44 protein-coding genes, 1 tRNA gene and 1 pseudogene (1 of these 46 running past the window's edge) are annotated in these 57,671 nt (G+C 53.6%); 20 read left to right on the top strand and 26 right to left on the bottom strand.

The window, feature by feature from the left end:
• The 3 genes in view from mqnE to IKB43_07565 are tightly spaced (at most 47 nt apart) and all read right to left on the bottom strand, a layout consistent with a single transcriptional unit that may run on beyond the window.
• Window positions 1-121 carry the 5' end (the start) of an aminofutalosine synthase MqnE gene (gene mqnE / locus IKB43_07575; GenBank protein MBR2469994.1) on the bottom strand. 920 nt of this gene lie to the left of the window's left edge, so 121 of the gene's 1,041 nt are visible here — the first part of the coding sequence; its start codon is at window positions 119-121; its stop codon lies beyond the left edge, outside the window.
• A 47-nt stretch (window positions 122-168) separates the two neighbouring features.
• Window positions 169-777, bottom strand: a complete 609-nt coding sequence (gene ruvA, locus IKB43_07570) for a Holliday junction branch migration protein RuvA (protein MBR2469993.1) — start codon at window positions 775-777, stop codon at window positions 169-171.
• Window positions 774-1,610, bottom strand: coding sequence for a 1-acyl-sn-glycerol-3-phosphate acyltransferase (locus IKB43_07565; protein ID MBR2469992.1), 837 nt, complete (start codon window positions 1,608-1,610; stop codon window positions 774-776). Before IKB43_07565 ends, ruvA begins: the two co-directional genes overlap by 4 nt.
• Window positions 1,611-1,681: 71 nt before the next feature.
• Here IKB43_07565 and IKB43_07560 point away from each other — a divergent pair, with 71 nt between their 5' ends.
• The 4 genes from IKB43_07560 to IKB43_07545 all read left to right on the top strand — a co-directional run bounded on the left by IKB43_07560 (window position 1,682) and on the right by IKB43_07545 (window position 6,724).
• Window positions 1,682-2,320 (top strand): outer membrane lipoprotein carrier protein LolA, encoded by a 639-nt coding sequence (locus tag IKB43_07560; GenBank protein MBR2469991.1) that lies wholly within the window; start codon window positions 1,682-1,684, stop codon window positions 2,318-2,320.
• A gap of 18 nt (window positions 2,321-2,338) precedes the next feature.
• Window positions 2,339-4,696, top strand: coding sequence for an MMPL family transporter (locus IKB43_07555; protein MBR2469990.1), 2,358 nt, complete (start codon window positions 2,339-2,341; stop codon window positions 4,694-4,696).
• 76 nt (window positions 4,697-4,772) lie between these two features.
• Window positions 4,773-5,501, top strand: coding sequence for a 3-oxoacyl-ACP reductase FabG (gene fabG, locus IKB43_07550; protein ID MBR2469989.1), 729 nt, complete (start codon window positions 4,773-4,775; stop codon window positions 5,499-5,501).
• A complete protein-coding gene (locus IKB43_07545; GenBank protein ID MBR2469988.1) occupies window positions 5,498-6,724 on the top strand; it encodes a beta-ketoacyl-ACP synthase in 1,227 nt (408 codons plus the stop codon). Before fabG ends, IKB43_07545 begins: the two co-directional genes overlap by 4 nt.
• A gap of 105 nt (window positions 6,725-6,829) precedes the next feature.
• On the opposite strand, the gene IKB43_07540 is transcribed toward IKB43_07545, so the two are convergent.
• A complete protein-coding gene (locus tag IKB43_07540; protein ID MBR2469987.1) occupies window positions 6,830-7,573 on the bottom strand; it encodes a hypothetical protein in 744 nt (247 codons plus the stop codon).
• An 11-nt stretch (window positions 7,574-7,584) separates the two neighbouring features.
• Complete coding sequence (locus IKB43_07535; GenBank protein ID MBR2469986.1) at window positions 7,585-8,598, bottom strand: hypothetical protein; 1,014 nt, start codon at window positions 8,596-8,598, stop codon at window positions 7,585-7,587.
• 61 nt (window positions 8,599-8,659) lie between these two features.
• On the opposite strand from IKB43_07535, the gene IKB43_07530 reads away from it, so the two are divergent.
• Together IKB43_07530 and IKB43_07525 are read left to right on the top strand one after the other, a co-directional pair.
• A tRNA-Lys gene (locus IKB43_07530) sits at window positions 8,660-8,732 on the top strand.
• Window positions 8,733-8,936: 204 nt separating this feature from the next.
• Window positions 8,937-9,350: a hypothetical protein gene (locus IKB43_07525; protein ID MBR2469985.1), complete on the top strand. Its 414-nt coding sequence runs from the start codon at window positions 8,937-8,939 to the stop codon at window positions 9,348-9,350.
• Between the two features lie 112 nt (window positions 9,351-9,462).
• Here the strand turns inward: IKB43_07525 and thiE are convergent, their stop codons facing one another.
• Window positions 9,463-10,089 carry a thiamine phosphate synthase gene (gene thiE / locus IKB43_07520; GenBank protein ID MBR2469984.1) on the bottom strand — a complete coding sequence of 209 codons (627 nt, stop codon included), beginning with the start codon at window positions 10,087-10,089 and terminating at the stop codon, window positions 9,463-9,465.
• A gap of 130 nt (window positions 10,090-10,219) precedes the next feature.
• Between thiE and IKB43_07515 the strand changes: the two genes are divergently transcribed.
• Window positions 10,220-11,014 (top strand): prepilin-type N-terminal cleavage/methylation domain-containing protein, encoded by a 795-nt coding sequence (locus IKB43_07515; protein MBR2469983.1) that lies wholly within the window; start codon window positions 10,220-10,222, stop codon window positions 11,012-11,014.
• 50 nt (window positions 11,015-11,064) lie between these two features.
• Window positions 11,065-11,855, top strand: a pseudogene (locus IKB43_07510) (prepilin-type N-terminal cleavage/methylation domain-containing protein).
• 2 nt (window positions 11,856-11,857) lie between these two features.
• Here IKB43_07510 and thiH read toward each other — a convergent pair.
• The 5 genes from thiH to IKB43_07485 form a co-directional block, all read right to left on the bottom strand.
• On the bottom strand, window positions 11,858-12,991 hold the full coding sequence (thiH, locus tag IKB43_07505; protein ID MBR2469982.1) for a 2-iminoacetate synthase ThiH: 1,134 nt from the start codon (window positions 12,989-12,991) through the stop codon (window positions 11,858-11,860).
• A 265-nt stretch (window positions 12,992-13,256) separates the two neighbouring features.
• The gene (locus tag IKB43_07500; GenBank protein ID MBR2469981.1) at window positions 13,257-14,603 is read right to left on the bottom strand and encodes a methyltransferase domain-containing protein; all 1,347 of its coding nucleotides are present in this window, start codon (window positions 14,601-14,603) and stop codon (window positions 13,257-13,259) included.
• A 2-nt stretch (window positions 14,604-14,605) separates the two neighbouring features.
• On the bottom strand, window positions 14,606-15,412 hold the full coding sequence (locus tag IKB43_07495; protein MBR2469980.1) for a fibrobacter succinogenes major paralogous domain-containing protein: 807 nt from the start codon (window positions 15,410-15,412) through the stop codon (window positions 14,606-14,608).
• A gap of 1 nt (window position 15,413) precedes the next feature.
• The gene (locus tag IKB43_07490; GenBank protein ID MBR2469979.1) at window positions 15,414-17,822 is read right to left on the bottom strand and encodes an ABC transporter; all 2,409 of its coding nucleotides are present in this window, start codon (window positions 17,820-17,822) and stop codon (window positions 15,414-15,416) included.
• A complete protein-coding gene (locus IKB43_07485; GenBank protein MBR2469978.1) occupies window positions 17,809-18,813 on the bottom strand; it encodes a YihY/virulence factor BrkB family protein in 1,005 nt (334 codons plus the stop codon). The genes IKB43_07490 and IKB43_07485 overlap by 14 nt, the downstream gene beginning before the upstream one ends.
• 306 nt (window positions 18,814-19,119) lie before the next feature.
• Here IKB43_07485 and IKB43_07480 point away from each other — a divergent pair, with 306 nt between their 5' ends.
• The 4 genes from IKB43_07480 (at window position 19,120) to IKB43_07465 (ending at window position 26,377) form a co-directional block, all read left to right on the top strand.
• Entirely contained in the window at window positions 19,120-21,372 is a 2,253-nt protein-coding gene (locus IKB43_07480; protein MBR2469977.1) for a rhamnogalacturonan lyase, read from the top strand.
• Window positions 21,373-21,375: 3 nt separating this feature from the next.
• Complete coding sequence (locus IKB43_07475) at window positions 21,376-23,169, top strand: carbohydrate-binding protein (protein MBR2469976.1); 1,794 nt, start codon at window positions 21,376-21,378, stop codon at window positions 23,167-23,169.
• Between the two features lie 2 nt (window positions 23,170-23,171).
• Window positions 23,172-24,920 carry a GDSL family lipase gene (locus tag IKB43_07470; protein MBR2469975.1) on the top strand — a complete coding sequence of 583 codons (1,749 nt, stop codon included), beginning with the start codon at window positions 23,172-23,174 and terminating at the stop codon, window positions 24,918-24,920.
• 173 nt (window positions 24,921-25,093) lie between these two features.
• A complete protein-coding gene (locus IKB43_07465; protein MBR2469974.1) occupies window positions 25,094-26,377 on the top strand; it encodes a serine hydroxymethyltransferase in 1,284 nt (427 codons plus the stop codon).
• 150 nt (window positions 26,378-26,527) lie between these two features.
• Here IKB43_07465 and IKB43_07460 read toward each other — a convergent pair whose 3' ends face one another.
• Complete coding sequence (locus IKB43_07460) at window positions 26,528-27,403, bottom strand: TIGR01212 family radical SAM protein (protein MBR2469973.1); 876 nt, start codon at window positions 27,401-27,403, stop codon at window positions 26,528-26,530.
• Between the two features lie 55 nt (window positions 27,404-27,458).
• On the opposite strand from IKB43_07460, the gene IKB43_07455 reads away from it, so the two are divergent.
• The 5 genes from IKB43_07455 to IKB43_07435 all read left to right on the top strand — a co-directional run bounded on the left by IKB43_07455 (window position 27,459) and on the right by IKB43_07435 (window position 31,688).
• Entirely contained in the window at window positions 27,459-29,102 is a 1,644-nt protein-coding gene (locus tag IKB43_07455; protein ID MBR2469972.1) for an endo-1,4-beta-xylanase, read from the top strand.
• 79 nt (window positions 29,103-29,181) lie between these two features.
• Entirely contained in the window at window positions 29,182-29,373 is a 192-nt protein-coding gene (locus IKB43_07450) for a hypothetical protein (protein ID MBR2469971.1), read from the top strand.
• Window positions 29,357-29,683, top strand: a complete 327-nt coding sequence (locus tag IKB43_07445; protein ID MBR2469970.1) for a stress response translation initiation inhibitor YciH — start codon at window positions 29,357-29,359, stop codon at window positions 29,681-29,683. Before IKB43_07450 ends, IKB43_07445 begins: the two co-directional genes overlap by 17 nt.
• 3 nt (window positions 29,684-29,686) lie before the next feature.
• Complete coding sequence (locus IKB43_07440) at window positions 29,687-30,130, top strand: hypothetical protein (GenBank protein MBR2469969.1); 444 nt, start codon at window positions 29,687-29,689, stop codon at window positions 30,128-30,130.
• 13 nt (window positions 30,131-30,143) lie between these two features.
• Window positions 30,144-31,688, top strand: coding sequence for a choice-of-anchor I family protein (locus tag IKB43_07435; GenBank protein MBR2469968.1), 1,545 nt, complete (start codon window positions 30,144-30,146; stop codon window positions 31,686-31,688).
• Window positions 31,689-31,858: 170 nt separating this feature from the next.
• Here the strand turns inward: IKB43_07435 and IKB43_07430 are convergent, their stop codons facing one another.
• The 5 genes from IKB43_07430 to IKB43_07410 all read right to left on the bottom strand — a co-directional run bounded on the left by IKB43_07430 (window position 31,859) and on the right by IKB43_07410 (window position 38,624).
• Complete coding sequence (locus IKB43_07430; protein MBR2469967.1) at window positions 31,859-34,528, bottom strand: DEAD/DEAH box helicase; 2,670 nt, start codon at window positions 34,526-34,528, stop codon at window positions 31,859-31,861.
• Between the two features lie 108 nt (window positions 34,529-34,636).
• Window positions 34,637-35,101: a hypothetical protein gene (locus IKB43_07425; protein ID MBR2469966.1), complete on the bottom strand. Its 465-nt coding sequence runs from the start codon at window positions 35,099-35,101 to the stop codon at window positions 34,637-34,639.
• Window positions 35,102-35,191: 90 nt separating this feature from the next.
• The gene (locus tag IKB43_07420) at window positions 35,192-36,478 is read right to left on the bottom strand and encodes an amidohydrolase (GenBank protein MBR2469965.1); all 1,287 of its coding nucleotides are present in this window, start codon (window positions 36,476-36,478) and stop codon (window positions 35,192-35,194) included.
• 32 nt (window positions 36,479-36,510) lie between these two features.
• Window positions 36,511-37,500 (bottom strand): calcium/sodium antiporter, encoded by a 990-nt coding sequence (locus tag IKB43_07415; GenBank protein MBR2469964.1) that lies wholly within the window; start codon window positions 37,498-37,500, stop codon window positions 36,511-36,513.
• 5 nt (window positions 37,501-37,505) lie between these two features.
• Window positions 37,506-38,624 (bottom strand): PorT family protein, encoded by a 1,119-nt coding sequence (locus IKB43_07410; protein MBR2469963.1) that lies wholly within the window; start codon window positions 38,622-38,624, stop codon window positions 37,506-37,508.
• A 51-nt stretch (window positions 38,625-38,675) separates the two neighbouring features.
• Here IKB43_07410 and IKB43_07405 point away from each other — a divergent pair, with 51 nt between their 5' ends.
• Together IKB43_07405 and IKB43_07400 are read left to right on the top strand one after the other, a co-directional pair.
• Window positions 38,676-40,187 (top strand): leucyl aminopeptidase family protein, encoded by a 1,512-nt coding sequence (locus IKB43_07405; protein ID MBR2469962.1) that lies wholly within the window; start codon window positions 38,676-38,678, stop codon window positions 40,185-40,187.
• Window positions 40,181-41,350: a cation:proton antiporter gene (locus IKB43_07400; GenBank protein ID MBR2469961.1), complete on the top strand. Its 1,170-nt coding sequence runs from the start codon at window positions 40,181-40,183 to the stop codon at window positions 41,348-41,350. The genes IKB43_07405 and IKB43_07400 overlap by 7 nt, the downstream gene beginning before the upstream one ends.
• A 36-nt stretch (window positions 41,351-41,386) precedes the next feature.
• Here the strand turns inward: IKB43_07400 and IKB43_07395 are convergent, their stop codons facing one another.
• From IKB43_07395 to IKB43_07365, 7 genes are all read right to left on the bottom strand, one after another.
• Window positions 41,387-42,268: a YicC family protein gene (locus IKB43_07395; protein MBR2469960.1), complete on the bottom strand. Its 882-nt coding sequence runs from the start codon at window positions 42,266-42,268 to the stop codon at window positions 41,387-41,389.
• A 4-nt stretch (window positions 42,269-42,272) separates the two neighbouring features.
• The gene (locus IKB43_07390; GenBank protein MBR2469959.1) at window positions 42,273-44,546 is read right to left on the bottom strand and encodes an aconitate hydratase; all 2,274 of its coding nucleotides are present in this window, start codon (window positions 44,544-44,546) and stop codon (window positions 42,273-42,275) included.
• A gap of 134 nt (window positions 44,547-44,680) precedes the next feature.
• Window positions 44,681-47,806, bottom strand: coding sequence for a cellulase family glycosylhydrolase (locus IKB43_07385; GenBank protein MBR2469958.1), 3,126 nt, complete (start codon window positions 47,804-47,806; stop codon window positions 44,681-44,683).
• On the bottom strand, window positions 47,782-48,372 hold the full coding sequence (locus IKB43_07380; protein ID MBR2469957.1) for a phosphatidylglycerophosphatase A: 591 nt from the start codon (window positions 48,370-48,372) through the stop codon (window positions 47,782-47,784). The genes IKB43_07385 and IKB43_07380 overlap by 25 nt, the downstream gene beginning before the upstream one ends.
• A gap of 79 nt (window positions 48,373-48,451) precedes the next feature.
• A complete protein-coding gene (gene hflX / locus IKB43_07375) occupies window positions 48,452-49,618 on the bottom strand; it encodes a GTPase HflX (GenBank protein ID MBR2469956.1) in 1,167 nt (388 codons plus the stop codon).
• Window positions 49,619-49,687: 69 nt separating this feature from the next.
• Window positions 49,688-51,565 carry an endo-1,4-beta-xylanase gene (locus IKB43_07370; protein ID MBR2469955.1) on the bottom strand — a complete coding sequence of 626 codons (1,878 nt, stop codon included), beginning with the start codon at window positions 51,563-51,565 and terminating at the stop codon, window positions 49,688-49,690.
• A 164-nt stretch (window positions 51,566-51,729) separates the two neighbouring features.
• The gene (locus tag IKB43_07365) at window positions 51,730-53,583 is read right to left on the bottom strand and encodes an endo-1,4-beta-xylanase (GenBank protein ID MBR2469954.1); all 1,854 of its coding nucleotides are present in this window, start codon (window positions 53,581-53,583) and stop codon (window positions 51,730-51,732) included.
• 268 nt (window positions 53,584-53,851) lie between these two features.
• Here IKB43_07365 and IKB43_07360 point away from each other — a divergent pair, with 268 nt between their 5' ends.
• Window positions 53,852-55,357 (top strand): feruloyl esterase, encoded by a 1,506-nt coding sequence (locus tag IKB43_07360; protein ID MBR2469953.1) that lies wholly within the window; start codon window positions 53,852-53,854, stop codon window positions 55,355-55,357.
• Window position 55,358: 1 nt separating this feature from the next.
• On the opposite strand, the gene IKB43_07355 is transcribed toward IKB43_07360, so the two are convergent.
• Window positions 55,359-57,206 (bottom strand): carbohydrate-binding protein, encoded by a 1,848-nt coding sequence (locus IKB43_07355; GenBank protein ID MBR2469952.1) that lies wholly within the window; start codon window positions 57,204-57,206, stop codon window positions 55,359-55,361.
• A gap of 15 nt (window positions 57,207-57,221) precedes the next feature.
• A partial coding sequence (locus tag IKB43_07350) for a carbohydrate-binding protein (GenBank protein MBR2469951.1) occupies window positions 57,222-57,671 on the bottom strand: 450 nt, incomplete at its 5' end.

The raw sequence follows: 57,671 nt of genomic DNA, 5'->3' as shown, positions 1-57,671 counted from the left end.
TGACCCAATAGACGGATTTCCCGTGGCGGAGTTCCTTTTCGGCGCAGGCCATGGCGCACAGCTCCTTCAGGGGGGCGTTGTTGAAAAGGTCTAGGGCTTCGGCTTCTGTAATGCGGGACATATTAATTCAAGTTAGAGATTGCTTCGCGTTGCTCGCAATGACAATGATTAGAGATATTTCAGGGCTTCGGGGATGAGGGCGGCTGCGTCGGCGGAGTCGCCCAGGTTCTCGTAGGCCTTGGCCACGGCCTTTTCTGCCGCAGGGTCCTTGACCCCCAGGGTATGGAGCGCAAGCACCGCCTCCATCTTGGCGCCAGTGAGTACGCCCATGCCGGTGACGCCAGAACCTTCCACGTTCCCGAGAGCCTGAAGCATGGTGGCCGCACGGTCCTTGAGGGTGAGCACCATCTGTTCGGTAGTCTTCTTGCCCAGGCCCTTGATTTTCCCTAGGGCGCTCTTGTTGTCGCTGGCAATCATGTTCAAAAGGTCGGCGGGGGAGACTCCGCTCAGAATCCGCTGGGCCATCTTGGGACCCACGCCGTTCACGTCCAGAAGCATCAGGAACAAATCCTTTTCGGCCTGGTCCGCAAATCCGAAGAGGGTCATGGAATCTTCACGGACCACCAGGTTCGTGTACAGGAGCACCTCGGCGTTTTCGTCGGGGAGCATGCCGCCCGTGCGTGCGGAGATGTTGACTCCGTAGCCGATGCCTGCCACGTCCACCACCACGAAGGTGGGGCTTTTCTGTATCAGTTTTCCGCGAATCTGTTCAATCATGTCTTACCTTGCAATTCGGCCTGTTGGTCAATGAGTCTCTGTGGGTATTCCGGGTCCAAATCCCTACGTTCTTCCAGGCGGCGCTGCATCTCTTTGGTGAGGGCCACCACCTGTGCGCCCTGATGGCCTTCCAGGTAGGGCTCTACGGAAATGGTTTCCAGCACGTCCAGGTAGAAATGGTACTGTTCTCTGGGGTGGTAGCTTACCAGCTTGTCGTGCTTGCGAAGCCCGATAATCTCGTTTCCGCCAAAGTAGATGGGCACGATGTCGCGCTTGCAGCCGATGGCGAACCTGGCCGCCCCCTTCTTGAAGTCCCACGGCTTGCCCGGTTCGGAGCGTGTACCTTCGGGGAAGATGATGAGGTTGTTCCCTTGGTCTGTGGTGCGTTTCACTTCCATCATCTGCTGGTCGAAGGATTCTGAATTGAGGATGTAGATGGAATTTACGATTCCGGAGACAAAGCGGTTCTTGCCGAGAGCCCCCTTCACGATGCAGTCGGCGTTGGGGATGATGGAAAACAGCAACACCACGTCTAGCAGGGAAGGGTGGTTGGCGATAATGATCTTGGAGTGGAGTCCCTTGAGGCGTTCACGGTGTTCCACCTTGAATTTGGAACCCCTCAGCAACACCAGCTGCCAGATGAGAATCTTGAGCGCGATGTGGATGGCGTAACGGGCCCACCGGCTGAACCGTTTCCGCGAAAAGCCGGAAAGGAGAAAAAGTGTCGGAAATACCACGGAGGCCTGGACAAGACTACCCAACCCGAAAAAGAAGAAGGTCTGTAACTTCACGTATGTCCGCCAGGCGTAGGCTATTCGTTGGAAAAAAGTCATGTCTCTCACGATGTAGCGTTTCTATTCGGAAAGATAAAAAAAATTGGGTAAACAAGCTATATTTGAGTCATATGAAACTGTTTTTGGCAATGTTCCTGTGTCTTGCGCTAACGTCTGTGGCGTTTGCCGATGTCTTTGCAAGTCCTTTGACGGTGGAGCGTTCCAAGGAACTTGCCCAGGTGCTTTCGGCCATGCAGCAGCAGAAATACCTACGGGGGAGTTTCAGGCAGGTGCGGACCGTCAAGAAAATCAACCGGGACTTTGTCTCCACGGGGAGTTTCGTCATCGCGGATACCCTGGGCATCTTGTGGAATATGGAAAAGCCCTTCCAGAGCCTTACCGCCATCACCCGCGACAAGATGCTCCAGAAAAATGCCTCCGGGGCGGTTTCCCAGATGAACATGAAGGACAACGCGGTTTTTGGCCAGGTTTCCCAGACCATTCAGGGAATTTTTTCGGGCAACCGCAAAATGCTGGAAGAACGATTCCAGATTTTCTTCGAGATGGGGAAGGACGGACTTTGGACCATCGGTCTTGTTCCCAAGGAAAGCGTCATCAAGAAGCAGATTTCGTCGGTGGTGCTCTCGGGCCACAAGTGGCTGGAGAAGGTGACCCTCTCCGACGGAGACGGGAATCCCATCCTCTACGAATTTTCCAAGGTGGAAGGGGGCATCTCCCTCACTCCCGAAGAATCCGCCCTGTTGCGCTGATGGAGCCTGCGGAGTTTCATGGATAAGCCCGAAAAAAAACGGATGAACAAGTGGGGGATTCTCCTCTGGGGAATCTTGCATGTCGCCATCATTGCGCTGGGCTTGAACGCTAGCCCCTGGAAAATCGATTCAAACCTTTTCTCCGTTTTGCCGCCTTCGCAGGTGTCGGCGGGTCTGGGTGATGCCGACGCCGAGCTTTCCCGCAGGACCATGGGCCAGATGACGGTGCTTGTGGGCCATAGCGATTTCGAAAAGGCGAAGGCGGCGGCAGACGAATTCGACCGGGCGCTGCGCGGGAATGGCCAGCTGGAAAAGGTAAGCTACCTGGTGTCGGACAGCTCTATGGACGAAGCCCGTGCCTTCGCCAGGGAATATCGCTATGCATTGCAGAGCGAAGCGTTTATGGACCGCGTTCGCCAGGGTGGGGGAGCCTTCTTGAAGCAGAACGCCCTGGAAAAAATCTACGGAGGCTTTTCCATGGCAAGCCTCGAGAACCTGGACGAAGACCCCTTCTTGCTTTCGGCCCAGGCCTTCGAGGATGTTCTGGGAAACCTCTCCTTCATGAGCAAGAACGTGGAACTCCGGGATGAGCGTCTTGTGCTGCGGGATTCCCTACGGACCTACGTCATGTGGTCTGCAAGCCTTGTTCCGGGTGCATCCACCTTCGGTGGCGACGGTAGCGCCCTCCAGATTATTGAACAGAAGATTTCGGAACTGAAAGGGTTGGATTCCGCCCTGGTGGTGGCAACCACAGGAGTGCCGTTCCACAGTTACGAAAGTTCTTCCCGGGCGCAGCTGGAAGTGGCCGTGATTTCGGGAGTGTCCATCGTGTTGCTCCTGTTGCTGATCCTTTCCACCTACAGGTCTGCCGTACCCCTGGCGCTAACGCTTTTTTCCATTGGTATCGCCATCGTTTCGGCCCTGTCGGTCTCCTGGACGCTTTTCGGTTCTATCCATATTTTCACCTTCGTGTTCGGGACCAGCGTCATCGGCGTGAGCATCGACTACGCCATCCATTTCTTTACGGGCTGGAAGATTCGGGAAGAACGGCTGGACGGTGGCGGTGTACGTGGCCTGATTTTCAAGGGACTTGTCCTGGGATTCATGACCACGGAACTTTCGTACTTGGCTCTCACCTTCGCTCCCTTCCCGCTGCTCCGGCAGATGGCGGTTTTCTCCATGGCGGGGCTTGCCAGCTCCTTCTTGACCATTACGCTTTTGTTTGCGGCCCTGCCTGCCGCGAAGACCCGCGCTCCTGCGGGTTTCGCCCTTGGAATGGTTTCAAAGGTCTTGGATTGTTACGGAAAATGGCTTGGGGTGTTCAAAGCGAAAAAGTGGGCGTCGCTTGCGGTGGCTGCTTTGGTCGTCGCCGTCGCAGCCGTAGGAATTTACCGCGTGCAGTGGGGTACGGACCTCAAGTCCCTCTACACCATGTCGTCTGCGCGCCTTGCCCAGGAAAAGCTTTCCATGGAACTTCTGGATTTCGGCTCTTCGGGCAGTTACTTCTTGGTGAAGGGGAGCTCCGTCCAGGAGGTGCTGGAGCGGGAACATGCCTTCTGCAAGCGCTTGGAGCGGGAACGTGCCGACGGCGTGCTGCAGAACTACCTTGCCATTAGCAGGTTTGTTCCGCCCCGTTCGGTTCAGCAAGGAAATTTCGAAATACTTTCTCGGGCCATGGATTCCCTGACTGTCACTGAGATGCACAGGGAACTTGGACTCCGGTCCGATTCGGCATTCCGCACTTCGATGGCCCGGGGCCTGAAAGTTCTTGAGCCCGAAGGCAGGTTGCCCGCCAATTTCGAAAAACTTCTGAACAGCCTCTGGATTGGCCGCGTAGGGGATTCCTACTACAGTGCGGTGATGCCTCTCCATGTTCATGACGCCGCCAAGCTTACTGGCCTTGCAGGTGAGGGCATCTACTTTATGGACAAGGTAAACCAGATTAACGAGAACCTGACGCGGCTTTCTTTGACCGCCCTTGCCCTAGTTGGGGTTGCCTTTGTGCTGGTGTTTGCGGTACTGCTGTTCATTTACGGGTTTGCCGGGGCGAGTTCCATTATGCGGATTCCAGTATGCGCCTCCTGCCTTGCGGTGGCGCTGTTCGGCTATCTGGGTGTACCTTTCAATTTCTTTGCTACGGTGGGAATTATTCTTACCCTCGGTATAGGCATCGATTACTCCCTGTTTTTCAGGGAGGGGCGCGGGAGCGCCGTGACGGTACTTGCCATCGCGCTATCGGCCCTGACCACCATCCTCTCTTTCGGGAGCCTTTCTTTCAGCGGATTTTCGCCGGTATCCACTTTTGGCCTTTCCGTGTTCTTGGGAATTCTTTTCAATTTTATCCTGTCTCCGTTTGCGGGTTCTAGGGGTAAATAGGTCGCTGTGGCAATTGCGTTCGTGGTTCTTTTTTTCTATAATTGGCGTGGAATAATTGAAATGCTTAGGAGTGTCCATGAGTGATAAGAAGCAGGTTCTTGTGACCGGAGCTAGTGGCGGAATCGGTTCTGCCATTGCAGAAGCCGTTGCCCAGGCAGGTTATGCCGTTGTTGCGGGCTACAACAGGGGCAAGACCAGGGTCGATGAACTTATACAAAGGGTCCAGGCTGCCGGTGGAGAAATCCGTGGGCTTCAGCTCGACATTTCCGACCGCGATCAGTGCCGGGAAGTATTGACCAAAGATATTGAGGAAAACGGAACTTATTACGGTCTGATTCTTAATGCAGGCGTTTGTGCCGACATGACCTTTGCTGGCATGAGCGGGGATTCCTGGGACAAGGTGGTGGATACCAACCTGGGCGGTTTTTACAATGTGGTTCAACCTCTGGTGATGCCCATGTGTCGTAAGCGCATTGGCCGCATTATCACCATCTCCTCGGTTTCCGGCGTTATCGGCAACCGGGGCCAGGTAAACTACAGCGCCTCCAAGGCGGGCATCATCGGGGCTACCAAGGCCCTGGCCACTGAACTTGCCAGCCGAAACATCACGGTGAACAGCATCGCGCCGGGCGTTATCGAGACCGAAATGATCAAGGACGCTCCCCTGGACATTATCTTGCAGGCCGTGCCCATGAAGCGGGTGGGCAAGCCCAGCGAAGTTGCCGCCACGGCAGTGTTCCTGCTTTCGGAAGGGGCGGCCTACATCACCCGCCAGGTGATTTCTGTAAACGGAGGTCTCGCATGACCCGTAGGGTTGTTGTTACGGGAGGTTCCTGCATTTCGGCCTTGGGTTCCGAGATGGACGAAATTTTCGACAGCCTGAAAAAGCTGGAGAACAAGGTGGTCCGCATGGACGAATGGGACAAGTACGTGCAGATGAACACCCGTCTGGCGGTTCCGGTGAACTACCAGTTTCCTGAAATGCCCCGCCGCAAGGTACGCGGTATGGGCCGTGTGGCACTGCTGGCTACGGTGGGCGCCCAGAAGGCCCTGGAATGTTCCGGGCTTCTGGAAGACCAGGATTTCTTGCATTCCGGACGTGTCGGCGTGGCCTACGGGTCTTCCATGGGCTCCGTGATGCCCTTGGTAGATTTCTTCTCCATGATTGTCACCAACGACAGTTCGAAAATTACGGCTACCACCTACATCAAGTCCATGCCTCAGACCTGCGCCGTGAACATCGGCGTGACCTTTGGGCTTACGGGCCGCATGATTACCACCAACACGGCCTGCACCTCCGGAAGCCTTGCCATCGGTAACGCCTACGAGGCCATCAAGTACGGCAAGCAGGACGCTATGGTGGCAGGCGGTGCCGACGAGCTGGACCCCACGGAATCTGCCGTTTTCGATACGCTTTTTGCAACGTCCGTCAAGAACGATACGCCCAAACTCACTCCCGCCAGCTATGACCGGGACCGCGACGGCTTGGTTATTGGCGAAGGAAGCGGCACCTTGATTCTCGAGGAATACGAGCATGCCCGTGCCCGCGGTGCAAAAATTTATGCGGAACTGGTGGGCTTCGGTAACAATACCGACGGCGACCACCTGACCCAGCCCAAGCAAGAAACTATGCAGCGGGCTCTGGAACTGGCCTTGGAAGATGCGGGAATCACTCCCGATGCCATCGGCTATGTGAACGGTCACGGAACAGCCACCAAGCATGGCGACCGGGCCGAGACCTGGGCCACCTACAACGCCCTGAAGGGCCGTAGCGCCCCCATCAGCAGTCTCAAGAGCTACATCGGGCATACCCTGGGCGCTTGTGGCGGTATCGAGGCCTGGACGTCTATCCACATGATGAACCGGGGCTGGTTCAGCCCCAACCTGAACCTGAAAAACGTGGACCCGGAATGCGCCCCGCTGGACTATATCGTCGGTGACGGTCGCGAGATGGATGTGGAATACGTGATGAGCAACAACTTCGCCTTCGGCGGAATCAACACGTCCCTCATTTTCAAGAAAGTGTAAATCCTTTTAGCGACGGGAATCCCCGTCGTTTTTCCATCATCGTCATGCCCCACTTGTTGGGGCATCCGCTGGATATTTTTACTGATGGTCTGGACGTCGTCCGGATTAATACAGTTCCTGTAAAGTCTCCGGCGCAAGCTTGCTCAAGAGTATGGCCTTGTCCCGCTTTTCCCTTAGGCTCTTGCGGCTTTTCCAGAGGATTGCGATGACCGACGGGTGGGCCGTCACAAAGCGTGCGGTCTTGATCCCGAGGGACTTGGAAAGGGCGTAGGCGATGTGGGGGAGACATTCCCTGTTTTCGCTGGAAAAAGCCATCGGGATTCCTTGCAGTCCGGCTACCAGGTAGGGGACGGAAAAGCACTTGCCGCCGGCGTGGTGCATCCTCAGGGCATAGTCGAGAATCTGTGCCGGAATAGGCAGGCTTGCATCGAAGGCCCCGGTCCGCTGGACTATCCGCCTGGAAAAGACCGCAATTTCGGGTCTTGGGCAGGCCACATACCGCAGGGGTGCATCCTCTTCGATAGGTTCGATTCCCCTGGACTTGTGGAGCCTAAAGCCGCCGACGAATTTCACGGACTTCTTGTCGCCGTCTTCTATGGAGGCGTATCGAAGTCTCGGGGCGAAAGCGTCCACCATGGGGAATGCGGAGATGTTTTCGGCCAGGCTGTTCAAAAATTCTCGGTCGATGGTTACGGCGCTGCTTGCAAAGACGATCCATTCCGCGTCGCTTTCGTTCAGCCTTTCGTTGAAATTGTCCGTAAAGAACCAGCCCAGGGCCGGGTCGGTAAATGACGGCTTTGTCTCGGTAATGTCAGGCGAATCCCAGACAAAAACGTCGAACTGCCGCATAGCGTTTAGCCCTAGAAATTAAACCGCAGGCCGGCCCGGTGTTCCATCCCGAGCCCTTGGGCCAGGTATGAAAAGCTGTAGTCTAGGGCGAACAAGCCCATGCTGTAGCCGAGGCCGAGGCTCAAGAAGCGTGCCTCGTTGGATTCGTCGGGCCTGCTCCGGTCTTGAATCAGCTCCAGGGCGTCCCGTTTCAGGTCCAGCCATGTCCGGGTGAAACCGCCCCGTATGGCGAAGTACTTGCCCAGCAGGTACTCGGCGCCGATATTCAGGCGAGGCTCTGCATACCGCGGAAAATTCGTTTCGCCAAAGACTGTCAACTTCGGGAGACTCTTGGGGCGCATGAATCCGGAAAGGGCGAACACTTGCCCCATGGGGTAGTATTCGTCTTCGCCGTCGTCCACGTAGTCCCGCAGCAGGCAACCGAAATCGCGGGCCACAAGTGCCAGTCCCCACAGCTTGTTTTCGGATTGCCAGGAAATGCCCCAGTCGAAGGCCGCCCCGAAGGCGGTACGGTCACCCTCTTCGTCGGCGAGCCTGTCGCTTGCGAACTTGAGGGTGGCGCCGAACTGGAAATGCTTCATGGGAAATGCTACCGTGGCGGTGACCAGCTGGCTCAGGGGGTTGTAGTCCTTGCCGGTCTCGTTGCCGTATTCGTCATAGCCTTCGATAGTTCCGTAGTCCAGCCAGTTGTACGAAATCTGGTACAGGAATCGTTTGAAGTCTCGGGTGTAGTATAGGGAACCCTGGTTTTCGGAGAATTCGCCGGTCTGCCAGTGCATGCCGACGGTACGTTCCTTTCCTTCGGGCATCCGGAGAGCGGCCGGGTTCAGTTGGGCGATGCTCGGGTCGGCGGATGGTGCTGCAGCTGCGGATTTTTCAAGGGCCGCATTTCGGGGGCTGTCGAAGGTGGACATGAAGGAGAAAACTTCCTGACCGGCATCGCCTTGCGAAAAGTAGGCCTGTGCCTCGAACGCGGTGGCAAGCAGAGCTAGCGCTACCACCTGGAAGTTTATCTTCTTGAACATAGGCTAAATTTACAAAATTTGCCTTTACAAAAAGGCAAAAGTTTCTATATTTGGGTCGCTCGGGCTACTAGCTCAGTTGGTAGAGCAACGCCCTTTTAAGGCGTGGGTCGAAGGTTCGAGCCCTTCGTAGCTCAGTGAAAAGCCGGTTTCGTTTTCGGAACCGGTTTTTCTTTTTTTCAGCCCCCCCCCCCGACTGACCATAATTAAATGTTATGGTAAACCTGGTTATGAACGTCATGGCGGCCTGATATTCCATCTCGTCATGGCGGACCTGATCCGCCATCTAGCATATCTTTTCTCTGCTTTTTATTTATATTCTTGTTGTTAAGGAGGGTGAAATGGATTGTCGCGTTTTAGTCCGGTTTATTGGCGAGGGGGCAGACCTTGCCCTTCTGTGGCAGGCCTTTATGGAAAAATTTCCGGAGGCGGAACTCCCTAGCGAAGATTCGGGAGATTGGTATTCCGTGGACCCCATCGTGTCTGACGAATACGAGTGTCGCTTCGAAGAACTGCCGGAAACGGAGCTTTTGGCCATGGACGGCAACATGCTGGTGGAAGACGAACCTCCCGAAGACGTGTTGGACGGCCTGCTGGAAATGTTCCCGAAGGTGTTTGCCGTATTCAAGTGGTCTACCGTAGAGGTAGGCGTGGGTTGCGGTGTCAGCGAAGCTTGGGGGGAGTTTATCCCGGATCGGGCTGACGACTACTCCGACGAAGCCAACGAGATTTCCGAAGCGGTATTGGGGTTCTGAAATGTGTAATGTGGAATGCGGAATTAGTAATGAGTTGTCAGTTATCAGTATTGAGTCTGTAATTTGGCGCCTTCGGCGCGATCATAAAAACTCATAACTCATTACTCACTACTCACAACTCTTTGACCGCCTGCTTGAGTTCCCTGGTGGCAGCCTCCGGATCGGCGGCCTTCATGATGGCGGAGACGACGCATATGCCTGCGATTCCCGAATCTTTCAGCACGAAGATGTTGTCTTTGTTGAGCCCGCCGATGGCATTCACCGGGATGGGAACGGCTTTTACGATTTCCTTCAATGTCTCTACTGGTGTGATGACGGTTTTCACGTGGGTTGTGGTGGGGTAGATGGCGCCGCAGCCCAGGTAATCGGCCCCTTGTTCAAAGGCTTCCAGGGCCTGGGGCACGGTCTTGGTGGTGGCTCCGACGATTCTTTCTGGCCCCATCAGCCTTCGGGCGTCCCGGACAGGCATGTCGGATTGCCCTACATGAACACCCTCGGCTCCGATAGCCAGGGCCACATCCACACGGTCGTCTATAATCAGCGGAATTCCGTACCGGGTGGTGATTTCGTGGGTGGCACGGGCTAGTTCCATATATTCGCGGGTACTCCGGTCTTTTTCCCGCAGCTGAACGATGGTGGCACCGCCCCTGCAGGCGGCCTCCACCACAGGTAAGAACCGGTTTTCTGCAACACAGGTGCTGTCGGTAATGAAATAAAGGGTGGTGTCGAGTGGCTTCATTGTAGCAAGAATAATAGAAAAAAAAGTACTTTTTCGCCCTTAATAGTGCAATTTGGACTATCGCATGCTATCAGTTTTTTGGCCAGAGAATGCGCCATTTTCTGTTTTTTTAAGTATATTTTGGGTGAGTATGTGTTTAGGTGTATTATTGCGGAAGCATTCTACCGATAAGAGGCGGGGCTTTACCCTCATAGAAGTCATGATTGTCATCGTGATAATGGGCTTGCTTGCGGGTATTGCGGTACCGAACATTATGGGTTTGATAGAACGGTCTAGAGAAAACATAGACCGGCTAAAGCTGTTTTATCTGAGAGAAGCGCTGAACAGGGCGCTTGTTGATGATGCGAACGCTCTCATGAACACTGCCTATACAAGTGGCAATAAGGCCAATCAGGACTCGTTAACCAAATATCTAAAAGGCACTCAGGGCGTAACTCTTTTTGTAATTGAAGTCAAGAATGGCGTATCCATCAATGTACAGGGGTCTCACGGAAAAGCAAACAATAGCGTCAACATGTGTCAGCTTATAGGTGACGGGGGTACTTGGTACAATGCTTTGATGGAAGCAGGATTTGAAGGAGTAGCCGACATCGTAGCGTCAAGACTTGACAAAACCGATTATAGCAAATTAGACCAGTCAAATACAAGTTATTATGCGAAAAAAGATGGTAGTAATTGGCGGACATACCCCAAGAGTCCAATGTTTATAAGCAAGGCATTGAACCAGGGTGACTGCTCTGGAAATTACCGTCTGACAATGAACTTCAGATGGTCTGGCGGAGACGCAAGCAGCCGTTCCGTTGAGGTGGCCCTGCTGCCCAGTAGCGGAAACATGAACAATAAGGCCTTCAAGACCGAACACGGAGTTTGTTTCTCGACGGAAGGTGACAATGCTTGCAAATCCTTCAGCAAGAAATGTGACTAGTGCTAGGTGCTCGGTACGGGTTGGATCTTTGGGCTAGAGTGTTTTGGTATATGGAAAAGAAAGCAAAGCGTTGTAGGCGGGGCTTTACCCACATAGAGGTCATGATTGTCATCGTGATTATGGGCTTGCTTGCGGGTATCGCTATTCCTAACATTTTTGGCATTATCGAACGGTCACGCGAATAGATCGATTTGTTAAAGTTCTATTACTTGAGAAATGCGTTGAACAGGGCTCTGGTTGAAGACGGAGATGCCCTGACGAAAACCACAACGGTAAAGAAAAAAACAGCGACCAAATGACTACTCTAACCACGACAATGAAAAACGGACTTTCTTCAAATAGAGGGGCGACGCTTTTTGTTATAGAACTGCACAATGGTTTGTCGATAAATGTGCAGAACAGTCATAACCAAGCAAACAATACACACAACATCAGCGAAATAATCGGTACCAGTGGAACATGGTACAATGCATTGAACGAAGCCGGGTTTGAAGGCGTTGCAGATATTATCGCTGGAAGAATTACAGGCAACTACAAAAAAGAGACCGACACCTATACATCTTTTTCTTGGAATGACCATAACAACAATGATGCACAATGGTGGCGTACAGCTCCTAAAAAGCCCATGTTTATCAGTGAGGCCTTAAATAAGGGCGAAAAAGACGAGAACACCCGCTACACTGTTAGTGTCCGGTGGAGTGGTGTAAATCATCCCGGTGGTTCGCTAGAGGTGTACTTGCTTCCTAACGGCAAAAATTACAACTACGCCTTCTATAGTAAGCATGGTGTATGCTTTTCTACTCTGGGCGATGCCGGCTGTAACGGCGGCAAGAAAAAGTAGACCTACACGTAAAGGTAATCGTTCAGCACAGGCTGTAAGCCTTCGCCCGAGATGTCAGAGTACATGGCGTTAAAACTGCGACCGTCGTTGATTTCGAACTGTTCGTCGCCACCTTCCCCGTCATCGTGACCGCTGTACTTGCTTTCGTGGTCGCCAATTCCGGTAGAAACCCCAGCAGAAACTTTAGTCGCCGCAATCTTCACGATGCCGTTGCGGAATTCCTTACTTTCGCGGCTCGAGACCGTAATGCCCACGTACGGCAAGAAGATACGATAGGCGCAAAGCACCTGGCAGAGTTCTTTTTCGTGAACATCCAGCGGGTCAATCTTGTCGTTATTGATGATGGGGCGCAGTCTCGGGCAGCTTAAGCTCATTTCGGCATGCGGATATTTCTTTTGTAAGAAATACACATGGAGTGCCGAGGCAAGCGCATCGCGACGGAAGTCCGAAAGTCCAAGAAGTGCGGAGAATGCCACTCCTCGCATGCCGGCCATTAGTGCTCGTTCCTGGGAATCGAAACGGTAGGGGAATACGCGCTTGTGGCCTAGCAGGTGAAGTTGTTCAAAACGCACCTTGTCGTAGGTTTCCTGGAAGACAGTCACGTAGTCCACGCCGCATTCGTGCAGGTAGCGGTATTCGTCCACATTGACCGGGTAGACTTCTACGCCCACCATGCGGAAATACTTGCGGGCTAGCTTGCAGGCTTCACCGATGTATTCCACACTGCTTTTCGCGCGGCTTTCGCCGGTGAGAATCAGGATTTCTTCCATGCCGCTGTCGGCGATGACCTTCATCTCGTGCTCGATCTGCTCCATGGTGAGTTGCATGCGCTTGATATGGTTGTAGCAGTTGAACCCGCAATAGACGCAGTAGTTCTCGCAGTAGTTCGCGATGTAGAGCGGCGTGAAGAAATAGACGTTGTTGCCGAAGTGCTTGCTGGTCTCGATTTTTGCCTTGGCGGCCATCTGTTCCAAATACGGAGCGGCAGCAGGGGAGAGCAAAGCCTTAAAATCTTCCAAGGTGCAGCGTTCGTGTTCCAGGGCGCGCTTTACGTCCTTGCCGGTGTATTTGGAGTAATCGTAGTTTTCGGATTCGGCAAGTACCTTGTCGGCAATGTCCGACTGGATGATTTCCATGCCGGGCAAATAGTCCATTATATTAGTGCGGGCGCTGGGGTCGTTTTCAATGCGGTGCTTTTTCGCGAGAGCGCCTTCCGAAAGGTTCCCGGAATCAAACAGGTAGTTATTGTCTTTTTTTTCGCTTTCCATTTTGGACGCAGTCATGCCCGTGACGGGCATCTCCATTTCAGGGCCGAATATAGAAATTCTTCACTTCCAACACCTGAGGCAAATGTCCTTCGGATGATATTCCTAATACCTAAAACCTACAACTTACTACCTATCACCTGGTAAAGCCAAGTAACGCAATTTTTTCGCCGGCGGCGCGGGTGTAGAACAGTATGGCTGATTTTTTGCCCTTTGGCTTTAGGCGCTTGATTTCGGAGTCGGGGTCCAACTTGACACCCCGCAACTTCAAGGTGATTTTACCGATGTCATGTTCCTTGAGCATGGAGCGTACAGCCCCGGTGGAAATTTCTGAGTGGGCGACAATCTCGTAGCAGGTAAATCCAGGTGTAGGGAGCGGCAAGTCGCTGGCCACGTAGGCGATGCCCTCCGAAATCAGATGGGCTTGCGGGTCGCTGGAGAGGGCGGCTGCGTTGAACAGGTGGCTACGGATAAGTACCGGTGCAGGCTCCGCAATGTATGTGGCGATATCGCCGATGGGCAGGTCGCTCCTGCTGGTGGATGTGCGGTAGGTACGGTCTTTGCCTTCTAGGGAATCGTTTCGGTCCAGCTTTTCTTGGAGGTCTTCGTCCAGAGTTTCGAGAGAACGTTCCCGTGGGCGGCTCCATTCGGCAAGGGCATTACCGTTCTTGCCGACCATCACGGCACGGACCGTGTCTGGATTCTTTGCAAGGCTCCCGAATAGCACCAAGCATTCTCTGCAATCCGAATGTCCGCCCAGATACAGGATTTCCGTGCCGTCGGGAATTTCTGCGGGTGGGTATCCCGGAGGTAGCTTGACCATGCCGCCCTGGTAATGCTTGCTGATTTCAACCACTTCTTCCAGGGTGGGCGTGAGGTTCCGTAGGTCACGCTGGTTTTCGCCTTCTAGGGCCCGGCGAGCCGGATCGATGGTGAAAAATTTTGTATTTGTCATGCCCGCGGAGGCGGGCATCTCCCTTATTTTTGCCACCTCCCGCACGTCGGCGCAGACAACTTCTGCATTTTTACCGCAGGTTTCCATGTTGTGACGGTACATGGCGATGCGGTTTTCGTCCAGATCGACACCGACAACCTTGAAGGAGGCTGGTATAAAGAAACTGTCGCCTCCCATGCCGCAACAGAGGTCGTGGACGGTACTTGCACCGGATTTGCTGCCATCGCCATCGTTACCTGCAGACCACAGGTTCGCCTTCCAGCGGCCAATGTCCTGGGCGGTACTCTGTTCCAGGGCCAGCTTGTCGCACAGGAGGAACCTGTTCTTGTCATTTGCGAGCAGACAACCGAACTTTTCTTGAATTTTCGGCAGCAGGGCCATGTAGTCCATGATGGCGGACCTTTCCTCGTTGCTGTAGCCCGCCTTGCTCAAGGCTGTAGAAACCTGCAATGCATCCAGCCTGCGCTTGATGGCGACTTGGATGAATTCCTGGATTTGCGGGGATGTAATCAAGCTTGCGGAGAACATGGCTATTTTTCGGAATCGTCCTTGAGGCATCGGACGGACTCGGCAAAGTCCCGGTTGGTGTCGGAAACTTGAGCCGTATCTTTGTCATAATCTAAAAAGAGAATATAGACATCGATGTGCTGGTACTGCTCGGCCCGGTGGAAGTCCTCTACCTCTGTGGAAGACCAAATTCCCGTGTGGTATCCCTTATTGTAATAGTGATCGGTATACACTCGCAAATACCCGCTAGCCATGGCGGAGAATTGGTAATCGTCGGTACCAGTACATTCGTTCCATGCTGGTTCCCAACCTTCTTTTGCCTTCAGCCTTGCTCCGGCAATGGATGGGCCTCCGGCATTCTCGACTAGGGTCGCCAATTCATCCTTGCTGGGAATGTGCCAGCCCTTTGGGCAAATGCCCTGTACGGGGTAGGTGAGGGAACAGGCCTTTTGGTATCCGCATTCTTCGTCGCTTTTACCTATGGCGGTCATCCAGTTGTAAAGTCTCCCGTACTTTTCGCAGTTGGAGTTGTCGTCTTCATAGCACCAACTTTCGACTAGCGAGTCTAGGGAGTATTTCAGGTTCTCTGCCATCCAGGTCTGGTTTCCGATTTTAACCGTCTTGTAGGTCCTGTTGTCTCGAGCGTCCTTGAATTCTCCGGTAACCACGGAATCGGGACTCAGACCAGAAAAAGAAGAGGAAGATTCGTTTTCCGAATCGGCAAAAGATAGATTGTCGAAATAATCCTTTAGAGCATCTGCGGAAGATTCACTTTCGGAACAGGCGAAAATGAAAACTGCAATAAGGAAAAATCCAACAAGACGGAACATCTTACCCCCGTTTCAGTTCCAGCACGTAGTCGGCGTCGTTTACGAAGTCCTGGGCGTGCTCGATGGCAATAACGGTGTGGCCCGCCTCGGTAAGCCCACGAATCAGGTCCAGCAGGTGGCGGATGTCGCCCTGGTGCAGCCCACGCGCAGGCTCGTCAAAAAGGAACAGCGTGCCCAGCGCCTTCGCACGGGCAAGGGCAATAGAGAGCCGAAGCCTTGCCCGTTCCCCACCTGAAAGGTGGGCCGTGGTCTGCCCCAGCTTCAGGTAGTCCAGACCTGTATCCACAAGAGGCTTCAGCTTGTCGGCAAAGGGCTTCAGGTTGGTGAACAGCTTGTAGGCTTCTCCGATTTCCAGGTCGTAGATGTCGGCGATGGAAAGGCTCTTGAAACGGACTTCCAGGATTTCGTCCTTGAAACGCCTGCCCAGGCATACGGGGCATTCCGATTCCTCGTAGCCGGCCGGGTCAAAGATGACGCCCTCGCCCTTGCAGTTTTCGCACCGGCCTCCGGGAGCGTGGGTGGCGAATTTTGCGGCGGTGTAGCCCCGGACCTTGCTTTCGGGGAGTTTTGCGAACAGGTCACGGAGTTGCGAGCCCAAGTTGATGGCCGAGGCCACGGTGCTGCGGCGGTTGCCGTGAAAATCTCCTGTGGAAAGTACGGACAGGGCCTCTATGCCCAGGTTCTGGAATTCTCCTTTTTCTGCACGGGGGACCAGGTTCTTGAAGAACAGGGTAGATTTACCGCTGCCGCTTTGTCCGGTGATGACGCTGAACTTTTGTGTGGGAAAATTCGCCGTCACCGGATTCATGTCGTACATGGAAAAGTTTTCGATGGCGATGGATGTGACTGTGCGACGGGACTTGCCTTTTGTCATTCCCGGCACCGACCGGGAATCTCTTTTTGGGGCTTTTGAAGGGAGATCCCCGCCTTCGCGGGGATGACGATGTGATAATTCCCTAATCCACCTACCCGTAGGCGACTCCGGATTTTCCAGCACGTCCTTCGCCTTGCCTTGGAACAGAATCTCTCCGCCTTTTTCTCCGGCGCCGGGACCCATTTCGATAATCCAGTCCGCCTTCTGGATGAGGGAGGGGTTGTGGTCGATAAGTACCAGCGTGTTCCCCCGGTCCCGAATCTGCCGGAGCACGTTCCAGAGTTTCTCCACGTCGTTGCTGTGGAGCCCGCTGGCAGGTTCGTCCAGGCAGATCAAAAGTCCGTTCAGAAGTCCCGTAGAAAGGCTGGAAAGCCTTAACCGCTGGATTTCGCCACCTGAAAGGGTCGCTCCGGAGCGCCCAGGCGTCAGGTAGCCGATTCCCAGCTGGTTGATGGCGTCAATTCGGTCCAGCAGGGCGTTCAGCACGGGAGCTTTGCCCTTGGAAATTTTCTTGCTCAAGGTGTCACGGATAAGCCCGCCCAGATTCTGGAAGGGTGTCTCCAGAATCTGCCTCCAGGACACGAAATTGCCTGACGCATTTTCGGTCACGATTCCCGAATTCAGCAGGAACTTTTGGAGCCTAAGGCCTTCGCAGTGGCTGCAGGTCTCGCCGGATTCGTCCACTCCGGCTCCTTTACATTCAGGGCACGCCCCTTCCCGGGAATAGGGAGAAAACATCCTTTCGTGGAGAAAGGGGGCTTCTGCTTCTTTGTGGTCTTTGCAGTGGGGAACGGTGCTGTATTCCGTAATCCCGTTTTCGGTAAGTACTGCCACCTTGTGGTGGGTGAGCTTCAGTGTGGCGTCCACCGCTTCGGCGATTCTTGTGCGGGAATTTTCCCTGACGATAACCCGGTCCACCACAATCTGGAAAACCTTGGGCCGCTCTTTCTTTTGTTCTTCGGTCAGGTCCCCTAGGGAGACGGTCTCGCCGTCGGCCATGGCCCGTGTGTAGCCCTGGGAAAGGAACAGTGCCGAAAGCTTGTCCAGGTTCTGTTTTTTTGTCTCTACGGTGGCCAGAAATTGAATTTTACTGCCCGTAGGCATCTGTGCGACGGCCTGTATAATCTGTTCCCGCGAGGTCATCTCCATGGGCTTGCCGCAAATAGGGCAGGCTGGGGTGGCCAGAGGGGCGAAAAGTGTCCGGAGTGGAGCGTCGCATTCCGAAAGGGAAAGGGCGTAGGACTTGGTGGTGGTCTCCCCGTGGCAGGCCTCGACGGCGATACTTGCCGGGAGGTTCTCGGCAGATTCCAGGGGAATCACCCTGCATCCGCCTAAAAAGTCCGCGGCGAAGGGGGAGAGGGTTTCCAGGTAGCGCCTTTTGGATTCTCCGTGGAGGGTGTCCAGCACCAGGGTGGACTTTCCGCAGCCCGAAGGCCCGCAAACAACAGTCACGCTACCCAGCGGGAACTGGGCGTCCACGTTTTTCAGGTTGTGCAACCTGCAGCCGCGTATAGAAATAAAGCTAGGCTTGTTCATCTTCGCTGCCCGACTGCTTCCCGTTATGGACATCTTCCAGCGTAGCCTTCCAGTTCCAGGTCTTCTGGGCTGCTTCGGGCCAGTGGCAGATGGTCCACACCAGGCTGTTTCCGCAAAGGATAATGGACCAGACTCCAAATATCAGGAACAGCATCAAGGGCAAAAACGCCAGCGACCCGTAGAAAATGGACATGCGGGTCACCATGGCGGTCTGGATGAGCATCAGGATTTTCACGTAGATGTTGATGGCCACCCAGGAAACAACCGTAGACAGAAGCGAGGCGAGCAGAAGCTGGCTGCGGGAATAGGGCCTCACACCCTTGGGCCTGGAGGGCAGGGCGTAGAGCATCAGGAAAATCAGCAGCATGGTGGCACCGTGGAAGGCCGCATACCAGAAGGCGGTAATAAGCACCTTCAGCACCTCGGGCGAGAAATGGAAACCATCCACCACGATCATGTTCAGCACATCTTGCACGTGGTTCACGAACCCCGCGAACATGCCGATGAAACCTGCAAAAATTACCAGGAAGGGTGTATAAACCTCGATCTGGCGGATTAGCGTCCTGGAAATCTTGTTTTCCCACACTACGTTGAAGTTGGTCTCCAGGCTGCCAAAGGCGAGAATGAAGGTGACGAACAGACCTGCCGCACCGATAAAGCCAAGCCTTCCGATGGGGATGTGCTCCGCATTCCTCACCAGTGCCATAATGGGTTCCGTAGGCCAGTCCAGGTTCAGAATGTCCAGCAAAATGGGTAGGTAGTCCGACATGAAGTTCGCAAGACCCACCGCCAGGGTAATGGAGGTCAACAGGATAAGCAGGGGAACTACGGCCACCAGGGTGGTGTAGGTAAGGCTCGCCGCACGGGTCATGCCGTGGTAGTACAGGAAGGACTTTCCTGTAACGATGATAATCTTCACGAATGTGGGGGACCTGTCGGCAATGGCGTCGAAAAGTCTTTCCCACGAGAAATTTTTCCACCAATTGGGCATTTTCGCAAAAAATGTAGAAAAATATATGGCTATTCTGGGTGGAACGGACGTCGTTTGATGTTTACTGAGATGTTGTCTATAGACAACAAAAAAAGCATATTGGGGGTACTTTTGGGGGCTTTTTAGAAATAAATTTCTAGGAAAAGTGCTTGAAAACAACAAAAACGGTATGTAAAAAAATTTCAACACCTTGATAAATTGTCAATGGAAAGATTTTACCAAAAATGTGGAAAAAGGCCACTTTTGTCTATATTCACATTGGGGAGATGGCTGGATATGAAGATGAAGAAAAAGAAGTTCTCTGAAATGCTGTCGTTGACGGTGTTTTTCTCTTTTGTAGCCCTTGCTGCTACAGGATCTTTTGCGGCACCCCGTCAAATGGAAAAATTGACCCGCGGTCTTGCTATTTCGAACGTGGGAACGGGGGTGTTGGTCAGTTGGCGCCTGCTGGGAACCGAAAGCCCCGATACGGAATTCAACCTGTATCGCGATGGTGAAAAAATCGCATCCATTTCCAAGAATGCGGGAACGAACTACCTGGATGCCGCTGGCACGACAGCGTCCAAGTATGAGGTTGCAGCCGTTGTCTCGGGCAAGGAAGGTTCCAAATCTACGGTGGAAATTGTTTTTGACAAGAATTACAAGGACGGCACCAGCAAGGTCACCTTCCCTTACCGGACGTACAAGCTTTCGGCTCCTGCTGGTGGAACGACTCCTTCTGGAACGGATTACGTTTATTCTGCAAACGATATGAGCGTAGGCGACTTGGATGGCGATGGCCGTTATGAACTTGTCGTAAAATGGGATCCGAATAATTCCAGGGATAATTCGGAAGCGAAGGAGGGCTATTATACAGGCAATGTGATAATCGATGCCTATAAGATTGAAGCGAACGCGGAAAGTGCCGAGTTGCTTTGGCGTATTGACCTGGGTAAGAACATCCGCGCTGGCGCCCATTACACCCAGTTTATGGTCTATGATTTGGATGGCGACGGTATCGCCGAAATTGTCTTGAAGACCAGCGACGGTACGGTAGATGGCAAGGGGAAGGTCATTGGTGACGGTTCCAAGGATTACCGGACCACCTTGGGAACCATCATGTCGGGTCCTGAGTTCCTGACAGTGTTCAGTGGCAAGACCGGCGAGGCTATCCACACCATCGATTATTGGCCCGCCCGCGGAAAAATCAAGGGCGATACCTATGGCAACCGCGATAACCGCATGCTTGCAGGAATTGCCTATCTCGATGGTGTTCACCCTAGCGTCATTATGAGTCGCGGTTATTACACGGAATTTTTTGTGGCCGCCTATGACTTTGACGGAAAAGAACTGAAACCGCGCTGGCTCCACAGTTCCGACAAGGCTGACCAGGGACTTTATGGCGAAGGAAACCACAATCTCTCTGTAGGCGATTTGGATGGCGACGGCTTTGACGAGATTGTCATGGGCTCTGCGGCGCTCAAGCATGACGGAACCCTTCTTTATCGCACCGGCTTTGGTCATGGCGATGCCATGCACCTCTCCGACATGGACCCGGACAAACCAGGATTGGAAGTTTACGACGTTCACGAAGAAACTGACAACAAGTATAGCGAAGAATTTCGCGACAAAGATGGCAATGTGGTGTGGGGAACGCTCCAGTCTTCTTTGACCTGTAAAGATAAAAACGGCAATACGCATTCTGGTTGCGACAATGGCCGTGGCCTTGCTGCGGATATCGATTCCACGAACCGTGGTTTTGAAATGTGGTCTGGCACCAGCGGCGGAATCCGCACGGTGAGCGGAACGACCCTTTCGACTACGTCTCCTTCGGTAAATTTCCGCATTTATTTCGACGGCGACCTGCAAGACGAACTTCTTGACGCATCTGGCTCACCGAAGGCCGGAACATATGCTTATAATGTGGGCGGGAAATTGGAGAAATGGAATTCCTCGAATAAGACGGTAGACCGCTATTTTAGTTTTTACAATGTCGAAGGGTCTTCCCTGAACAATTATACCAAGGCAAATCCCTGCTTGGTGGCAGATATCTTTGGCGATTGGCGGGAGGAATTTATTACCCGTGCCGGCGACGACCAGAATAAAATCATCGTGTTCTCGACTCCGGTAACTAGCCCCTACAGGCTTTACACGCTGATGCACGACCCGCAATACCGCGTGAGTGTGGCCTGGCAGAATGTGGCCTATAACCAGCCTCCCCATGTGAGCTACTACCTGCCCGACATGGTGAAAAAGCTGACCAAGCCAGATATTTACATAGTCGGGGATGAGCAAACTTCAAATGAGGAAGATAATCCATCGTCGGTAGCCATAAACAATGCCTTTGGCGGGAACCTTCGGTACAATCCTTCTACGGGCGCCCTGTATGTTTCCAAATCGGGGTATGTGCAGGTTGAGTTTTTCAATCTGAACGGTTCGTTGGTTGGAGGCTCGTCCAAAAATGCCTTGGCTGGAGAATCCGTTTTCTTTGCGGGTCAGGAATCTCTACCGAAAGGCCTGTACGTGATGAAGGTGAAGTTCGACGGCAAGGTCGTGCAGCGGGCCTTTTTTAGGAATTAGGCGATGCTTTCCAGAATCTGGCAGATCTTCGTTGTCGCTTCGATGATTCTCGTCCCGATGGTGTGTGCAAAGATTACCATCTATATGTGTGGCGATTCCACCATGCAGGACTGGAACGAGGGTTACTATCCTAAACGGGGTATAGGCCAGGAATTCCAGTATTTCTGGAATTCGGACAATGTGGTTGTTGTAAACAAGGGTGCTGGGGGCACGGCGGCAATGACCTACTACAACAAGAATTGGGCGGCAGTCAAGTCTAGCCTTAAATCCGGTGATTTTGTAGTTATCCAGTTCGGCATAAATGATCGTAACTATAGCAACGAAGAAGAATTTGTAACAGCGACAACGGCTATGGCCAATGAGGCGCTTGCTGCCGGAGCGACGCCTATTATAATCAATCCTGTCCGTAGGAGCGATTACCGTTGTAGTATGTCCACCGATAGGTATAAGGCATGTGAACCCTCCATGCTTCCAGATTCCGTTTATGAATCCTATCACGGCTATCCGATTCTGGCCCGGGAAATCGCGGCTTCGCTGAATGTACCCCTAATCGATATGGATACCCTTTCCCGTAATTACCTTTTGTCGGTGGGGCAGTATTATGCCCTTCACTATGTGAATATGGTGCTGGACGAGGGCGAGTATTCCACTTATGTCGATGGAAACAATGATAACCTTCACTTGCAGCAGAATGGTGCTACTGTATTTGGACGCATCACCACAGAGCAGATGCGTGTCCACACAAACGAAAAAGTTCGGAATCTTGCAAAAAATTTGGCCCCCATGTACCAGGTGGACGTGAAGGTGAGTCCTGCGGGTTCTGCAGAGGCCACGACCGTCAGTTCCTATTACCCGGCGGGAATGCCCGTGACCTTGAAGACGACCCCCAAGGAGGGCAAAACATTTGTGGGTTGGTTCGATGGTAAGGGAAACAAGTGTGCAAATTCAGTGACCACCGCTAAATCTGAATATATCTGCACTTTCACGATGGGAGCCGCCTCGACTCAGTACACAGCCGTTTATGGCGGAGGAAAGGCTCAGGTTTATGGTGGAGATGGTACCCCCCTAACAAAATTTCCAGAAGGGGTTCCTAAACAAATAGAGGGGGTGACACCCACAGGGGCTGTTGAAATTGTCGACATAGAAACGCTTGACAAGGATATAAAAACATGGTTTGATGCCTCTGAACCGGATGGCTACGATGTCGGTTGGACTGAAAGTTCCAACGCTGGTTTTTCCTTTGGACCGGGCTACTGGAATTTTGACAACAAGGTAAACTCCTTTGCTTCTTACGAAATGGAATTTCCTTCGGCTGGTTATGTGACCATGGGGATTATCTATGCCAATGGCGGAAAAACTTCTAGGACTTTGAACATTTATTTGGATCATGATTATCTAGTAGATTGTCCTCCGACAGGTGATTGGTCAATTTACGACACGGCTTTTGTGAACCTTGACCTGGTGAAGGGCAAAGGGGAATTGAAATTTATTTCAACCACTTCTGATGGGGGCCCAAACATCGATGCCTTTGGGTTCAGCGTGGATAATATTTGCCGTGCTAACGACGATAACTGCGAAGTTGCGATGGGCCTACGCGGCGAAAGACTTCAGTTGCCTAGTGGTGGCCCGGCCCATGTGAGTGTGTATGACATGACTGGACGCCTGGTGGCCCAAAAGCATGTTGAAAATGCAACTGACATATCGCTATCTTCCATGGTTAAAATCACCGGTCTTTACCGTGTTTTGGTCCGGCAGGGGAGTGCCAGGTTCAGCGCTACTTGGGCCAAGGTGAAATAGCCATGAAGTCGGTGTTGAAATTTCTAGCCATCGCTGCGGCATTTCTCCTGGTTGCCTTGGGGGATTCTTCCTCTTTTACCATCCATATCGTAGGTGATTCTACCGTCTGCACCTACAGGGATAATGTCTATCCACAAACCGGATGGGGACAGATTCTCGGTTCTTTTTTTGATGGTTCCCGAGTCAGGGTGAACAATGTGGCTATCGGAGGCCGTAGTTCCAAGACCTTTATTCAAGAAGGTCGATTGGGCGCTTTGAAAAATGATGTCCAAAAAGGGGACTTTCTCTTTGTCCAGTGGGGTCATAACGACCGCTATTTTGGAAATAGCAGCCGCCAGGTGCCTTTTGATTCTTTAGGCTATTGGCTTCAGCAATATGTGGATTCTGCCAAGGCGTGGGGTGCCACACCTGTTTTTGTGACTCCCATGAATATGAACATGGGGGCAAATGGCCGCAACATATTCACGGAATACGACGTAGTCGGCAAGATGCTGGAACTGGCAAAGTCGAACCATATTCCCTATGTGAATCTGAACGCCAAGTCCTATAATTCCTACAGCAAAAACTGGAATCCCGATTATGTTTCCCGTTACCAGTTCAAGATGTTCCTGAAAGGAGAATACCCGAATTATCCAGATGGGGTCACGAACGATGGAACCACTCATTTTCAGGAATCGGGTTCCATTGCACACTGCCAGTGGATTGCAGAGGAACTGGAAAATGCTTTGAACGAGGACTACCTTTCTGGCGAGGCAAAGTCTAGTTTGATGGGACTGGTGTCGGCGTTGAAGCCCCGATACGATTTTACGGTCAAGGCCAATGTTTCTAGCAGCAGTGGCTTGATTACCCACAATCAGAAACTGCCCGGCGGTGCCCCATTTACCTTGCATGTGAGTCCCGGGAGTTTTGGAAAAAAGTTTCAAGGCTGGTACGACGATGATTGCAACCTGCTGACGGCAGATTCTAATTATTACGGAAATAAAACGCTGCACCGTGGGGCGACTTATACGGCCGTCTTTGAGGGCGGCGCGGCGTGCCAGAAGACTGCTCATGGCGAAGAAATGATTCACTCCAGTTCATCTTCTGCAACGGAAAATAGCAGCAGTAGTGCAGCAACCATCGACCCGAAACTCTGCTATACGGGCGAAACAGGCGGTGTCTGGTTGTCGCCTATCGATATGAGCATGCCGGAGGATGGAGAAGGAACTACGGACTCCAACCATGAGGGGTATACGGGTCAAGGATTCTTCAATATTGCAAACGCCGAAGCCTCCAAGGCGGTTTACCGTATCACCTCTGACCAGTCTGCCGAAAGTGCAAGACTCCTTGTAAGGTATTCCAATGGAGGTGCCGTTTCTAGGCCCATGAAAATAACGGTGGACAATTTTACTTACGATGTAGATTTTCCGCCAACTCAGTCTTGGGATACCTGGGATACGGCTTACGTTGAAAATGTGTGGGTGGATGCCCTGGATTTCAGCCTCACCATTGAATCAACAACGTCTGACGGCGGCCCCAATATCGACATGATTGCCTTTGACATGAGGGGCGTTTACCGGACTGGCTGTGCACCGAAGGGCACATCCGCCCTTAAGGGAAAATTTGAAAATCAGAGACATGATGAGGATGAATCTCTGGTTTTGCCTTCTGCCAAATTCAATGCTCTTGGTCAGAAGGTTCGTAGCGCGAACCATCGCCGTCACGAAGTGAACCGAAAGACATTTCTTCGCCGTAATTCTGTAACTCGTTGAGTATCAAATAGATTCTTACTGAGCCCTGTCTGCGTCATTCTCGTCCCGCATCAAGTGCGGGATAAACTCCAGCGAGAATCTTGATGATTCTGTTATCATCACTAGCCCCTAACCCCTAGTTTCTAGGCTCTATTTTACTACATTTGTCCGCGTACAAATCAAGGAGTAGCTAAATGCTCAAATCTACACTGCAACAGACCGATCCGGAAATCTACAACATCATCCAGGAAGAAGCCGAACGCCAGGAATATGGCATCGAACTCATCGCTTCCGAAAACTACACCTCCAAGGCCGTCATGGAAGCCATGGGCTCCGTGCTGACCAACAAGTACAGCGAAGGCTACGTGGGCAAGCGCTACTACGGTGGTAACGAAGTGATCGACAAGATGGAAGCATTGGCCATCGAACGTTGCAAGAAGCTCTTTGGTTGCGACCACGTGAACATCCAGCCGCTGTCCGGTTCTCCGGCCAACGCCGCCGTGTATTTCGCCGTCCTCAAACCGGGCGACAAGGTCCTCGGCCTCAAGCTCGACCACGGTGGACACCTTTCTCACGGCCATCCGGTGAACTTCTCCGGCATGCTCTACAACTTCGTGCAGTACGAAGTCGATAAGGAAACGGGCCGCATCGACATGGACAAGGTTCGCGAAATCGCTCTCCGCGAAAAGCCGAAGATGATCCTCGCCGGTTTCTCTGCCTACAGCCGCAACCTCGACTGGAAGCGCTTCAAGGAAATCGCCGACGAAGTCGGCGCCCTCACCATGGCTGACATTTCTCACGTCGCTGGCCTCATCGCCGGTAAGGCAATCGATTCTCCGGTGCCGTATTTTGACATCGTGACGACCACGACTCACAAGACTCTCCGTGGCCCGCGTTCCGCTATCATCATGTGCAAGGACCGCACCATCCAGAAGATGGTGAAGGGCGAACTCAAGGAAGTTTCTCTCGCTAAGGAAATCGACAAGGGCGTGTTCCCGGGCATGCAGGGTGGTCCGCACGACCACATCAACGCTGGCAAGGCCGTTGCATTCCTCGAAGCTCTGCAGCCGGAATTCCAGACCTACGCCAAGAACGTCATCAAGAACGCTCAGGCCATGGCCGACGAAATGATGAAGCTGGGCTACAAGGTCATCAGCGATGGCACCGACAACCACCTCATCGTGGTGGACATGACCTCCAAGGGCGTTTCCGGTAAGGAAGCCGAAGTGGCTATGGAAAAGGTCGGCATCTCCTGCAGCCGTTCTACCATCCCGTTCGATCCGCGCAAGCCGATGGATCCGTCCGGAGTGCGTCTCGGTACTGCCGCTATCACGACCCGTGGCTTTGACGAGAGTGACACCCGCGAAGTGACCCGCATCATCGACCGCTGCATCAAGGCCAAGGACGACGATGCCGCTCTCGCCAAGATCCGCGAAGAAATCGTGGCTCTCTGCAAGAAGCACCCGCTGTACAAGTAATTTTGCGGTGCAAAATTACTTGTTGGTTCTGAGGGCGGCCTTCGGCCTTTGAGGTTTGAGGTCGCATCCTTTCGGAATGCTTTGAGTAATATAATGGCACCTTCGGTGCGAAAACTAAAGAAAGTGGCTCGCGTTAGGCGGGCCATTTTTCTATAGCAGTTTCTCTACTTCGGCGATAATCCGGTCCCGCTCGCCGCACCAGTTGGGGGCAATCAGCATCTCGCTGGGGCTCTCGCCGCTGAACCGCTCGATGGCGGTATCCTTCCCGATAATCTTGATCATTTCGGCCACGGCGTAGCAGTATTCTTCGAATTCCAGCAGCTTGAACTGCCCCGCGATGTAGTCCTGGGCCATGACTGTTCCGGTCACGATATGCAGCGGGTGGATTTTTACGGCGGCAAGCTTCATATCGCGAATCACTTCGGCGGTATGCTTGAAGTCTATGAGTGTCTCACCAGGAAGCCCGACAATTACGTGGGTGGTCACGGTGAGGCCCGCCCCTTGGCAGCGCTTGACGGCATCGGTCCATTCGGCCAGGGTGTGCCTCCGGTTGATGGCGGCAAGGGTCAGGTCGTTGGCCGTCTGTAACCCGATTTCCACGATGATGGGCTTCTTGCGGTTCAATTCCGCAAGGTGGGCAATCTTTTCGTCTTCCAGGCAGTCCGGCCGGGTGCCTATGGCAAGCCCCGCGATTTCCTTGTGCTTGATGATCGGGTCGATAATTCCCTGCAGTTTTTTCAGAGGCGCATGGGTGTTGGTGTAGGGCTGCAGGTAGGCGAGGATTCCTGCGTTGGGGTACTTTTCCCGGAGTTTTGGCACGAACTTGTCCAACTGCTCCTGGATGGCGACCTGCGCCTGGTCAAAGACAGGACTGAAACTGCGGTTGTTGCAGTAACTGCAGCCCGCAAAACCTTTGGTGCCGTCCAGGTTCGGGCAGCTCATGCCACCGTTCAGGGGGAGCTTCCGCACCTTCAGGTAGTTGGGGAAAAGTTTCAGCAGTAAATCGCGGTAAGGAGTGTAGTGCATGTAATAAAAATTAAGAAAACTTTTTATATTGCAAGCAAACACAAGGAACAAAGTTATGTTTAAGACCTTCAAGAATGTGAGTGTGGCGGTTTGCGCCCTGTCGGCTTTCGCCCTGGCCCAGAATGTGCTGGACAACGGCGACCTGGCCTACGGCGACGGTGGCTGGTATATCTGGAACAACCCCGATGGCCCTGCCAAGTACGAGGGCAAGCTGGGCGAGAAAGGCCTTGGCGTAGATGGCAGCGAAGGCGTGAAGGTCACGGTGACCGAGCTTCCGAACCCCAGTTGGGGCCTGCAGTTGCAGCCGCCCAAGTGGCTTGCCGATTCCACCTACTATACTCTTACCTTCAAGGCCAAGGGTAACATGCCCATCAACGCCATTGTGCAGGGCGGCCCTCCGGACTACCGTCAAAAGGAAAGTGCCTCTTTCTTGCTTACCAACGAATGGAAGACCTATTCCATGGTTTTCCTTGCCGACCAGAAAGGTTACGGCCTGAACAACGTCACTTTCCACGTGGGGCTTGCCAAGGGCTGGATGCAGATGGACGACGTGACCATCGAGGAGGTGGAAGGCCTGGATGACATGAGCTGGTACAACGGTTCTGCCGCCCGTATCGACAGCCTCCGCAAAAAAGATTTTACCCTCAAGGCGGCTCCCGGTGCGCAGGTAAAGGTGGAACTCATGCGTCATGCTTTCCCCTTCGGTACGGCACTTGCGTTGAATGCCAGCAAGGACAGTATCGAGACCTGGTACCGTAAGACCGCCAACAAGTATTTCTGGTATGGCGTTCCCGAGAACCAGTTCAAGTGGCCGGAATACGAGCCCAAGAAAGGGAAGATCCGCCGCGACGAATTCAAGCAGTACCTGGACTACGTGGACGCCTACAAGTGGGGCTTCCGCGCCCACACGCTTATCTGGGGACATCAGGGTTACGGCTATGACAAGCACTTTGGCAACCAGGGCAGCTGCAAGGAAATCGCGGGCAAGATCAAGGACCGCATCACCCGCGACGTTTCGGAATACAAGGGCCGCATCAAGGAATACGACGTGTGGAACGAGGCTTTCCACGAACCCTACATCTTTAACAAGTGCGGCTGGGACCTGCTGGACAGTGCTCACGTGTGGGCCCACCGTGCCGACCCCGATGCTAGACTGTTCATCAACGAATACAACGTGGTGTCCGCCGGCGAAACGGAACGCTTCTACGATTTGGTCAAGGGAATGCTGGACCGGAAAGTCCCCGTGCACGGTATCGGCGTGCAGTGCCACTTTGGCGACCGCCAGCTGAATCCGGCCTTTATCAAGGCCCGCCTGGATAGGCTTGGTTCTCTGGGGCTCCCCATCAAGATTACGGAGCTGGACTTTGGCGACTGGCAGAAAGGCATGTATTTTGGCGAAGAGGAACAGGCCAAGCGCTACGAGATGATTCTGCGCATCGCCTTCAGCCACCCGGCGGTAGAAGGCATTTTGCTGTGGGGCTTCTGGGATGGCCGCCACTGGGTCAAGAACGGCGGTATCGTGGCCATGGATGGTCGCGAAAAGCCTGCCGGCAAGCTGATTTACGACCTGTGGCACAAGGTATGGACCACCAACGGCACGTTCAAGGCTGACGCTGATGGCAACGTGAAGTTCCGCGGTTACCCCGGCAAGTACAAGGTGACGGTCAACGGCAAGAGTGAAATGGTGGAATTGAAATAATGTGGAGTGTGGAATGTGTGATGACTAATTACACACTTCACATCTCACATTACACATTTCTCTAACTAACTTTCCTTATATGAAGAATAAGCTTCCCGGAATCATTTTCCTGTTGGCCATGCCGTGCTCCGTGCTGCTCTTTGTGCAGGTGGAAAAATGGAGCGGCTCCGAAATGGTGGCGCTTCTTTCGGCGGTGCTGTTTTACGTGTTGGTAGCCGTGGTTCTCGGGTTTGTCTTTGGCAGGGGAGGCAAGGATGTCGATAGAAGATAGGTCCACGCTGGTCTTTGCAAGCGGTATCGGCCGCGTCAAGGAAGAAAAGCCCAAGGCAGAACGCCCTCAGGGCGACGGCGTGGTGCGTATCCAGCTCAAGCGGCTAGGTGGCGGCAAGATGGCAAGTGTCGTGACCGGCATCCCCCTGGACGAAGACGACCTGAAGGAACTGGCCCGCACCCTCAAGCAGAAATGCGGGGTAGGCGGCTCGGTGAAGGATTTCAACATCGAAATCCAGGGCGACAAGCGGAATATTCTAAAGGCCGAACTGGAAAAGAAGGGCTATACGGTGAAGCTCGCTGGAGGATGATATATGAGAAAAATTCTTTGCATATTGTTGTTGTTTAGTGTGGTGGGATTTGCCGCAGAGACTGCCGCGGACAATGTTGCAGCCCCGGCTGACTCCGCCGCAACGATGTCTGCTCCCCAGGAGACCTGCGGAGAGTTCAAGTCGGAAATTGTCCACAGGGATAGCCTGATGGCTGTTGCGGACAGTTCCTGCTCGGTGGAAAAGGATTCCCTGCGTGCCGCCCTCAACTCGGAGCAGGCCAAGACCAAGAACTGGGAACAGAGTTACGAGACCATGAAGAAGAGCAACGAGACCTGCGCCCGTGCCCTGAGCGTTTCTATCGAGGCCAACGAGAAGAGCAAGGAAAAGGAAAAACAGTCCAAGAGCCAGGCCGCCATGATGACCAGTTCCTCCTTTATGGGCGGGCTTGCCGTCGGTATGCTCCTTTTCTGGCTGATTTTTGACTAGGGGCGTTGACAAGATGAAACGGGTCCTGCTGATAGCGATGGTTCTTGCCTCTACGGTGGCGGCACAGGTTTTCCAGAAGGGGAACGTGCTTTCGCCTGTGGCGACCCTGCAGATGGCCGCTCCCGAAATTTCCGCCTACATGCCCGAAAAAAAGATGCTCTTTGTGGTGGGCGGCGATAAACTCATAGAAATGGTGAGCTTTGCCGACGAGAAGAACCCCATGGTGGAGAGCCGCCTGCAGCTGGACGGCCCCGCCACCAGCGTGACGGTGTACGGTGACCTGGTGGCTGTTTCCATAACGGCAGAACCCGACCATGGCCTTGGACAAGTGCAACTGTTCCGCTATGCCGAGGGACTGATTCCCGTGGCATCAGCCCAAAGGCTCTGCCACCTGCCCGACATGGTGACCTTTACCCCCGACGGTAGCAGGATTCTCGTGGCCTGCGAAGGTTCGCCCAGCGCGGACTATAACGAAGATCCCGAAGGTGGCGTGGCCATCCTTTCCGTTGAACACGGTGCAAGCCTCAACGATTACAAGCTGGCGCCAAAGGTTCTGGATTTTAAGGGGCTGGATTCTCTTGCGCTACGCAAGAAGGGTGTGCGCAGCCCCGGCCTGCAGGGGTTTGTGCGGTCCCTGGAACCCGAGTACATCACGGTTTCCAAGGATTCCAAGTGGGCCTGGGTGAGCCTGCAAGAAAACAATGCCATGGCGAAGGTAGATATTGCCGCCGAGAAGATTGTGGATGTTTTCCCGCTGGGCTATGTGGACCATTCCAGGCCGGGTTTCGGACTGGATGTCAAGAAAGACGAGAAGGTCAAAATCAAGAACTATCCTATCCGCGGGCTCAGACAACCCGACGGCGTGGCCTCTTTTGCCGTAGGCGGCAAGACCCTGGTGCTCACCGCCAACGAGGGCGCCTCCGTGAATGATTACAAGGCCTGGACCGACGAAGGGACGGTCACTGATCTGCTGGCCGACGAACGCCTGGACCGCACCGTCTTTAACGACGACGTGGCCCCGCACCTGAAAAAGTTCACGGTAAGCCTGCTGGAACGTTGCGACCAGCAAGGGCCCGACGAAGTTCCCGGCGGCAAGTGCCCCTACGTTTACGGTTTCGGCACCCGCTCCGTCAGTCTGTTCGACGGCGAGACCGGCAGGCTCCTGTGGGACAGCGGCGAAGAACTGGAACGGGCCTTCGGAAAACTCGCTCCCGACTATTTCAACTGGAATTCCAAGAAGGACAAGGTCAAGATGGATAGCCGTAGCCCCAAGAAAGGCTGCGAGCCGGAAAACGTGACGGTGGGCGAGGTGAACGGCAAGCGTTACGCCTTCGTGGGGCTGGAACGCTCCAGCGGCATTGCTGTCTTTGACCTCACAGGAGTCGATGCGGCTGCACGAACCGCCCCTAAACTGGTGGACCTTTACTTTGACCCCAAGGACCGCGGCCCCGAAGGCCTGCTGTTTATTCCGGCCGACAAGAGCCCTATTTACGGCCAGGCCCTGCTTGTCGTAGGCTATGAATTCAGCAAGACCCTGACGGTGTACCGGGTAAGATAAATGTGAGATTGGCAATGAGTTGTCAGTCGTCAGTTATGGGTTTTGAGTTATAGCGGAAACAAAATACTTTAAAATTCAGAAGCAATTCGTTACTCGTCTTTCATTACACACTACACATTACTCACCACTCGCGACTCATTACTCACAACTCATAACTCATAACTCATAACTCATAACTCACTCACCTTTTCCGGCCAGGGGTGCTTGGGGTAGCGGCCACGCAGTTCCTTGCGCACTTCGGCGTAGGTGTTCTGCCAGAACCCCGTCAGGTCCCAGGTTTTCTGTATGGTGCGAAAATTCGGTGCCAGAATGTCGTAGCGGACCTTCAGTTTGCTGTCGGCGATTCTGTGTTCGCCCCGCATCTGCATGAAGTCCTCGATGCGGGCTGAAATTTCCACCAGCACTCCCTCGGCGCTCTGCACGGCCTGTCCGCCCAGCGTCTCGTCGGTGGCCACCTCCTGGTAACTGTAACGGGCCCGCTTGCCGTTCGGCAGCACAAAGTGGTCTGGGAAGGTCTTGCCCAGCCAGGCCAGCATGGACTTCCCGAAATATTCCTCCACGATGTTCCTGTAACGGTTCTCGTCGATGTCCTTCAGCAGAAATTTCCCGTCGGTGAACTCGTCGAAAATCAGCTCCATGTCCTCGTCGTTGAATTCCGGCAGGCCGTATTCGGGGTAGAGCTTTGCGGCCAGGCGCATTTTCACCAGCAGGGTCTGCACGGCCTCCGTGAGGTAGCGCCCGCTCCAGTTTTCCTTCTCGATTTTTTCTTTCCAGGCGGCCACGGTGAGCTTTTTCAGTTCGGCGAGAACCTTGTGCGAAGCCTCCTGGGTGAGAATCTCTTTTCGGGAAAGTTCGGTGACGCTTCCGTCGGCGTTTTCCGCCTCGCTGATTTCCAAACCGATGAAACGTTCTTGCCCGCTGCGCCACAGCAGCTCGTATCGCGTCTTTGTATCGTCGCTTTCCAGCAGTTCCTTGCCGATGGCGGCGTACAGGTTCACCTTGAGTTCGGACTTGCTCCCGCCTCCCGCCCGCAGCATGGAAAGGGCCAGAATGGCGTAGGGCGGTTCTGCCACCTGCAGGCGGATGATGTTCTGGTTAGAAAGCTTGTAGGCCGACCCGCTTGGGGTGGCGAGCCTGTCGGGGAACGCCTTGAGGAGCCTTTGGGCGACAAATTTTTTGATAGGGGTGGGGGAGGTCTCCCCCTCGCTTCTGCCGCTCGCGGCATCCGCTACCCCCTCCAGCGGGGCCTCAGTCGCCGGCCCCGCAACGCCCCGCTCCTTAGGCGCTGTCATCCCCGCGCAGGCGGGGATCTCCTTTCCTAAACTCTCCCGGTACTCCCGCAACTGCCTGAGCGTAAAGCTCACTTCTCGCGGAACGTTTACCGCCTTGGAAAGCGTGTCGGCGGCAAGGGTCATCACGTCGTAGGCCACCTTGGACTTTTGCAGGAATTCCGTGCCGGAGTGAATCCAGGCGAGGGCGGCCAGCAACAAGTCCGGAAGTTCCGCCTTGCTCCGGGCAGAAGCCAGCAGCAGTGCGAGGGGAATGCTTGAAACCGGCGTGCGGATGGCCCTGAGGCCAAGTTCCGTAATGGCTCCGTCCTGGAGCATGCCGAAATTATGGAGCATCGCCGTCGCCGTCTTTTCCCGTGCCTCCGGAATTGGGGTCGGCAACTCAATACCCGCGATTCTCTCGTCTCTCGTCTCTCGTCTTTCGTCTAATTCCAGTGCCGCCTTTTGCAGAATCAGTTCCGACGGTTCAATCTGCAGCACCTCGGGCACGATTCCCCTGGGCATCCGCTTTTCGGATTCCTCGCTCCAGAGTCGGATGGCGCAGCCGTTTTGCGTACGGCCGCTGCGGCCGCTTCTCTGGATGGCGTTCTGCATGGAGATGGGCAGCGTACGGAGTACGTTCACCTTCTCGCTGTCGTCGTAGAGGCTCACCCGTTCAATACCGCTGTCCACCACGCCCGTCACATTGGGCACTGTGATGGAGGTTTCGGCGATGTTGGTGGTAAAAATGACGCGGGGCCGTTCCGTGACTTCGAAAATTCGGTCCTGGGTTTCCCGGTCCTGTCCGCCGTACAGTTCCAGGAATTCTGCGCAGTTGTTGCCCAGCGTTTCGGCGGCGGCGCTGTGGCAGCGGGCGATTTCGGCCTTGCCTGGGAGGAATACCAGGGTGGTCTGCCAGATGCCATTGCGGTAGAGCGTCTTGAGCGCCCGCACCACTTCGGCGTCAAGGCCAACTCCCGAAACCAGGGAGGTTCCTGTGGCGGGCGTCTGGTTGATAATCTGCACGGGGTACAGCGGATGGCCGAGGCTCAGGCACTTGACGCCGAGAACCGCTTCCAGTTCGTCGCGGTTCAGCGCCGCCGACATGACAGCGACACGAGTCGCTGTCATCCCCGGCTTGACCGGGGATCTCCTGTTCATAAAATACCCGAACAGCAGGTCCATATCCGCCTTGCGCTCGTGGTATTCGTCAAACACTACCCAGTCGGCGTCCAGCTTGCCGTGCAGAAGTTCCTGCAGAAAGTTTCCGTAGGTCTGGAACAGAATCCGCGTGTCTGCGCTCTTGCAGCTTTCTTGCCGGAACTGGTAACCGACGGTCTTGCCGCAGGGCTCGCCGTGGAGCTTTGCAGAAAACTGGGCGAGGGCGAGGGCCGCAATCCGACGGGGCTGCAACACCACGACGCGGCCCTTGCAGTGCTTGCTCAAGAAGTAGGGGATAAACAGGGACTTGCCCGAGCCCGTAGGAGCTTCAATCAGCAAGTCGCGGGACTCTTTGAGAGCCGCGGTGAGCTTGCTTTCTTCTTCGGCTAATGCGAGGTCGTTGTATGTCATCACGGGGTTTTAGGGGTGCCCCCTAGGCGCCGGGGTAGCTGGAGCCACTTGGAGATCCCCGCCTGCGCGAGGATGACATGGGGCAGAAGCGAGGGGGAGACTTCCCCCTTACCTCGGGTATTTCAGTTTTTCGCCGGTGGCGTGGTCTATGTAGGGCGGCTTGCCTTCGCGGAACTTCTGGTTGATGACCAGGTTTTCGATACGGCGGCGGAGCCCCTGTTCGGTCTTGCAGAAGAAATAGACCACCTTGTTGGTGCCGGGAACCAGGAACATGGCCAGCTTGTACTTTTGGCGCACGGCGCGGCGGAAGAACATCATGTCTTCTTTCTTGGGAATCACCAGGTTGCTGCCTTCCTTGGTTTCGCAAATCATGTCGGCATCGGCTAGCAGCGCCTTGGACTTTTGCTTGAGGGCGGCGAAGTTGGGTTCGGTGTTCTTGCGGATGGTTTCGAGGCTGAACGCTCCGCCACCTTCCTTGAGGGCCTTGCGGAGTCCGCGAAAAGCGAACACGGCAAGAACGATGACCACCAGGGTGACAATATAGGGCCAGTAATTGGCGAGAAAATCTAACATAAAAACCTCAAAAAGCGGAATTTGACGTCACAAATATAGCAAAATAGGCCCGGCCTTTAGCCAAAGGCTTTGTCGGGACTAGTCGTTCTTCTAAAACGGGTATACGTTTTGTTTTCCGGCGAGGCGTGCGGCACAGGCACTTGCTTCTTTCTGTATATCTTCTTCGCCGTCTACATGGCCGCCACGCATCACGAATCGTCCGTTGCATAGCACGGAATCAATACATCTGGAGTCCGCCGAATAGACCCAGTTGCTGATCAGGTCAAAACAGGGCACCATCCGTTCGTTGTCGAGCCGGACCAATATTCCATCGGCGAGCTTGCCTTCGGCGATAACCCCTGCGTCAATGCCGTTTACCTGGGCCACGTTGACGCTCGCCATCTTCAGGGCTTCCGAAGCAGGGAGCGTTTCTGCCTCGCCCTGGACTTTCGCCAGGAGAGCGGCAAGCTTCATCTCTTCGTGCATGTCCAGGTTGTTGTTGGAGGAATCTCCGTCCGTACCAAGACCTAGGGGAATTCGTCGATCCATCATCTTGACAATGGAAGGAATGCCGCTAGAAAGCTTCAGGTTCGAATTGGGGTTCAATATAGCCGACGCTCCGGACTGGGCAAAGACATCCATGTCCTTTTCAGAAAAATGGACGCAATGGGCCGCCTGCACGCGACTGTTCAGGCATCCGAGCCGTTGCAAGTATTCTACGGGAGTGCAGCCGTGCTGTTCAAAGCAATCCCGGACTTCTTTCTCCGTTTCGGACAAATGGATATGTAGCGGGTAGTTTTCCTTTTCGGCCATTTCCATGCTGCGCCGCAGGTATTGTTCGCTTACGATGTAGATGGAATGGGGCATTACGGCAAGCTTTACCCGTTCCGATTCGCCGGTATGCTTTGCCAAAAAATCAAAATTCGCCTTGAGGCCTTCTGGAGAAACCAACACGTCGGAAATGGTGACACCGATGCTTGCCCGGATTCCCATCTCTTCTACAACCTTCATGGTCTGTTCACGGTGCCAGTACATGTCCGAAAAGAATACCGTGCCGGACTTGATCATCTCCAGCACTGCAAGGCGGCTCCCGATTTCGATGTCCCTGTCCGTAAGCTTCGCCTCGAAGGGCCAAATGTACTCGTTCAGCCACTTGGAAAGTTCCATATCGTCGGCGTAACCCCGCAAAAGGCTCATGGCCGCATGGGTGTGGCCGTTGTAAAAAGCGGGCACCAGGGCTAAGTTCTTGCAGTCGATGATTTCAGCGCCATTCGCCATTTCGGGCGTAGATACATCCACAATCTTGGAGAAAACATTCCCGTCAATCAAAACATCCTTGCGGGCAGGTGATTCGCCTGCATTTTGCATCAATACGGACTTGAGAAGAATTTTTCCCATAGTCTCCCCTCCAAGTTTTCCGGCGGACTTGCCTAAAGACTTCCCGTAGCTTCCAGAATCAGGTATACCAAGTACGAAGCGTAGAACGCCAAGAAGACAGCACCTTCAATGCGGTTGATGCGCCCGGTACGGACGCCGTTCACCTTGCGGACAGGAAGCCCAAACAGGAGCAGCAGAACCGTAAGGAGCGTCATCAGGGGCATGTCTCGATACAAAATCCCGGGCGACACGGCATCCATGGGGTCGATGACGGCTGCAATACCCACCACCATCAAGGTGTTGAACAGGTTGGATCCTACGATGTTTCCTAAGGCGAGATCGGATTCGCCCTTGCGGGCTGCAACAATGGAACTTGCCAGTTCAGGAAGCGACGTGCCTACGGCAACGATGGTAAGGCCAATCAACAGGTCGCTTACGCCCAAGGTACGGGCAATTTCAACCGCTCCCCAGACCAGCAGGCGTGAACTTGCCACCAGCAGGGCAAGGCCGAACAGAAGCCAGAAAAGGGATTTCCACAGAGGAACAGAAGTTTCGTTCGATTCTTCTACCTCGACTTCTGACTGCGTTTTTTTCTCGTGTATTTCGCTTGCGATATTAATGACCATGGCCATGGCGAAAACGGCAAGCAGGATAACGCCGTCCATCCTGGACACGGACAAATTAGACACCAAAAACATGGAGAAAGCCGAAACCGCCAGTAAAATGGGCAAATCCCGCTTGAGGGCGATTTTCTTAACAGCCACCGGACGAATCACCGCTGTAAAGCCCAAGATCAGGGCTATGTTCGCGATGTTGCTTCCGTAGGCGTTGCCCAGGGCAAGTTCTGGATTGTGCTGTGCGGCCGAAAGGGCTGACACCACCATCTCCGGGGCGGAGGTTCCGAAGCCAACCACCACCATGCCAATGAGAAGGGTAGACATGCCCATGAACTTGGCGACACCCACGGCACCGTCAACAAACTTGTCTGCGCTCCAGACCAGGAACGAAAGACCTACAAGAACAGCAACTACAGGAAGGAGCATCTAGACTAGAAAATGTAGAAGGATGCACCCAGCAGGAACGAGGTGGAGGAAAGGTCATCCACTTCGAAGAGTTTCATCGATTCGCTGTTGTCGGTATCGTAGAGGTTGGAAATACCGATGTTGAAGCGGAAATCGAAGCCCAGGTACTGGTTCGCCATAATGGAGAAACCGCAGACGATATCCCAGTCAATAGTGTTGCGGAAATCCTTGTCCAACATGTCCAGCCGGCTGGTCTTCCCGTCAATGGTGGCACGGAATTCGTCCTTGATGGCCATGGAAGCCTGGGTACCGATTTCGAACATCAGGGAAGAACGGGGGGCCTTGAAGGCGAACAGCACCGGTACATCGATCTTGCGCTGCTTGAACTTGCCCTTCAGGGAATACCTGGCCGTGTGTCCGCTGGCCTTGGCCTCGCTCTGTTCAAAAAGGGCGGCCACCTTGACACCGATGGTGTAGTCGGTCACGGGAATAATGCCAACAAGACCCGCACGCCAGGTGAGGCCGTCATAGTCATGCAAGTAGTAATCGTCGCTGTAAGAAGAATACATGTGGTACGAGCCGATAAAGCCTTGGACACCCAAGCTCCATTTCATGGGGATGAGGCCACGAAGGTCATCAAAGCTTGTGGATACCTGAGCGTCTGTGGGGCTCACGTAAACGGTGTGGACCTTGGTACCGCTGAGTTCCACCGGTTCAGAAGAATAGACCGTGCGGTAAACAACAGTCTTGGTCGGAGCAGGGGCAGCTGCGGCAGGGGTTGCTTCTTGTTCGGGAGCAGGAGCGCTAGATGCTGCAGGGGCTTCACCGCCACGGACGGCCATGGGAGCGGCAGCCTCTTCAGTCGGAGCAGCTTCGGCAGCGGGTGCTTCGGCAGGGGCGGCCGTTTGTTCAGGAGCAGCGGCTTGTTCAGTCGCGGGAGCAGCCGCTTGTTCAGGAACAGCTTCTGCAGCTGTCGCAGGTGCAGTCGTTTCGGGAGCAGCAGGGGCTGCGGCGGTTTCAGTAGCTGCAGGGGCAGCGGCTTCTTGGGCCGGAGCAGCATTAGCGGCGGGTTGGGCCTGCGGAGCCGCAAAAACAGCGGCGGCAAGGGTCAAAACAGAAATAATTCCAGACACTTTGAGATTCATAGTATCCTCCATTTATACACTCTAATTATAGCAATTTTCTACATTTGGGCCATGAAATTGAACATTATAGCTGCTGAAACCGCCAAGGTTAACGACAACAAGGCCTACGCCCTTTTCTTTGTCAAAGAGTCCATCCAATTTTCAAAAGTGCTTTCCGCCAAGGGTGAATCCCAGGTGGAATCCGTGCTGAAGGGCATCAAGGATGGGCCCTTCGAAGATTTAGAATTCCTTGAAATCGACGGATGCAACACCTTCTTTGTGGATGCCGCCAAGGAGCGCGGACTTTCCGCCCTTGACCACTTGCGCATGGCCGCCTACCGCCTGGCCCAAAAGGCAATGAAAAGGCAGGTGCCCTGCGTGAGCCTGTTCTTGGCCGACGCCGCCGACGAACAGTTCAAGGCCATACTCCACGGACTCCATTACGCCGATTACAAGTTCGACGCCTACAAGAGCAAGCAGAAAGAAAATTTCCAGGTGACTTTTGAAATCGTGGCCGGCGACCGTGCCGCCGCATTCAAAAAGATTGCCGAAGAAGTGGCCGTGGAACAGAAGGCCATCACCCTGGCACGAAACCTGATCAACACCAGCGCCTCTGACCTGTACCCTGCCGCCTTCGTAGAAGATGCAAAGACCATCGCCAAATACACGCCGGGCCTTTCCATCAAGGTGCGGAACATGAAACAGCTGGAAAAAGAAGGCTTCATGGGCCATGTGACCGTGGGCAAGGGCAGCTCCCACGAGCCCCACATGATTACCCTCAGCTACGACGGCACGAAATTTGCGGCTGGCAAATCTGCAGGCAAATCCGCAGGTAAAAAAGGCCGCACCTCCCACGACCACCTGGTCATTGTCGGAAAGGGCCTTACCTTCGACACCGGCGGACTCTGCCTCAAGCCAGCCAAGTCCATGCCCGAGATGATCAGCGACATGAGCGGAGCAGCCACCGCGCTGGCCGCCATCCAGGCCATTGCCACCCTGAAACTCCCCGTCAAGGTGAGTGCCGTGTGCTGCCTGGCCGAAAACGCCATCGGCAACAGGTCGGTGCTGCCCGGCGACATCTTCAAGGCGAAAAACGGCAAGACCGTCATGGTGGACAACACCGACGCCGAAGGCCGCCTGGTCCTCTCCGACGGACTTGCCGAAGCGGGCCTGATTGGGGCCACCCACATCGTGGACCTTGCCACCCTCACCGGTGCCATGGTCCGAGCCCTGGGCTATGCGGTAACTGGATTTTTCAGCAACGACGACGACCTTGCCCTGAAGGTCATCAACTGCGGAGAAGCCTGCTGCGAAAAGTTCTGGAGCATGCCTCTCGAAGAAGAATACGCCGACGCCCTCAAGGACAAATTCGCCGACCTGAAGAACACCGGAAGCGACGCAGGTGCCATATCTGCCGCCCTCTTCTTGCAGGAATTCGTTCCCGAAAATACCGCCTGGGCCCACTGGGATATCGCGGGCACCGCCTTTGTGACCAAGAAATGGAAATACACCGAATACGGGGCCACCGGATTCGGTGTACAGACTTTAATTGAACTAGCCAGGGAGATGAGTGCCGGGTGCTGACCAGTTTAGCCTATATCTTCTTGGTTGGGCTAGCCCTCGGGTTTGTTTTTGTAAAGCTCCGTCTGCCTGCCATTCTCGGGATGATTATCACGGGTATCTTGCTCGGGCCTCATTGTCTCGATTTGCTCCAGCCTAAATTTCTGGATTTTGCACCGGACCTGCGGGAACTTGCTTTGGTCATTATCCTAACCCGGGCAGGGCTTTCCCTGAGCCTTCACGATTTCAAAAATATCGGACGGCCCGCGTTGATGATGTGTTTTGTGCCGGCCACAGCAGAAATGATTGGCGTGGTGATTCTTGCACCAATATTTATGGGCGTGACTTACTGGGAGGCTGCACTGATGGGGAGCACCATTGCTGCGGTGTCGCCGGCGGTTGTCGTGCCCCGGATGCTGAAGCTGAAATCGGAGGGCAGGGGAGTAGAACACGGAATTCCCCAGATGCTTTTGGCGGGGGCGTCCTTGGATGATGTCTATGTGCTGGTGATGTTTTCGGCTTTTTTGGCACTGTTGAAGGGAGATACGGTTTCGGCGGCAAGCTTTGCGCAGGTTCCCGTGGCCATATTGCTTGGCATAGCTGTCGGTGTTGCTCTTGGACTTTTGCTGGTTTTGTTTTTCAAGCGTTTCCATATTCGTGATACGGTAAAAGTCATGATAATCCTGAGCTTTGCCTTTTTGCTGAACGATTTGGAACACGACTTGTCGGGAGTGGTGCCCTTTTCCAGCATGATTGCGGTGGTGGCCATTGCTGCCTGTATCTTCGCGCGGCATCAGGTGCTTGCCCAGAGGCTTTCGGAAAAATTCACCAAACTCTGGGTGGCCGCCGAGGTGGTGTTGTTTGTGTTGGTAGGCAGCGCCCTGGATGTAAAATTCGCCCTCGCATCGGGGATAGGTGTTGTTCTTGTGGTGTTCGGGGCCATGTTCTTCAGAATGTTTGGTGTCTGGACTTGCATGGTTCGGTCTGTATTGAACAAGAAGGAACGGCTCTTCTGTATGCTGGCCTATATGCCCAAGGCAACGGTTCAGGCGGCAATCGGCGGCGTGCCTCTTTCTTATGGACTTGCTTGCGGAAACAACGTGCTGACGCTAGCCGCACTTTCCATTATGATTACGGCTCCGCTTGGCGCTATCGCTATCGATAAGACCTATAAAAAATTGTTGTAGCGTTCCTCGCTCGGCTCGAACCTTATGTCGCTTGCCTTATGCGATGTTCAGGCTCTGTTCCCTAATGCACTCGATCTCGTTCTTGAGTTCGATGGCCAGGGCCGCGATTTCGGCGCTCTGGCATTTTGTTCCAAGGGTATTTGCTTCGCGGCCCATCTCCTGAAGGATAAACCCGAGGTTCTTTCCCTGCGCACCGCCCTTCTTGAGGGCGTCCAGGAACAGCTTGTTGTGGCTGTGGAAGCGGGTAATCTCTTCGTGGATGTCCAGCTTGTCCGCCATGATGCAGGCTTCTTGCAGCAGTCGCACGTCGTCGATTTCGCTGTCCTTCATCAGGGCGTCCACCCGCTCCTTGAACTTGACTTTCCAGGTTTCGATGCGCTGGGGGTCCAGCACCTCGATTTTGGCGAGCACGTCTTCTAGATGGGCGACCCGCTTTGTGAGGTCGGCGGCCAGGTTGGCCCCTTCTTTTTCCCGCATGGCGATGACACCGTCCAGGGCCTTGGAGAGTTCACTTTTTAAGTGGGCGGCCCAGGCTTCGTTGTCGGCACCGGCGTCGGTGAACTGCAGCACTTCGGGAATGGCCAGCACGTGTTCCAACTTGATTTCGCCTTCGATGCCGTACTTGGCCTGCATGGCCTTGGTGATTTCTACGAACTTGGCGACTGCGGCGTCGTTATAGCACACGGGGATGTTCCCGACGGCGCCTTCGCCGAGCGTGATGGACAGGTTCACCGAGCCACGGGTAAGTTTGTCCTTGATAATTGCCTTCAGGTCGTTTTCTAGGTAGGCGAAGTTCTTGGGGATTTTGCTGGAAATTTCAAGGAAACGGCTGTTCACACTGCGCACTTCGATAACGCAGGTGGTTCCGTTCAGGGTGGATTCGCTCTTGCCGAACCCGGTCATGGAAATGATGGACATTTTTTTACTTGTTGTTCGCGCGGATGAGGTTGAGGGCGGAACCCGCCTTGAACCATGCCCACTGCTGTTCGTTGTAGGTGTGGCAGAGGGCGATGTTATCGACGGAGCCGTCCTTGTGGTGGGCGACGAGGGTGAACTCGGAACCTGGGGCGAACTTGGTGAGGCCCACGATGTCGAATACGTCCTGTTCCTGGATCTTGTCGTAGTCGGCGGCGTTCTTGAAGGTGAGGGCGAGCATGCCCTGCTTCTTGAGGTTCGTCTCGTGGATGCGGGCGAAGCTCTTCACAATCACGGCCTTCACGCCGAGGAAGCGCGGTTCCATGGCGGCATGTTCGCGGCTGGAGCCTTCACCGTAGTTTTCGTCACCGATGACGATGGAACCCGTGCCCTTGGCCTTGTAAATCTTCGCAAGTTCGGGGACTTCCTTGTATTCACCGCACTGGCAGAGAACCTTGTTCGTTTCGCCGTTGAAGGCGTTCACGGCGCCGATGAGCATGTTGTTCGAAATGTTTTCGAGGTGACCGCGGTAGTTGAGCCACGGACCGGCCATGGAGATGTGGTCGGTGGTGCACTTGCCCTTCGCCTTGATGAGGAGCGGGGCGCCGACGATGTCCTTGCCGTCCCAGGCGGCGAACGGAGCGAGAGCCTGCAAACGCTTGCTTTCGGGGTTGATGGAAATGGTAATCTTGGAACCGTCTTCGGCGGGGGCTTGGTAGCCTGCGTCCTTGACTTCGAAACCCTTCGGCGGGAGTTCACACTGCTGCGGCGGGTCGAGCTTCACGGCCTTGCCCTCACTGTTCACGAGAGTGTCGGTCATCGGGTTGAAGCGGATGTCGCCGCTGAGCGCTGCAATCACGGCCATGAGCGGGGAGGCGACGAATGCGTGCGTGTTCGGGTTGCCGTCGGCGCGCTTTGCGAAGTTGCGGTTGAAACTGTGGACGATGGTGTTGAGTTCCTTCTTGTCGGCACCGGCGCGGTCCCAGCGGCCAATGCAAGGACCGCAAGCGTTTGTCATGATCGTTGCACCGAACTGCTTGAACAAGTCGATGAGGCCATCGCGTTCTGCAGTGTAGCGAACTTGTTCGGAACCCGGGTTGATGAGGAGCGGGCACTTCGGGGTAAGACCCTTGGCGAGGGCCTGCTTGATCATGTTCGCGGCCATGTAGAGGTCTTCGTAGCTGGAGTTCGTGCAAGAACCGATGAGGGCGGCGCTCACGACCGGCGTAGATTCCGGCTTGGTTTCGGTGGCCTTGAGGGATTCTGCCATGTCGGTCACGGCGAAAGCGCGGTCCGGGCTGAACGGGCCGTTGTAATGCGGAATGAGCGTGTTGAGGTCGATTTCCACAACGCGGTCAAAGTACTTTTCCGGATTTGCTTCGACTTCGGGGTCGGCCTTGAGGTGTTCTGCAATCTTGTCGGCGGCGGCGGCAACGTCGGCACGGCCAGTCACCTTGAGGTAGCGGCTCATGGAATCGTCGTAGCTGAAGGTGGAGCATGTTGCGCCTACTTCGGCACCCATGTTGGCAATCGTCGCCTTGCCTGTTGCGGAGAGGCTGCGTGCGCCTTCGCCGAAGTATTCGATAATGGCGTTGGTGCCGCCCTTAACGGTGAGGATGCCTGCGAGCTTGAGGATGATGTCCTTGGCGGTAGCGAAGCCCTGGAGCTTGCCGGTGAGCTTCACGCCGATCATCTTCGGGTACTTGAGTTCCCACGGGAGGCCGACCATGGCATCCACGGCGTCTGCACCGCCCACGCCAATCGCGAGCATGCCGAGGCCGCCAGCGTTCACGGTGTGGGAGTCGGTACCAATCATCATTCCGCCCGGGAAGGCGTAGTTTTCGAGCACCACCTGGTGGATGATGCCTGCACCCGGGAGCCAGCAGTCAATGCCGTACTTGGCAGACACGGACTGGAGGAAATCGTAAACTTCCTTGCTTTCTTCTTTGGCGCGGGGCAAATCCTTTTCGACACCTTCGCGGGCGATAATCAGGTGGTCGCAGTGCACGGAGCTGGGCACTGCCACGCGGGCCTTACCGGCGGTGGTGAACTGCAAAAGGGCCATCTGGGCGGTTGCATCCTGCATGGCCACGCGGTCGGGGTGGAATTCGGCAAAATCCTTGCCGCGCTCGTAAGTCCTGTTCTCGGCGCCATCGATCAGGTGGCTGTAGATAATCTTTTCGGCGAGGGTGAGCGGACGGGAGAGCTGCTTGCGGGCAGCTTCAACGCGGGCGGGAATGCGGGCATAGACGCCCTGGATCATGTCGAAATTGAAAAGCATATTCAGGCTTCAGGTTTTAGGTTATAGGTTTTAGGGCCTAGTATCTTTCTTAAACTGTCATCCTGAGCAAAACATCGAAGATGCGTATTCGAAGGATCTAGTATCCGTTTGTTTCGGGCGTAAAGATAGAAATATTATCGGGTCACGATTCGGTGGCCGATATTGTTCCACAGGTTGTCCACAAGCCCGTTACTCAGTTGGAGTCTCTGGGGGAGTGTGGGCGTGCGGTCGTAGAGCATCTGGATGTATTCGTCCTTTTGCCCGCCAAAGTCCATAATTTCGACGGTGTAAACGCACGGAATCGCAGGATTGCATGAATTCCGGATGGCAACCACCGTTCCCGTAACCTGCAGGGTGTACACCTTCTTCGATAGGGTGAGGCCGATGGGTTCGCCCAGGTTCAGGACATTCAGCTCGTCGGTAAAGATATCCACGCCGTGTTCTGTGAGTTTCGTGGTAATACCCTCGATTTCATGCCCGTCCTGCTTTTTCACCATCGCCCTTTCGGCAGCAAGGACCTTCACGGGTTCTCCATCGGAATCGCGCCCCATCCCGAGGAACAGGCACATGGTGAGGTAGTAGGTGTTGCGCACAAGCCAGAAGAGCACGGCGAGAATTTCGATATACCCGAGCGCGATAATCATATAACTCATGTGGACGATGCCCGCGACGGTCAGGGCGAGCAAAACAGCAAACGGGGCGATGGTCTTCTTGTCGGCCTTGTTGTGAAAATTGCGCTTGTCTTTTGTTGTCACCTTGAATTTTGAAAGGGTAATGCCCAGAGTCTCTTTGATTATCGGCATAAGTAGGAAGGGCATGACGGATGTCTCGTAGATACCGCTCCAGCGGGCAGAAATCTTCCCTTGGCTCGTGATGCGGAGTGCCCACATCGACATCAGGTGCATCGGGAGCCAGAAGAGGGCAAGGTCGATAAGCGTACACTTGAAAACCGGGATGCAGAATACGGCGAAGGTGAGCGGTGCAAACAGATAGACAAGGTTCTTGATAGGGGAAAACCAGTAGAGCACGGAACTCAGGTAGCTCAGTTTCTGCGAGATGCCCAGTTTGCGGTTGAACATGAACTTGAGCTGCTTTGCGGTGGCGATAACGCCACGGCCCCAGCGGGTGCGTTGCTGGATGTGTTCCTTGAATGTCGAAGGGGCGATACCCGAGGCTAGCGGCTGCGAAAGGCCGAGGCTCACGTAGCCTGCCGATTCAATCAGCATGCCTGTCGCAAAGTCCTCCGTGATGGATTTCGTGTAGAACCCGCCGATATCTTCCAGGGCCTTGCGGGAGATAATCGTGTTGGAACCGCCGTAAATTACGCTGTTTGTCGAGGTCTTGGCCGCCTCGATGACACAGTAGAAATAGTCCTGCTCGTTGGGGACCTTTCTTTCGGCATAGAGGTTGTGCTGGAATACGTCGGGCGTGTAGAAACTTTGCGGTGTCTGGATAAACCCGAGGGGGCGGCGTTTTTCTTCGGGGAGGCTTGCGTTGATACGCTCGGCATCCACAAAATAGGGGATAGTCCTGAGCAGGAACTTCCTCTGCGGAATCATGTCGGCATCAAATGTTACTACGTAGGGTGAACTCGTCCGGGCGAGTGCCGCGTTCAGGTTACCCGCCTTCGCGCCCTCGTTATTCGGGCGGTCGAAGTAGTTTACGCCCAGTTCTTCGGCAAGCCCCCGCATTTCGTTACGGCGGTTGTCGTCGCAAAGATAGATATGCACCTTGGAGCGGTCGGGGTAGTCCATGTGCTTGCAGCCGATGATGGTCTTGCGCAAAAGTTCCGGGGGTTCGTTGTATGTAGAAATGAAAATATCTACGTCGGGGTAGTCCGTGTCGGCAATTTCTGGCAGGGGATGTTCCCGCAGCTTGAGCATTCCGCTGTAGTGTATGAGCGATTCGATAAAACCGAGGACTTCTATGGCGAGTAGGATGCAGCTTCCGATGATGGCGACCCATCCGTAGGCATACGGAATGGAACATGTAAAGCGCCAGCAGAGATAAATTAACGTGCAGAACGTACTCAAGAAAAGGAACAGGTCGCCAAGGAACTGCTTTGCCGGCTTTGAATTGAATTTTTTCGCGCTTTCGTTCTTGCTGAATTTAAGAAGGTCGTCGTAGGTGCGGATTCTGTTGTAGCGGAAACGCTTCCTGATTTTCTGGATGAGGAAAACGAGAAGGATTACGATAAAGACGGGTATGGCGAAAATTCCCCATACTAGGTAGGGCTTTGTACGAGCGAGAATCTTGAAGTTGGAGATGGGCTCGTAGATAAGCGGAATCTGGTTCAGGTCCTTGCCCTGGAAAAGAGCCCGGGCGTAAAGTCCAGAAAGGCTCAGGTCTTCTTCGGTAAGGTATTCCACCGCCCGTGAGTCGGAGAGGACCATGGCGGATTCCTCTTCCTTGTTGGACATGCTCCAGACGGTATAGCTCAGGTGCAGGGAATCCAGGGTGGCATACCATTGCTTGACGCTTTCCAGGTCGATCTTTCCATCGCCACTGGCCTCGCAGAACCCGCTTTCGGTAATGAAGATGGGGGTGCCGCCACCTACGACTTCTTTGAGCTTTGCAAGGGATTCACCCTTGTGGGAGGTGGCGTAGAAGTGGAAGGAATACATCACGTTCTCAAAGTCCACCGGGTCTTTCGCAGGTTCCTGAATTTCTCGGTCAAAGTTGGGTGTGCCGATGAGAATCAGGGCGTCGGGCTTATGTCTGCGTATCACAGGGATGATGATGTTCGCGTATTCCTTGATGTCTTCCCAGGTGCAGTCACCATTGGGCTCGTTACAGATTTCAAAAATCACGTTGGGAACGTCGGCGTATTCCTTGGCCATCATGTTGAAGAAGTTGATGGCTTCGGCCAGGTTCTGGTTTGGGTTGTTGTCGGTGAGAATATGCCAGTCCACCATCACGTACATGTCGTTTTCGATAGCGTACTGTACACCCTTGCGGAGCACCTCTAGATTTTTCTTTCGGTCGCCATTCACGTAGTCGTCGGAATACATGGCGAGGCGTATCAGGTTGGTGTTCCATTCACGGCTGAGCTGCTTGAAAAGCCCGTTGTTCACGAACTGCGGAAACCAGGTAAGGCCGTGGGTGCTTGCCCCTTTCAGAACCACCTGATTACCTTGCTCGTCAAAAAGGTCTGTGCCTTGAACGTGGAGCTTGCCGTTGACAGAAGGCCTTGCGTTTATCACTTCTGCATTAGCAAAAGTGACAAAGGCAAAAATCAATAATAAGAAGAGACGAACCATGAGCCCCCTCCTAGTAAAATTCCTGCATAGATACCGCCCAGCAGGTCGTCTGCCATGACACCCCATGCTCCGGGGAATTTCTCGAAACGGTGTATTCCAAGGGGCTTCAAGATGTCAAAAAAGCGGAAAAGTCCAAAGGCGATAGCCAAAATCCAGGGGTATGCCATGATGGCCCCCGACGTCACAAAGGAGAGTGCCATGAAGATTCCGCACACCTCGTCAATCACAATCCAGCCAGGGTCTTCGGTGCCCGTGTCCCGCATGGCTTTGTCCACAAACGGGATAGCTCCGAAAAAGACGATGAGGGCAGCCATGAGAAAATACAGGTTGACGCAGCAGAAACGACCCAGAGAGAGTTCGATGCTGTCTCCAAATAGGCTACTCGCCAAGAGGGCCATGGGGTAGGCGACAATCGTTGCGGCGAGGCTGCCCATGGTTCCAGGGGCCTTCGGGCTCATTCCCGTGCCGAAGAAGGTGGTGACCAGGGCGGTGAACTTGTCCGTCCCGCGCCATTCGTGAGGCACCCGTTTCTTACCGTATTTTTCTTTAAGTTCCTCTTTGTTCATTAAACCTCGTTCTGCACTCTACATGATTCTCTTCACATTATATATTTTAAATTCTGAACTCCGAAATCTGAATTCCTAATCAATCAGGCCATGCCGCCTCGGCACGTTCCTTTTCTTCGGCCTCTCGGGCGGTTCGACGTTCTTTCCAGCGTTCCAGCTGGTCCTTGAATTCCTTGCGGAGCCGCTCCATGCCGATATTCTCCTTGGCACTGATCTGGATGGCCTCCGGATAGTTCTGCAAAAGTTCGGTACGGCGAGCCTCGTCGGCGATTTCCACCTTGTTGAACACCCGGATTCGGGGCGTCTTTTCGTCGATGATACCTTCCAAAGTCCTGTGGGTCACTTCCAGATGTTCCCGGTAGTCGGGAGCGGCTCCGTCCACTACCTCCAAGATGCAGTCCGCATGGGCTGCCACTCCTAAGGTGCTCTTGAAGGTCTCGATAAGGTTGTGGGGGAGCTTGCGGATAAAACCTACGGTATCCGAAAGGATAATGTTTTCCCCGTCCAGAAAAAGCTTGCGGGTGGTGCTGTCCAGGGTGGCAAAAAGCTTGTCCTCTACGTAAACGTCGGCACCGGTCAGGCGGTTGGTGAGGGTGGACTTGCCCGCATTGGTGTAGCCTACGATCCCAACCTGAAAGATGTCGTTTCGCTTTTCGGCCTGGCTTTCTCGGGCGTCCTCGATTTTGGCCAGTTTCTTTTTCAGTTCCTGGATGCGCTTGCGGATCATGCGGCGGTCCGTTTCCAGCTGGGTTTCGCCGGGACCCTTGGTGCCGATACCTCCGTTGTGCTGGCGGCAAAGGTGGGTCCAGGCTCTTGTGAGGCGGGGCATCATGTATTGGAGCTGAGCAACCTCTACCATCAGGCGGCTTTCTGCCGTGATGGCGTGCTTGGCGAAAATGTCCAGAATCAGGCCCGTACGGTCCAGCACCTTGATTCCCGGAAGGCGCTGTTCCAGGTTGCGCACCTGGGAACCAGAAAGGTCGTCGTCAAATACCACCATCTTGGCGTCCAGCTGGGCTAGAGCATGCTTGATTTCTTCGACCTTGCCTTCGCCGATGAGGGTGGCAGGGCTAAAGTTCTGGACCCGCTGCAGGTAGGAGGCCGAAACGACGGCTCCTGCGGTCTCGGCGAGGCGGCCCAGTTCCGCAAGTTGCTCCTGGGCAAGCCAGGGGCGCACCTTCGGGGTGGCTATTCCTACGAGGATGCACTTTTCCTTTTCTTGCCTATGTTCCGCGGGTTCTCTCATTAGCCGGAAATATAAAAAATCACCCTGGAACGGACGTTCCAGGGTGGGGTATTGGGTGTTTGGGTGTACTTATTTTGCGATACGCAAACTCTGGATCTTTCCGGTGGATCTAGAACGGATGTAGTAGATGCCAGAGGACTTGATCATATTGTTTTCCTTGATGGTCTTGATGGCATCTTGCGTAGAACGCGCGCTCAGGCGGCCAAGACGTTTGCCACGAATGTCGATAATATCGTAGTCCGCAGCCATATCCGTGACCATCTTGACATTTTTGACGATTCCTTCCGGTTCTTCGGGCGTTTCGGGCGGTGCAACGTTTTCAAAAATGATGTAGTCCAGATTGAACCAGCCGCCAATGGATTCCACCTTCAAGATGTGCTTGCCTGTAGAGACGCTGTCCACAATTCCGCCAATTTCTTGGTAGGTATTCCAGTCTTCATCGCCAGTCTTGGGAACAATCATTTCATCGGTGATGGGAACGTCGTCTACATAAAGCTTGAAACTGGAATTTTCGTTAGCCGAAGAGACAACGGCCTTAATAGTGTAGGGCCCTTTTTGTTTAAAGTCTACGGTGTATTCCACCCAGTCGCCAGGTTCCGTGTAACCGATAACCAGGCCTTTCATGTCTGTGCCACCCCAATAGATATCAACGCCCTCATCCATGCGGAAATTTGCGTCGCCCTTGTTGTCGCTGCTGCCGTCGCTGTAAGAGTCATTGCCAAAGCCGATACCGGCCTTATCGTAGTGCTCGGCCTGAATCGTGTCTTTTACGTCAATTACGATAGCGGTTCCGTTATAGGGTTCCTGTTCCTTTTCTTCGGAGTAGACAATTTCGGTACCGTTAGGAGTGATTTTTACGCTCTTGCCCTTGCTCAAATTGTTCTTGAAGTATTCTTCGAGCCAGACCATGGCGGCGCGCTTTTGACCGTTTGGCTGAATGATACCGGTGTTGGATGCCCAAGTAGAACCGTTGATGTAGCCCCAGATGGTAATGCCCGCAATCCATTCTGTTTCCCACATAAAGGGAATCTGGTTTGCATAGTCATTCTTTTGAGCATTGTCATCGGCCTGGCTAATGTCATATTCCGTAATGAACAGGGGTAACCCAGTTTCGTTATGGATTCTGGTCAATTTGCTTTCGAAGTCGGACTTGCTCATGCCCTTGCAGTCGTGGGCTTGCTGACCATAGGCGTCAACAGGGGCACCATTCTTTATGATGGTTTGCACCAGTTCAATGCCTTCGTTCATCTGCCAGGTAAGGGTATTGTAGTCGTTATAAATCAATACGGCATTCGGCCAACGTTCACGTGCCATCTTAAAGGCGGTAGTGATAAAGTCGTATTGGTGCTTGCCGTTTACCACACGGTCGCCACCGAGGGCTTCGATAATGTAGGAACCACCGCATTCGGTATCGTCGGTGCTACGGCCTTCGGCACCCTGGGCGGGCTTGCCGTAGCCGGAGTGGTAGTTGTTGCCGGCCCAAATGGCTTCGTTCACCACGTCGATGTATTCCAGGTCGGGGAATTTGGCGGCAACGGCATCGAACCATTCCGTAATGTACTGCCGGGTTTTTTCGACGGTAATACTCGGGTTTTTCTTTTTGCAAAGGAAATTCGGGTACTGGGATCCCCAAACCAGGGCGTGGAACTTGAAGTGGCGTCCGGGGGCTTGTTTTGACCACTGGTAGGCGCCATAACATTTGTCGTAGTTGTCCCAGGCAAATTTGCTAGTTCCACTGTTGCCGTTAGAAAGGCTATGGATGGAACCCCACTTGCAGCCGTTTTCTGCTGTAATCTGGTTCCAGTAGGTGCCCATGTCGTCACGAACTTGGCCGCTTGTGGTAATGTTGCCCAGGAACTTGGCTCCGCCATCGGCCAGGGCCGCATTGGCTACGGAGATTAATCCGGTCAGGGCAAAAAGCGCAACTGCTTTAGTAAAATTCATAATCCATCCCCTTGTTTTTATGAAATTTACCTAGAAAAAGGGGGGATAAACATTCCAATTTGGAATAATCTTTTGACAATTTATCCATGACTTTGTTAAGCCACGTTTACAAAAAATCCCGGAACATCAGTTCCGAGACTTTGTTTGAAGGGGAATTTGAATTTTGGTTACTTGACAATGCGCAAGCTATGGACCTTGCCGGTAGCTCTGGAGCGGAGGAAATAGACTCCTGTAGATTTCACCGTGTTCCAATTTTTGGCGGTGGCAATGGCCTGGTCCATGGTGTAGGCGCTGATGCTGCCCAGGCGCTTGCCATGGATGTCGATCAGGTCGTATTGGACCAAATGGTGAACTGCCATGTGGATGTTGCCTGCGATGGCTTCGGTGCCAACGGGGGCGTTGTCTTCGGCGTCCTTGCCCTTGACAAAGTTGAAGTAGTCGAGGTCGAACCACTGCTTGACAACGGTCATGCGCAAGATATGCGTTCCGGCGGGGAGCGTCACGTTGGTCTTTACCTTGAAGAAATCGCCATAGACGGATTCGTCGACTTCTTCGTCGCTGGGTTCGGCATTGGACTTGGACACGGTCAGTACGTCACCAATATCCTCGCCGTCTAGGGAGAACTTCAGTTGTCCGCCTTCGCCTGACACGGCGGCGAACAGGGTGTAATCGCCGGCTTCTTTGACATTGATGGTATATTCCAGCCAGTCGTCGGTGGCGTTCCATCCGATGGCGTGCTGGTTGCTGCCGATACCATCCTTGATGTCTACGCCGGTACCTTCGCGATAGGTACTTTCGCCTTTGTTCTCGAATTCTGCATCACCGTAAGAGGCGTTGGAAGTGCCGTCTTCGTTGCGGCCTATGCCTGGAATGTCAAAGTCTTCGGCTTCAATCCTGTCTGCAAGAATGTCGAATGCGGCACCCCTGAAAGGCTTCTGGGGTTCGGGAGGCGTTGTAACGCCGGTGGCAAGCCCGGTGGAATTGACACCCTTGTTGGAGGCCAGGTACTGCTTGAGCCAGGTCATGGCCTTACGGTCCTTGCCGTCCTTGATAATGCCAGAGCAACCTGCTGCAGCGCCGTCGCAATCAAGCCAGGTTTGACCATAGATGTAGCCCCAAAGGGTGATACCCGCTACATAGTCCGCTTCCATCCAGTAGGAAATTTGTTCTTTGAAGCACTGTTCCTGAATGTCGTCATTAGTGTTCGGAATGTCATATTCAGAGATGAATATGGGCATTTGGGTCTGGCTATGGATCTTTTCCATGGTGTTTTTGAACTGGGTATAGTCCATGCAGTCGCCGCCGCCGCCTGTTCCGCCAAAGCCACCACCCTGAGTTACCAGGTCATGGGCCTGAAGACCGTAAGCGTCAATGGGAGCCCCGTTCTTTTTAATGGTATTGATAAGATCGATGCCCTTGTCCACATCGTACTGGATGGTGTTGTAGTCGTTGTAGATTAGGATAGCCTTGGGCCAACGTTCACGGGCCATCTTGAAGGCCGTGGTCACAAAGGCGTAGTCATTGTTGTCGCCACCCAGGGCAGGAACAATGTTGTTGCCCCTTCCGTAACCGGAGTGGTAACTGCCGTTACCGGTTCTAATGGCTTCGTTTACCACGTCAATGATTTCCAGGTCGGGGTAATGCTTTTGAACGGCATCAAACCAACTGGTAATGGCCTTCTTGGTCTCATCGGCGCTTAGACCGTTCAGCCAACTCGGGTACTGGCCGCCCCATACTAGGGCGTGAAACTTGAAGAAGCCTCCGTTTTGCTTTGCCCAGTTGTAGGCAGCATCGCAAGCACCCCAGTTGTAGTTGCCACGGCTGCCTTCAATGGATTCCCATTTACAGCCGTTTTCGGCAGTCGCCTGGTTCCATAGCGTTGTGAAATCACTGCGCACCTGAGTGCTTTGGATGATGTTACCTACGAACTTGGCGGCACCGTCAGCAAGGCCGGGGCCTGCGTTGGCAATGGAAGTTAGCCCCAAAAGGGCGAAAAGCGTAATCTTTTTGGAAAAATTCATAATATTCCCCTTTGATTCGCCCAATCTATTGCATCCTTAGAATAATATACTCTAATTTTTTTGAAACTGATAGTACTTTTTTGGTGTCCGGTTTGGATAAATTGTCCATGTGTTTGTTTGAAAATGTTTACGAAGTGCGATGCCGTTTTAAGCTTGCTTGGGGCAATTAACTTTTTTTTACGTCATAAAAAGCCATATTGCATGTATATTTAGGCTAAGGGAAAATGAGGCTGGGTGTGGAAACACATTAAAAGGAGCCTCTATGTCTATGTTTGGTGGAAAAAGCGCCGTTGGCACAACCTTCGGTTTTTTTGTATTTTCCTCGCTGTTTTGTGCACAGGCATTTGCCTGGAGCATTTCCGGAACAGTCCAGTCCAGCACGGGAGAACCGTTGTCCGGTGTGATGATTAACTCTTTTAACCATGCCGGTGTAAGTGCCAAGACGGACAATGTGGGGTATTTCAGCATTGATGAAAACTCTGCAGCCCTTTCAGGTGTTGCGGATTTGAATATGAAGGTCCGTTATGCGAACCAGGTGCTGAGTATTGAAAATGTACACGCAAGTATTTTTAAGGTGTCTGCGATAGATGCCTTGGGCAAGATAGTATATCAGCGTTCCCTGCAACATGTCTTTGGAAATGTGTCCCTGGATTTTTCCAAGGTGTCCGCCCACGGGGTGAAGTTTATACGCATAAACATTGACGGCACAAATAGTTCCTACATGCTGACGGGCAGTGGCTCCTTGTTTAAAGATGGTGCTCCCTTGCCGAATTTTTCCTTCCGAAAAGAGGGCTACGAGGCTGTTATTTACCAGATGTCCCAGGAAAATGAGACCGGTGTGTCTATAATCATGAATCCGGCCTCTTCAGACGTTGAATCTTCTAGTTCTGCAGGTAGGACCAATCCTACAAGCAATAGCCAGAGCGGTACCTTTACGCCTCCCGATGTTCCTACGACCTGCGCCGGTAAAACCGTAACTCCGGGCGATTACAATATGAGTGTGGTGGTGGATGGAAAAACTCGTACATTCATTATGCATGTCCCCAGTGCCTATAACGGGTCCAAGCCAGTTCCCATGGTTGTGGATTATCACCCCATCGGAGGGTCAGGCGCAGGCCAAATGGCGGATTATGGTGGTTCAACTTATAAGTCAAAAACGGACCCAGAAGGGGTAATTTCGCTGTACCCGGATGGTACCGATGGAGTGTCCCCCATGGGGGCTGGCTGGAATGTGGGCCCCTGCTGCTCCAGAGATGACGATGTTAAATTTTCTCGTGAAATGATTAAGAAAGTCGAGGAAATTGCCTGCATCAACCCCAGGAAAATTTATGCGACCGGTTTCTCCATGGGCGGGGGCATGAGTAATCATGTGGCGTGCAATATGTCAGATGTCTTTGCCGCGGTGGCTCCTGCAGCCATGGACCTGAACAGGACCAATAGCGTTTCCTGCAATATTGTGCGTCCAATTTCGGTAATCATGTTCCGCGGTTCTCAAGATAATGTTTGTCCTTATGCAGGTGGTGAAAGCTTTATGAGAGATGGGTTGGATTTCTTGGGTGCCGAAAATAATTTTAAGTTCTGGGCCGAAAAAGATGGCTGTACCGGCAACCCGGCCACAAATTCCAGTGGATGCCAGGAATATTCAAACTGCAAAGGCGGCGCGAAGGTTGTGCTTTGTACCGACAAGAATGGGGCCAATGGCACAGGAAACGGACACGACCAGGGCAATGGCTCCATAGGCTGGCCCTTCTTGAAACAGTTCGAACTTAAGTAATTTACTTAATCCTGTGACCCGTCAAGTCAAAACGCATGCCGCCCTTTTCGACGAAAAGGGCGTTTCCTTTTTTGCGTAGGCAAGGGGCGGTAATGTTCTGAACCGCTGCAGAGTTTGCTTGACGGATTGCGCTAGTTGCTTCGCATTGCCCTTCGATGCAGAACTTGATGTAGTCAATGTCCATCCAGTCGCCAGTTACTGTCCAGCGGAGTACGTGTTCGCCCTCGGTCAAGTTCACGGTCACTTCGACTTCGTTGTAGTCATCGAAGTTGTTTTCGCCAGAACTGGCTTGCGGAACGGCGATTTCTTCGGTAATGTCTTCACCGTCTATGGAAAGTTTGAAACTGGATGTGCTGTTTGCCGAAGCTACGGCGGCGGACATGGTGTATGTCCCCGTCTTGGCAACCTTTACGGAGTATTCCAGCCATTCGCCAGCCTGGTTGTAACCCACAATGTAACCGGTTGCCTTTTTGTAAATGTCCACACCGGTACCTGGGCGGTAACTTGAGCCTCCTTCGGTGGCGCCATGGTCCTCGGAATCGTTTTCGTTGTAGGTGGTATTGCCCCGACCCACTCCGTTAATGTCGAAATCTTCCATCTCGATCTTGCCCGGAATGGCGAATGCTTTTCCCTTGAACGGTTTACGGGGAACCGGCTTGATTATCAGGCGAAGCAATGCGGAACCGTGAGCAGGGAGTTCTGCGGAAACGGATGTACGTGCCCCTAGGTTCTTTTTTTGCCAGGCGTCGTAAACTTCTACTTCACCCTCTACGCCAAGGTCTGCAAAGGTGCATTCGACGGTCTGGGTAGAAGAATTGTTGTTGAGGAGTGCCACGGCAATATCACCACTGCGCAAGGGCTTGGTCCAAACCTGCTTGCCGTCCACGTCAGAAATACGGTGGCCCTGAACGCCCAGGGAGTCCTGGTTGATGGCGATCATCTCCTTGTTCAGGTATAGTTCCTTGACCTCGTTGCTCATGTTACGGACGTCGGAACTGATCATGATGGGGGCCGCCATAATAGACCACATGGTCATCTGGGACTTTTGTTCTTCGTAAGAAAGACCGTTGTTACCCACTTCAAGCATGTCCGGGTCGTTCCAGTTGCCGGGTTTTGCATTTTGCCAGTACTTGTTGTTGTCATTGATAATTTGATAAACCCCTCTGTACCAAGAAGTAGAAATCCATGCGGGGCCAATATCAAAGGTGGTTCGCCAGAGGTTGGCAATTTTAGGCATCCATTCCTTGTATTCCCACATGCAAATACTGAACACGATGTCGCGGCCAGAATTGAGGAGGGCCTTGGACATGGCGGTATAATCTTTTTCTTGGGTGCTTGGATTGGATTCGCAGTTGTCGTACTTGAGGTAATCTACGCCCCAGCTAGCAAAGGTTTTGGCGTCCAGTTCTTCCCTTCCGTTAGAACCGCTTTCGGAGCCGGGGAATTGATCGGAATTGTTGTAATGGTGGCAGGTTCTGGTTCCGCGGTCACCGTAAATGCCAAACTTGAGCCCCTTGCTGTGAATGTAGTCGCCCAGGGCCTTCATGCCGCTAGAAAAACGGTCGGGGTCGTGGGTGAGTTTGCCGTTTGCATCGCGGTGCTTAGCCATCCAGTTGTCGTCAAGGTTCAGGTAAATGTAGCCCGCATCTTTCAAACCGGAAGAGACCATGGCGTCGGCGATTTGCTGAATCTGCTTTTCGTTGATGTTTTCGTGGAAAACATTCCAGCTGTTCCACCCCATGGGGGGCGTAAGCGCCAGATTGTTATAGGATTGGGCCATGGTCGGAGCGGCAAGGCCAAAGAAGACGAGGGTTGTCGCTACCGAAAATTTTCCGACGATTTGTAACATTTTTTTATTCTCCCTTTATTTGACTATCACCCGGTGCATGACGGTTTGTGATTTAATGAAATACACTCCCTTGTGTGGAACCATCGTCTGGACTTTCGTTTGCATCTCGCGGATGCTTGCGGCACTTACACTGCCCATAAATCTTCCGTTCAGGCTATACACGCGGTAGTTTTGCTCGCTGTGCACATCAAGGCGGGGCCTCTGTGCGATGCTTGAGGTTTTGCATTCGCCCTTGCAGATTTCAAACCAGTCCACATTCACGTTGTTGCCCACGATTTCTAGTTTAAGGGTGTGTTCGCCGGCAGCGATTTCAGAGGTCTTTGCGGATACCACCGAATAGGTACTCCAGTCATTTTCACTGTTTTGTTTGGCAATAATTTCGTCGGTAACGGCCTTGCCGTCTATATAGAGCTTGACTCCTGCTTTTTCGGAGGGGGTTGCCATATTTACCCGCACGTCGTATTC

This window comes from Fibrobacter sp. (genome assembly GCA_017503015.1).
Lineage (GTDB): Bacteria > Fibrobacterota > Fibrobacteria > Fibrobacterales > Fibrobacteraceae > Fibrobacter.
The sequence above is the reverse complement of the archived record's forward strand: the minus strand, read 5'-3'. Positions and strand labels throughout refer to the sequence as shown.

Excerpts from the sequence above, each read along its gene's own strand:
- ruvA (MBR2469993.1), bottom strand. The coding sequence starts at position 777 with ATGATTGAACAGATTCGCGGAAAACTGATACAGAAAAGCCCCACCTTC.
- IKB43_07565 (MBR2469992.1), bottom strand. The coding sequence starts at position 1,610 with ATGACTTTTTTCCAACGAATAGCCTACGCCTGGCGGACATACGTGAAG.
- IKB43_07560 (MBR2469991.1), top strand. The coding sequence starts at position 1,682 with ATGAAACTGTTTTTGGCAATGTTCCTGTGTCTTGCGCTAACGTCTGTG.
- IKB43_07555 (MBR2469990.1), top strand. The coding sequence starts at position 2,339 with ATGGATAAGCCCGAAAAAAAACGGATGAACAAGTGGGGGATTCTCCTC.
- fabG (MBR2469989.1), top strand. The coding sequence starts at position 4,773 with ATGAGTGATAAGAAGCAGGTTCTTGTGACCGGAGCTAGTGGCGGAATC.
- IKB43_07545 (MBR2469988.1), top strand. The coding sequence starts at position 5,498 with ATGACCCGTAGGGTTGTTGTTACGGGAGGTTCCTGCATTTCGGCCTTG.
- IKB43_07540 (MBR2469987.1), bottom strand. The coding sequence starts at position 7,573 with ATGCGGCAGTTCGACGTTTTTGTCTGGGATTCGCCTGACATTACCGAG.
- IKB43_07535 (MBR2469986.1), bottom strand. The coding sequence starts at position 8,598 with ATGTTCAAGAAGATAAACTTCCAGGTGGTAGCGCTAGCTCTGCTTGCC.
- IKB43_07525 (MBR2469985.1), top strand. The coding sequence starts at position 8,937 with ATGGATTGTCGCGTTTTAGTCCGGTTTATTGGCGAGGGGGCAGACCTT.
- thiE (MBR2469984.1), bottom strand. The coding sequence starts at position 10,089 with ATGAAGCCACTCGACACCACCCTTTATTTCATTACCGACAGCACCTGT.
- IKB43_07515 (MBR2469983.1), top strand. The coding sequence starts at position 10,220 with ATGTGTTTAGGTGTATTATTGCGGAAGCATTCTACCGATAAGAGGCGG.
- thiH (MBR2469982.1), bottom strand. The coding sequence starts at position 12,991 with ATGGAAATCATCCAGTCGGACATTGCCGACAAGGTACTTGCCGAATCC.
- IKB43_07500 (MBR2469981.1), bottom strand. The coding sequence starts at position 14,603 with ATGTTCTCCGCAAGCTTGATTACATCCCCGCAAATCCAGGAATTCATC.
- IKB43_07495 (MBR2469980.1), bottom strand. The coding sequence starts at position 15,412 with ATGTTCCGTCTTGTTGGATTTTTCCTTATTGCAGTTTTCATTTTCGCC.
- IKB43_07490 (MBR2469979.1), bottom strand. The coding sequence starts at position 17,822 with ATGAACAAGCCTAGCTTTATTTCTATACGCGGCTGCAGGTTGCACAAC.
- IKB43_07485 (MBR2469978.1), bottom strand. The coding sequence starts at position 18,813 with ATGCCCAATTGGTGGAAAAATTTCTCGTGGGAAAGACTTTTCGACGCC.
- IKB43_07480 (MBR2469977.1), top strand. The coding sequence starts at position 19,120 with ATGCTGTCGTTGACGGTGTTTTTCTCTTTTGTAGCCCTTGCTGCTACA.
- IKB43_07475 (MBR2469976.1), top strand. The coding sequence starts at position 21,376 with ATGCTTTCCAGAATCTGGCAGATCTTCGTTGTCGCTTCGATGATTCTC.
- IKB43_07470 (MBR2469975.1), top strand. The coding sequence starts at position 23,172 with ATGAAGTCGGTGTTGAAATTTCTAGCCATCGCTGCGGCATTTCTCCTG.
- IKB43_07465 (MBR2469974.1), top strand. The coding sequence starts at position 25,094 with ATGCTCAAATCTACACTGCAACAGACCGATCCGGAAATCTACAACATC.
- IKB43_07460 (MBR2469973.1), bottom strand. The coding sequence starts at position 27,403 with ATGCACTACACTCCTTACCGCGATTTACTGCTGAAACTTTTCCCCAAC.
- IKB43_07455 (MBR2469972.1), top strand. The coding sequence starts at position 27,459 with ATGTTTAAGACCTTCAAGAATGTGAGTGTGGCGGTTTGCGCCCTGTCG.
- IKB43_07450 (MBR2469971.1), top strand. The coding sequence starts at position 29,182 with ATGAAGAATAAGCTTCCCGGAATCATTTTCCTGTTGGCCATGCCGTGC.
- IKB43_07445 (MBR2469970.1), top strand. The coding sequence starts at position 29,357 with ATGTCGATAGAAGATAGGTCCACGCTGGTCTTTGCAAGCGGTATCGGC.
- IKB43_07440 (MBR2469969.1), top strand. The coding sequence starts at position 29,687 with ATGAGAAAAATTCTTTGCATATTGTTGTTGTTTAGTGTGGTGGGATTT.
- IKB43_07435 (MBR2469968.1), top strand. The coding sequence starts at position 30,144 with ATGAAACGGGTCCTGCTGATAGCGATGGTTCTTGCCTCTACGGTGGCG.
- IKB43_07430 (MBR2469967.1), bottom strand. The coding sequence starts at position 34,528 with ATGACATACAACGACCTCGCATTAGCCGAAGAAGAAAGCAAGCTCACC.
- IKB43_07425 (MBR2469966.1), bottom strand. The coding sequence starts at position 35,101 with ATGTTAGATTTTCTCGCCAATTACTGGCCCTATATTGTCACCCTGGTG.
- IKB43_07420 (MBR2469965.1), bottom strand. The coding sequence starts at position 36,478 with ATGGGAAAAATTCTTCTCAAGTCCGTATTGATGCAAAATGCAGGCGAA.
- IKB43_07415 (MBR2469964.1), bottom strand. The coding sequence starts at position 37,500 with ATGCTCCTTCCTGTAGTTGCTGTTCTTGTAGGTCTTTCGTTCCTGGTC.
- IKB43_07410 (MBR2469963.1), bottom strand. The coding sequence starts at position 38,624 with ATGAATCTCAAAGTGTCTGGAATTATTTCTGTTTTGACCCTTGCCGCC.
- IKB43_07405 (MBR2469962.1), top strand. The coding sequence starts at position 38,676 with ATGAAATTGAACATTATAGCTGCTGAAACCGCCAAGGTTAACGACAAC.
- IKB43_07395 (MBR2469960.1), bottom strand. The coding sequence starts at position 42,268 with ATGTCCATCATTTCCATGACCGGGTTCGGCAAGAGCGAATCCACCCTG.
- IKB43_07390 (MBR2469959.1), bottom strand. The coding sequence starts at position 44,546 with ATGCTTTTCAATTTCGACATGATCCAGGGCGTCTATGCCCGCATTCCC.
- IKB43_07385 (MBR2469958.1), bottom strand. The coding sequence starts at position 47,806 with ATGGTTCGTCTCTTCTTATTATTGATTTTTGCCTTTGTCACTTTTGCT.
- IKB43_07380 (MBR2469957.1), bottom strand. The coding sequence starts at position 48,372 with ATGAACAAAGAGGAACTTAAAGAAAAATACGGTAAGAAACGGGTGCCT.
- hflX (MBR2469956.1), bottom strand. The coding sequence starts at position 49,618 with ATGAGAGAACCCGCGGAACATAGGCAAGAAAAGGAAAAGTGCATCCTC.
- IKB43_07365 (MBR2469954.1), bottom strand. The coding sequence starts at position 53,583 with ATGAATTTTTCCAAAAAGATTACGCTTTTCGCCCTTTTGGGGCTAACT.
- IKB43_07360 (MBR2469953.1), top strand. The coding sequence starts at position 53,852 with ATGTTTGGTGGAAAAAGCGCCGTTGGCACAACCTTCGGTTTTTTTGTA.
- IKB43_07355 (MBR2469952.1), bottom strand. The coding sequence starts at position 57,206 with ATGTTACAAATCGTCGGAAAATTTTCGGTAGCGACAACCCTCGTCTTC.